Origin of the sequence: Sphingobacterium faecium (assembly GCF_003054045.1) — a bacterium.
GTDB classification, from domain to species: domain Bacteria; phylum Bacteroidota; class Bacteroidia; order Sphingobacteriales; family Sphingobacteriaceae; genus Sphingobacterium; species Sphingobacterium faecium.
Genome location: NZ_QBKH01000009.1, coordinates 1 through 57,671 on the forward strand (window position 1 = coordinate 1; position 57,671 = coordinate 57,671).

At 37.3% G+C, this 57,671-nt stretch carries 42 protein-coding genes; 23 read left to right on the forward strand and 19 right to left on the reverse strand.

The window, feature by feature from the left end; genetic code table 11:
• Positions 1–858: 858 nt before the first annotated feature.
• Genes C8N37_RS20425 through C8N37_RS20440 form a run of 4 tightly spaced genes read left to right on the forward strand, consistent with a single transcriptional unit; the run spans position 859 to position 6,017 of the window.
• Complete coding sequence (locus C8N37_RS20425) at positions 859–2,361, forward strand: ankyrin repeat domain-containing protein (RefSeq protein ID WP_108160671.1); 1,503 nt, start codon at positions 859–861, stop codon at positions 2,359–2,361.
• A gap of 4 nt (positions 2,362–2,365) precedes the next feature.
• A complete protein-coding gene (locus C8N37_RS20430; RefSeq protein ID WP_108160672.1) occupies positions 2,366–2,851 on the forward strand; it encodes a DUF2271 domain-containing protein in 486 nt (161 codons plus the stop codon).
• A 4-nt stretch (positions 2,852–2,855) separates the two neighbouring features.
• Entirely contained in the window at positions 2,856–5,039 is a 2,184-nt protein-coding gene (locus C8N37_RS20435) for a PepSY domain-containing protein (protein WP_108160673.1), read from the forward strand.
• A gap of 18 nt (positions 5,040–5,057) precedes the next feature.
• Positions 5,058–6,017: an FAD:protein FMN transferase gene (locus C8N37_RS20440; protein ID WP_211322315.1), complete on the forward strand. Its 960-nt coding sequence runs from the start codon at positions 5,058–5,060 to the stop codon at positions 6,015–6,017.
• A 7-nt stretch (positions 6,018–6,024) separates the two neighbouring features.
• Here the strand turns inward: C8N37_RS20440 and ccoS are convergent, their stop codons facing one another.
• The 7 genes from ccoS to ettA all read right to left on the reverse strand — a co-directional run bounded on the left by ccoS (position 6,025) and on the right by ettA (position 14,571).
• Positions 6,025–6,210, reverse strand: coding sequence for a cbb3-type cytochrome oxidase assembly protein CcoS (gene ccoS, locus C8N37_RS20445; RefSeq protein ID WP_108160674.1), 186 nt, complete (start codon positions 6,208–6,210; stop codon positions 6,025–6,027).
• Positions 6,211–6,238: 28 nt separating this feature from the next.
• The gene (locus tag C8N37_RS20450) at positions 6,239–8,626 is read right to left on the reverse strand and encodes a heavy metal translocating P-type ATPase (protein ID WP_244914491.1); all 2,388 of its coding nucleotides are present in this window, start codon (positions 8,624–8,626) and stop codon (positions 6,239–6,241) included.
• Positions 8,627–8,636: 10 nt separating this feature from the next.
• Positions 8,637–10,010 (reverse strand): oxygen-independent coproporphyrinogen III oxidase, encoded by a 1,374-nt coding sequence (hemN, locus tag C8N37_RS20455; RefSeq protein WP_108160745.1) that lies wholly within the window; start codon positions 10,008–10,010, stop codon positions 8,637–8,639.
• 7 nt (positions 10,011–10,017) lie between these two features.
• The gene (locus tag C8N37_RS20460; RefSeq protein ID WP_108160675.1) at positions 10,018–10,431 is read right to left on the reverse strand and encodes a Rossmann-fold NAD(P)-binding domain-containing protein; all 414 of its coding nucleotides are present in this window, start codon (positions 10,429–10,431) and stop codon (positions 10,018–10,020) included.
• A gap of 195 nt (positions 10,432–10,626) precedes the next feature.
• A complete protein-coding gene (locus C8N37_RS20465; protein WP_108160746.1) occupies positions 10,627–11,688 on the reverse strand; it encodes a response regulator in 1,062 nt (353 codons plus the stop codon).
• A gap of 6 nt (positions 11,689–11,694) precedes the next feature.
• A complete protein-coding gene (locus tag C8N37_RS20470) occupies positions 11,695–12,885 on the reverse strand; it encodes a PAS domain-containing sensor histidine kinase (protein ID WP_108160676.1) in 1,191 nt (396 codons plus the stop codon).
• A gap of 3 nt (positions 12,886–12,888) precedes the next feature.
• Entirely contained in the window at positions 12,889–14,571 is a 1,683-nt protein-coding gene (gene ettA, locus C8N37_RS20475) for an energy-dependent translational throttle protein EttA (protein ID WP_094772993.1), read from the reverse strand.
• A gap of 182 nt (positions 14,572–14,753) precedes the next feature.
• On the opposite strand from ettA, the gene C8N37_RS20480 reads away from it, so the two are divergent.
• Both C8N37_RS20480 and C8N37_RS20485 read left to right on the forward strand, forming a co-directional pair.
• Positions 14,754–17,288, forward strand: coding sequence for an ATP-dependent Clp protease ATP-binding subunit (locus C8N37_RS20480; RefSeq protein WP_108160677.1), 2,535 nt, complete (start codon positions 14,754–14,756; stop codon positions 17,286–17,288).
• 124 nt (positions 17,289–17,412) lie between these two features.
• On the forward strand, positions 17,413–17,838 hold the full coding sequence (locus C8N37_RS20485) for a hypothetical protein (RefSeq protein WP_108160678.1): 426 nt from the start codon (positions 17,413–17,415) through the stop codon (positions 17,836–17,838).
• Positions 17,839–17,894: 56 nt separating this feature from the next.
• Here C8N37_RS20485 and recN read toward each other — a convergent pair whose 3' ends face one another.
• Positions 17,895–19,562, reverse strand: coding sequence for a DNA repair protein RecN (recN, locus tag C8N37_RS20490; RefSeq protein ID WP_108160679.1), 1,668 nt, complete (start codon positions 19,560–19,562; stop codon positions 17,895–17,897).
• A gap of 650 nt (positions 19,563–20,212) precedes the next feature.
• Here recN and C8N37_RS20495 point away from each other — a divergent pair.
• From C8N37_RS20495 to C8N37_RS20510, 4 genes are all read left to right on the forward strand, one after another.
• Positions 20,213–21,841: a DUF4139 domain-containing protein gene (locus C8N37_RS20495; protein WP_108160680.1), complete on the forward strand. Its 1,629-nt coding sequence runs from the start codon at positions 20,213–20,215 to the stop codon at positions 21,839–21,841.
• Between the two features lie 109 nt (positions 21,842–21,950).
• Positions 21,951–22,583 carry a SprT-like domain-containing protein gene (locus tag C8N37_RS20500; RefSeq protein WP_108160681.1) on the forward strand — a complete coding sequence of 211 codons (633 nt, stop codon included), beginning with the start codon at positions 21,951–21,953 and terminating at the stop codon, positions 22,581–22,583.
• Positions 22,573–24,222 carry a M28 family metallopeptidase gene (locus tag C8N37_RS20505; protein WP_108160682.1) on the forward strand — a complete coding sequence of 550 codons (1,650 nt, stop codon included), beginning with the start codon at positions 22,573–22,575 and terminating at the stop codon, positions 24,220–24,222. Before C8N37_RS20500 ends, C8N37_RS20505 begins: the two co-directional genes overlap by 11 nt.
• Positions 24,223–24,267: 45 nt before the next feature.
• The gene (locus C8N37_RS20510) at positions 24,268–24,681 is read left to right on the forward strand and encodes a hypothetical protein (protein WP_108160683.1); all 414 of its coding nucleotides are present in this window, start codon (positions 24,268–24,270) and stop codon (positions 24,679–24,681) included.
• A 246-nt stretch (positions 24,682–24,927) separates the two neighbouring features.
• Here the strand turns inward: C8N37_RS20510 and C8N37_RS20515 are convergent, their stop codons facing one another.
• Positions 24,928–25,185 (reverse strand): hypothetical protein, encoded by a 258-nt coding sequence (locus C8N37_RS20515; RefSeq protein WP_108160684.1) that lies wholly within the window; start codon positions 25,183–25,185, stop codon positions 24,928–24,930.
• Positions 25,186–25,457: 272 nt separating this feature from the next.
• Here C8N37_RS20515 and C8N37_RS20520 point away from each other — a divergent pair, with 272 nt between their 5' ends.
• On the forward strand, positions 25,458–25,985 hold the full coding sequence (locus C8N37_RS20520; protein ID WP_108160685.1) for a hypothetical protein: 528 nt from the start codon (positions 25,458–25,460) through the stop codon (positions 25,983–25,985).
• Here C8N37_RS20520 and tamL read toward each other — a convergent pair.
• Entirely contained in the window at positions 25,982–28,327 is a 2,346-nt protein-coding gene (gene tamL, locus C8N37_RS20525; RefSeq protein WP_108160686.1) for a translocation and assembly module lipoprotein TamL, read from the reverse strand. The two genes, C8N37_RS20520 and tamL, sit on opposite strands and share 4 nt — an antisense overlap.
• Positions 28,328–28,333: 6 nt before the next feature.
• Here tamL and C8N37_RS20530 point away from each other — a divergent pair, with 6 nt between their 5' ends.
• The 5 genes from C8N37_RS20530 to C8N37_RS20550 all read left to right on the forward strand — a co-directional run bounded on the left by C8N37_RS20530 (position 28,334) and on the right by C8N37_RS20550 (position 35,283).
• The gene (locus C8N37_RS20530; protein ID WP_108160687.1) at positions 28,334–29,083 is read left to right on the forward strand and encodes a TrmH family RNA methyltransferase; all 750 of its coding nucleotides are present in this window, start codon (positions 28,334–28,336) and stop codon (positions 29,081–29,083) included.
• Positions 29,084–29,146: 63 nt separating this feature from the next.
• Complete coding sequence (locus C8N37_RS20535) at positions 29,147–30,325, forward strand: MFS transporter (RefSeq protein ID WP_108160688.1); 1,179 nt, start codon at positions 29,147–29,149, stop codon at positions 30,323–30,325.
• Positions 30,326–30,372: 47 nt separating this feature from the next.
• Complete coding sequence (locus C8N37_RS20540) at positions 30,373–31,578, forward strand: AI-2E family transporter (protein WP_108160689.1); 1,206 nt, start codon at positions 30,373–30,375, stop codon at positions 31,576–31,578.
• Positions 31,579–31,867: 289 nt separating this feature from the next.
• Positions 31,868–32,410, forward strand: a complete 543-nt coding sequence (locus C8N37_RS20545) for a GNAT family N-acetyltransferase (protein WP_108160690.1) — start codon at positions 31,868–31,870, stop codon at positions 32,408–32,410.
• 176 nt (positions 32,411–32,586) lie between these two features.
• Complete coding sequence (locus C8N37_RS20550) at positions 32,587–35,283, forward strand: DNA gyrase/topoisomerase IV subunit A (RefSeq protein ID WP_108160691.1); 2,697 nt, start codon at positions 32,587–32,589, stop codon at positions 35,281–35,283.
• 69 nt (positions 35,284–35,352) lie between these two features.
• On the opposite strand, the gene msrA is transcribed toward C8N37_RS20550, so the two are convergent.
• Complete coding sequence (msrA, locus tag C8N37_RS20555; RefSeq protein WP_045754315.1) at positions 35,353–35,868, reverse strand: peptide-methionine (S)-S-oxide reductase MsrA; 516 nt, start codon at positions 35,866–35,868, stop codon at positions 35,353–35,355.
• Between the two features lie 211 nt (positions 35,869–36,079).
• Positions 36,080–37,105, reverse strand: coding sequence for a N(4)-(beta-N-acetylglucosaminyl)-L-asparaginase (locus tag C8N37_RS20560; protein ID WP_108160692.1), 1,026 nt, complete (start codon positions 37,103–37,105; stop codon positions 36,080–36,082).
• 181 nt (positions 37,106–37,286) lie between these two features.
• On the opposite strand from C8N37_RS20560, the gene C8N37_RS20565 reads away from it, so the two are divergent.
• The 4 genes from C8N37_RS20565 to C8N37_RS20580 all read left to right on the forward strand — a co-directional run bounded on the left by C8N37_RS20565 (position 37,287) and on the right by C8N37_RS20580 (position 44,343).
• Entirely contained in the window at positions 37,287–38,513 is a 1,227-nt protein-coding gene (locus tag C8N37_RS20565) for a C40 family peptidase (protein ID WP_108160693.1), read from the forward strand.
• 15 nt (positions 38,514–38,528) lie between these two features.
• Positions 38,529–39,584 carry a dipeptide epimerase gene (locus C8N37_RS20570; protein ID WP_108160694.1) on the forward strand — a complete coding sequence of 352 codons (1,056 nt, stop codon included), beginning with the start codon at positions 38,529–38,531 and terminating at the stop codon, positions 39,582–39,584.
• A 127-nt stretch (positions 39,585–39,711) separates the two neighbouring features.
• Positions 39,712–42,867 (forward strand): SusC/RagA family TonB-linked outer membrane protein, encoded by a 3,156-nt coding sequence (locus C8N37_RS20575; RefSeq protein WP_108160695.1) that lies wholly within the window; start codon positions 39,712–39,714, stop codon positions 42,865–42,867.
• Positions 42,868–42,885: 18 nt separating this feature from the next.
• The gene (locus tag C8N37_RS20580; RefSeq protein WP_108160696.1) at positions 42,886–44,343 is read left to right on the forward strand and encodes a RagB/SusD family nutrient uptake outer membrane protein; all 1,458 of its coding nucleotides are present in this window, start codon (positions 42,886–42,888) and stop codon (positions 44,341–44,343) included.
• A gap of 74 nt (positions 44,344–44,417) precedes the next feature.
• On the opposite strand, the gene C8N37_RS20585 is transcribed toward C8N37_RS20580, so the two are convergent.
• The 7 genes from C8N37_RS20585 to alaS form a co-directional block, all read right to left on the reverse strand.
• Entirely contained in the window at positions 44,418–44,903 is a 486-nt protein-coding gene (locus tag C8N37_RS20585) for a GNAT family N-acetyltransferase (protein WP_108160697.1), read from the reverse strand.
• A 167-nt stretch (positions 44,904–45,070) separates the two neighbouring features.
• The gene (locus C8N37_RS20590; RefSeq protein ID WP_244914492.1) at positions 45,071–46,570 is read right to left on the reverse strand and encodes a M14 family zinc carboxypeptidase; all 1,500 of its coding nucleotides are present in this window, start codon (positions 46,568–46,570) and stop codon (positions 45,071–45,073) included.
• A gap of 128 nt (positions 46,571–46,698) precedes the next feature.
• Positions 46,699–47,751 carry a S66 peptidase family protein gene (locus C8N37_RS20595; RefSeq protein ID WP_108160699.1) on the reverse strand — a complete coding sequence of 351 codons (1,053 nt, stop codon included), beginning with the start codon at positions 47,749–47,751 and terminating at the stop codon, positions 46,699–46,701.
• A 19-nt stretch (positions 47,752–47,770) separates the two neighbouring features.
• On the reverse strand, positions 47,771–49,108 hold the full coding sequence (locus C8N37_RS20600; protein WP_108160700.1) for a dihydroorotase: 1,338 nt from the start codon (positions 49,106–49,108) through the stop codon (positions 47,771–47,773).
• 317 nt (positions 49,109–49,425) lie between these two features.
• Positions 49,426–50,118, reverse strand: coding sequence for a response regulator transcription factor (locus C8N37_RS20605; RefSeq protein ID WP_045754305.1), 693 nt, complete (start codon positions 50,116–50,118; stop codon positions 49,426–49,428).
• Between the two features lie 101 nt (positions 50,119–50,219).
• On the reverse strand, positions 50,220–51,320 hold the full coding sequence (locus tag C8N37_RS20610) for a TlpA family protein disulfide reductase (RefSeq protein ID WP_244914493.1): 1,101 nt from the start codon (positions 51,318–51,320) through the stop codon (positions 50,220–50,222).
• 9 nt (positions 51,321–51,329) lie between these two features.
• Complete coding sequence (alaS, locus tag C8N37_RS20615) at positions 51,330–53,945, reverse strand: alanine--tRNA ligase (RefSeq protein ID WP_108160702.1); 2,616 nt, start codon at positions 53,943–53,945, stop codon at positions 51,330–51,332.
• A 384-nt stretch (positions 53,946–54,329) separates the two neighbouring features.
• Here alaS and C8N37_RS20620 point away from each other — a divergent pair, with 384 nt between their 5' ends.
• The 3 genes from C8N37_RS20620 (at position 54,330) to C8N37_RS20630 (ending at position 57,584) form a co-directional block, all read left to right on the forward strand.
• Complete coding sequence (locus tag C8N37_RS20620; RefSeq protein WP_108160703.1) at positions 54,330–55,172, forward strand: universal stress protein; 843 nt, start codon at positions 54,330–54,332, stop codon at positions 55,170–55,172.
• Positions 55,173–55,178: 6 nt separating this feature from the next.
• A complete protein-coding gene (locus tag C8N37_RS20625; protein WP_108160704.1) occupies positions 55,179–56,042 on the forward strand; it encodes a universal stress protein in 864 nt (287 codons plus the stop codon).
• A gap of 204 nt (positions 56,043–56,246) precedes the next feature.
• The gene (locus tag C8N37_RS20630; protein ID WP_108160705.1) at positions 56,247–57,584 is read left to right on the forward strand and encodes an OmpA family protein; all 1,338 of its coding nucleotides are present in this window, start codon (positions 56,247–56,249) and stop codon (positions 57,582–57,584) included.
• Positions 57,585–57,671 lie beyond the last annotated feature (87 nt).

Genomic DNA, 57,671 nt, shown 5'->3' on the forward strand with positions numbered 1-57,671 from the left:
AAACCCTTCTTTTTTCAGTGCTTCCACTTTCGGATCAGCCGTTCCTCCCTTGCGGAGTGGTGCAAAGATAGGAACTTTTATCCTTCACTTCCTAACCTTTTACGGAAATAGTTTACCGCGACACGATAAAGAGCTAGAAATGTGGATGATAAATTCATCAAAGTGGATCCATATCAGCTGTCCAGGTCGGTTTGATTGGCGGATTACCTTTTGGCATATTATTGATAGCATTCATACCGGCAGGCTGTTAGTTTGGCGGTGGTCATCTCTGTTCCGGTCCCATCTCCTATTACTCGGTTACTTCGTTACTTCGCCAATGGTTCACTTCTTCACTATGTTACTTCTTTACTCCGTTACTGTCTTACTTCATTACTATGTTACTTCTTTACTGTGTCAATTCGTCACTTTATCTTATAAACCTTTCCAGGAGAACATATCCGAACCAAATAAACATCAAATTAACCATTAAGTGGGGAATATGCCAGATATTACTTAGGGTTAATAGGGGGTTAGTAGGGATATACCCCTATTAACCCCCTGTTATACCCCTATTATACCGGTATTAAATACGAAGTTAGTCAGGATTTGGTATGCTTTTATAGTGGAACACTACATAGGTACATTGACTCTTAATATATAGCGTATCAAATTAAGCGTTACATTTTCTACGTGCCTAGTATCTATTGCAGCAATGAGGAAGTTTATCCTCAACACTGTAACAACTGCCTATCATTATCTATGACTCTGTTCAATAAATTTTACTTTTTATTCTAAAACTTACATTATATTTTATAGATTTGTCACTATTTAGATTTAGTATAAATAAATCAAACACATCAAGATATTTAACTCGATAATATGAAAAAGATCTTTCTAGCAGCCTTATTATTATCTGCACTTTATGGGAAAGCCCAAAATAATAACTCTCTGATGAATGCTGATTTCTGGAAAGGTTCGCCAAATTTAGCTGCTGTTAAAACTGAAATAGCGAAAGGAAATAGTCCTTCAAAACCAAACGCAGCTTCATTCGATCCCGTCACTACCGCTATTCTAAATAAAGCCCCAAATGATGTCATTCAATATTTAATTGAACAAGAAGGGAATAGCGTGACTAAAAAGACGCATCACAGTCGCAGTTACTTACATTGGGCCGCTTCTACAGGAAATCTTGAACTCGTACAATACTTAATATCGAAAGGATCTGATGTCAACTATCAAGATAGCCATGGTTTTCCAATTGCAGCTTATGCCGCTTCAACAGGAAATAAAAACACAGCTGTATATGATCTTTTATTTAAAGCTGGTGTAGATCCAAAACAAAAATATGAAGATGGCGCTACTTTATTATTATTGTCGGTGGCGGCAGACCATGATTTAACTATTACTGACTACTTTGTATCTAAAGGGTTATCGCTATCAGATAAAGACAACTTTGGCCGAACGGCTGTTGACTATGCCTCAAAATTAGGCGATGTAGATATCATCGAAAAACTTATTAAAAGAGGAGTAAAACCAACAAATCATGCTCTTTTCTTCGCAACACAAGGATCTAGACAGGTTACTAACGGTATCGAAACTTACAAATACTTAGTGGAAACACTAAAATTAGATCCTAAAGCGACAAATAAAGATGGTGCTACAATCTTACAGGCCTTAGTACGCAGACCAAACATGGAAGTCATCAATTACTTCCTGTCTAAAAACGTAGATGTTAACAAGGCTGACAATGAAGGAAATACAGCTCTTATGGTTGCTTCTGCAGGTAAAGATGCTAAATTGATCGAATTATTATTATCCAAAACAACCGATATAAATGCAGTTAATGACAAAGGAGAGTCTGCATTGACAAAAGCAATCGCAAATGGCTCATCAGAAATTGCGGCACTGTTATTAAAAAATGGAGCAGATATCAAAATCATCAGTAAGGAGGGAAATAACTTAGCGTATTATTGGTTAAATTCATATACCGAAAATACTCCACAAGGACAAGGTGGTCAACGCGCTCCTCAAGATCATAGTTTTGAAGAAAAATTGATCCTATTAAAGGATAATGGTTTAGCTGTAACAGAACTTCAAAAAAATAAAAGTTCTCTTTTACATTTAGCAGTTGCAAAAGAAAACTTAAACCTAATCAAAAGAATTGCGGCATTAGGGACTGATATTAATGCCCAAGATAATGACGGAATGAGTCCACTGCATAAAGCTGCTCTAATTGCAAAGGATGACACAGTTCTTAAAGAATTGATTTCATTAGGTGCTAAAAAAGAACTGATCACATCTTTTGATGAAACAGCATATGATCTAGCAAAAGAAAATGAATTTCTTACAAAAAACAATGTATCCATCGATTTCTTAAAATAATAGCATGAAAATTTCTATAAAATTTATACTCCTTTTATTCCTTGTTACTCTTTTTAGTTCCCATTCATTTGCACAATCAAGTAAGTTCAAATGCATGATTCAAATGAATAGCTACGAAGGTGAAGGTGCATATATCATCATCTCATTAATCAATCCTAAGGGAGCTTACGAAAAGACACTTTCTGTTTTAGGACCAGATAAGCAATGGTATAATACGCTAAAAGAATGGCATAAATTTCAAACCAAATCGAATGTTAAATTGAGTGCAATCACTGGTGCTTCTGTTGGTGGTGGTGACCGCGCAATGAGAACCATCGAAATTGACGACACAAAATTAAACAAAGGATATAAGCTGCGCTTTGAATCAGCCGTTGAAGAACAAAAATACCATATAACTGATGTCGAAATTCCATTGACAACAGAGGCTTTAGCTGAACGCGCTAGTGGAAAGGGTTATATTAAATTTGTAAAATTAAGCAAAGTTCAATAATTAAATGACTTTATCCATCTGGAGGTATGCACATTTAGCTCTTGCGATAGTATCATCCCTATTTTTACTTATTCTTTCCTTTACCGGAATTATATTGGCGATTGATGCAGTTAACGAAAAAACACAGGCATACCAAGTAGCAGATCTCAATACCATACACCTTTCTCAATCCATTCCGGAGTTGCGAAAGGTGTATCCCGAAATTATTGAAATAGCAGTTGACCACAATCAGTTTGTTCGTATTGATGCTTTAGATGAAGAAGGTAATACGATTAAAGGCTATATCAACCCAACAACTGGCGAGGTTTTAGGAGAGATCAAACCTAAAAGTCAATTCATTCAATGGACCACAGCTTTACACCGATCCTTATTTCTTCATGAAACGGGACGAATTATAGTAGGTGTAGTATCTTTTATACTCTTATTGATTACCATTAGTGGTATCGTTCTTATTCTTAAACGCCAACAAGGCCTGCGTCATTTCTTTTCTAAAATAAATCGAGATTTCTTTGCTCAATATTTCCATGTTGTGAGTGGAAGGCTTTTCCTAATTCCTATTTTAATGATTGCATTAACGGGAACCTATTTATTTATGGCCAGAATGGAGTTTATGAAGAAATCGAATGAAAACATTGACCATAGCATTGACGTCCATACTGAAAAAGCTGATGTTAAAGATTTTGAAATCTTTAAGCAGCACACATTAGCTGATATTGAAAAAATCGAATTCCCATTTATGGATGATGATCCAGAAGAATTCTATACGATAAAATTTAAGGATCGCGTTGCCACTGTTAATCAATTTAATGGAGCAATAATAAAAGAAACAAAATATCCCTACACTGCAGCACTAGAAAAGTTAAGTCTCGATATTCATACGGGAAGAACAAATGTGATATGGGCAGTGATTTTGGGACTTGCTTCTTTAAATATCATTTTCTTTATCTATACTGGATTTGTTATTACATTTAGAAGAACTAAAACCAAAATTAAGAATAAATACAAAGCGACTGATGCTGAAATCGTCATTTTAGTGGGTTCAGAAAATGGTAGCACCTTATTTTTTGCAAACCAAATTCACAAGCAACTTTTAGCAGATGGTAAACATTCCTTTATAACTGGGATGAACCAATATCAAAAGTTTCCAAAAGCAGCTCATCTTTTGGTGTTCACCTCTACTTATGGAATAGGAACAGCGCCAACTGGTGCTTCGAAGTTTGAAGAGCTACTTTTGAAAATTCCTCAAGAACAACAGCTGCAATACAGTGTCATTGGTTTTGGTTCACAAGCTTATCCCGATTATTGCGCTTACGCAGAACGTATGGACCAAGTTCTTGCAGCACAAGAGTGGGCCACTCGTTTCCTCGACCTGCATAAGGTAAACGATCGATCTATACATGAGTTTACGAACTGGGTTCATCATTGGAGTGAAAAATCATGCCTCGCATTAGCAACTGCGCCATCGCTGTACCAAACAAAAGTTGTGGGGCTAAAAAAACTTAAAGTTGTCAAAAAAACAACAGAAGACCATGCTACATTTACGGTTATATTGAAACCTACTGAAAAGGTCAAGTTTCAATCTGGTGATCTTTTGGCCATCTACCCCGCAAATGACCACAGGGAACGCTTTTATTCGATCTGTCAATATGATGGTATGATTCAGCTGGAAGTAAAACTACATCCTAATGGATTAGGATCAAATTTCCTATATGATCTAAAGGACAATGAATTGATCCATGCGCGCATCATGAGTAATCCCGAATTTCATTTTCCTAAGGCTCCTGCTGTCATTATGATTGCCAATGGAACTGGTATAGCACCATTTTTAGGAATGATCCAAAACAATAAGAAAACACCACTTCATTTATATGCTGGTTTTCGATATAACAATACCGTCACAAAACGTTATCAAGAATTTGCTCAAGAGGAAATTGAAAAAGAGCATTTGAAAACATTCCATTTCGCTTATTCAAGAGAGTTACAGGCTCAATATGTCATGGATCTCATCCATGAAGATGCTCAACTTTTTTTAGAACATTTAGAAAACGGTGGTGTCATTATGATCTGTGGATCACTTCATATGCAACGAGATGTTGAGCAGGTTCTGGATGGAATTACACAATCTCAAAAAGGCAAAATACTTCAGTATTACAAGGATAACAATCAGATTCTAACCGATTGTTATTAATCCTAACAGCAAAAAATCATGAAGTTTTTTTTTACCACTATATTTTTACTGATTATCCATTTAGGTCATGCCCAAGTTTTGTTAAAAAAACAAGTTACTTTAATGGGTTGCATATTTGAGATAACGATTGTAGACCAAGATACAGCAACTGTACGAAAACATATTGATTTGGTTATAGCAGAAGTCACGCGTATTGAAAATCTGATTTCAGAATGGAGACCGGAAACTCAAATTTCACAAGTCAATCGTTATGCTGGTATCAAGCCTGTACAGGTCGATCGTGAGGTTTTTGATTTAACAAAAAGAGCAATCGCATATTCAAAAAATTCAAACGGTGCTTTTGACATCAGTATTGTTGCTTTAGATAAAATATGGCGATTTGATGGAACAATGATCGAATTGCCATCGGAAGAAGCTATCCGTAAATCGGTAGAAAAAGTAGGCTATGAACATATTATATTGGACAGTACCAATTGCAGTATTTATTTATCCATACCGGGTATGAAAATCGGATTTGGGTCTATTGGAAAAGGATATGCTGCCGATATGGGCCGAGCTTTGATGCAGTCAAAGTCGGTTCAAGCTGGTATTGTCAATGCATCTGGTGATTTATCCACCTGGGGACATCAGCCCGACGGTACTCCCTGGTTAATCGGGATTAAAAATCCGTTTAAAGCTTATAAAACAATTAAAATACTCCAAATGGAAGAAAGTGCAGTCGCTACTTCCGGAAGCTATGAAAAATATGCTGAAATTGGAAACAAACGATATGCTCATATTATCAACCCCAAGACAGGTTATCCGTCAACTGGATTAACCAGTGTGAGTATCTATGGCCCTTCTGCAGAGTTTGCCAATGCTTTGAGCACCTCTATCATGGTAATGGGGCAAAAAGAAGGGTTAAAACTCGTAAAAAGATTTCCTCTTTATCACTATGTATTGATAACAGACAAGGGAAAAATACTAAAAAGCCATTAACAGCATATTAGTGGAACGATTTACCGTCCTCCTGTTTGGATTCAATCTCTTCAATATCATCGTCAAACAAAATACGAACTGATGGCGTGTAGGTATCGTCATTTTGTCCTGTTTTATTTGCCCAAAAGAATGCACCTAAAAATAATAAGGCAACAAATACACTACATCCAATTAACATAAAGATGATACTCATAATACTATTTCAAATTACTAAAAAACACTTATAATCCCCGTCTTTTTGCGAACCAACGCGTCAACAAACTTGTAAAAGATATAATGGTCACCGTACTTATTGGCATCAGTATCGCTGCAAATAAAGGTGACATTTCTCCCTGAACAGCAAAACTCAATCCGATCACATTATAAAAAAGAGAAATACAAAAACTCAAATGAATGACTCGTACCGCATCTTTACTAAAGGCAAAAAACTGAGGTAATTTTTGAAAAGCTGCACCATCCAAAATCGCATCACAACCAGGTGAAAAATTGTTAATATCATCACTGACAGCGATTCCTAAATCTGCAGCTTTTAAGGCTCCGGCATCATTCAAACCATCTCCAATCATACAGACATTTCGACCATCCCCTTTAAACATGTTAATGATATTCAATTTATCTTGCGGTGACTGATTAAACAGTAAACGTGTTGATGATGGAAAAATCTCTTTTAACACTTCTTTTTTTCGATCATTATCTCCAGAGATCAGGTGTAGGTCATAATTTCTTAAATTATGAATAATACCAGCAAGTCCCGTGCGCCACGATTGTTCCATAGCAAAGCTACCTTTCACCTTGTCATTGATGGAAACAAATACATAGGAAGCATCTTCTGTGTTTTTGGGTGCATGAACAAATCGGGCACTGCCAATTTTGATGGTATATTTTCCAATCTGCGTGATTGATCCTTCCCCTATCTTTTCTTCATATCGATCAACAGGAACTGGTTCTATGTGATCTAACCATTTTACGATCTCCCGACTCAAGGGGTGACTTGAATTTCGGCATGCAGAATAGACCAATACTTTCTCTTCCTGAGTCAAAAAGCCTTCAAAAGCAATACCGCTAACTGTTGGAGAGGAAATCGTACCTGTTTTATCAAAAACTAAGACATCAATGGCTGCCATCTGCTCGATAGCATCCGTATTTTTGACATAGAATTTATTTCGATCAAAGACACTTAAAGCTGCTGAAAGTGTAAATGGAGAACTCAGTGCTAAAGCACACGGACAGGCGATAATCAACACGGCAGTAAATGCTCCCCATGCTTTGTTAACATCTTGGCCTACCATCCAGAAAACCGTTGCTGATACCGCAATCAATAATAAAGCAATTGTGAAATACTTACTGATATAACTAATAAATGTTTGAAATTGACGATCATACTGCTTATAATTATCGTTATTCCAAAGTTTGGTTAAATAAGATTGCGATACAGATTTGACCACTTCCAACTCAATTGCTTCAGCCATTTGACGGCCTCCCGCATAGATCACTTCACCTAATATTTTGCTGATGGGTTTGGATTCACCTGTCACGAAACTGAAATCAACACATGCTTCACCATGTAACAAAACAGCATCTGCAGGAATAATTTCATTATTACGTACTAATATACGATCTCCCACGTGAAGGTCAGCAAGTTGTATAGACTTCTCCTTTCCCTCTTTTATGGTGGTAACGGCTACTGGGAAATAGCTTCTATAATCACGCTCAAAGGAGATATGATAATACGTTCTTTCCTGCACCCATTTTCCAATCAAAATAAAGAATACCAAACTGCAAAGGGTATCTCCAAAACCTGCTCCTGTCTGTGAAATCACTTCATAAGCCGTGCGGAGAAATAATATAAAAATCCCAAGCGCCAATGGCACATCCAGATTTAATCTTTTTTGACGAATACTTAAAAATGCGGATTTAAAATAATAAGAAGCACTGTAGCATAATACGGGTAAAGTAAATAAGAGATTGGCATATCCAAAAAATACCGAATATGATTTTTCAAAACCTGCAAGTCCAAAATATTCCGGAAAACTCAACATCATGGAATTGCCAAAACAAAATCCTGCGACTGCAATTTTTGCAATCAATGGATTTGAATTTACCTTCTTGCCTTCTTTAACTACATCTTGAAGGGTAATCTTAGGTTCGTAACCTATGCTCACCAAAAGCTCAACAAGATCATATAATGATAAATCGTTGTGCTTAAACGTGATGCTAGCTTGTTTTTTCATAAAATCAACCTTCGAGGAGACTACATGTGGATTGATTTTATACAAATTTTCTAATAACCAGATGCAGGAACTACAATGTATAACGGGTATATAAAAAGTAATGATGGTGATCTGCTCATCCTTAAAATCGATCAATTTATCCGCTATAGCAGCTTCATTCAAATAGGATAAATCTGCCGTTTTTCCCTGTTTGGATTTCCCTGGGTGCTGATTGTAACGATAATAACTTTGCATATTATTTTCGTTGAGAATCTGGTACACCGTTTGGCAACCTAAACAACAGAAATCATGTTCAGCATAACGATAGCCAGCCAATTCGATTGCATCACCACAGTGAAAGCAATGCTGTGCTACTTGAATCTCTTTCGTTTCCACCATCTTTTAATCGTTAAATAGCTTGACTGAATAATTGCATTTCGCTTTTTGATTTTTGTAATCTCAGATCAAATGCCATACATACATTTCGAAGAAAAGATTTACCCAAAGAAGTGATGATAACCTGGTCCACCTCTATACGAACCACTCCTTCATCGATCATTTCTTGCAGTTTTTCCAAAATCGTCTCGTTACCCAAAAAGCCATTGGTCAATTTGGTCTCACCTTTACACATCAGATCTAAAATATGCCTTCTAATGATGACATCTTCTGCATCAAGTAAGTGACCTTTAACCACGGGCAATTGACCTTGATCTAACATCTGTTGATATTCTTCGACACGCTTGACATTCTGTGCAAAACCATTCCATGAATCGCTGATCGAAGAAACTCCCAAACCAATGAGTAAAGGGCGATAACGATCTGCATACCCCATAAAATTACGATGAAGTCTTTTTTCTTGGAATGCGATGAACAATTCATCGTCTGGTTTTGCAAAGTGATCCATCCCGACATCCAGATAGCCTGCTTCTTGTATTAATTTCTTACCTCGGGTATACAAGGCCAACTTCTCCTCCCCTTGAGGCAAATCAAGTTCTGTATAGTGACGTTGCCCAGGCTTGATCCAGGGAACATGTGCATAACTGTAGAAAGAAATACGATCCGGATTTAGGATTAAAGATTCATTTATCGTTTCGGTTATGGTTTTTAAGTTTTGTTTGGGCAGACCGTATATCAAATCAAAATTAATAGAGGTGTATCCGATCGAGCGTGCTTCTTGCATGACACGTCTCACATCCGCAACATCTTGTCTTCTATTGATCGTAAATTGTACAAGTGGATCGAAATCTTGAATACCTAAACTTAATCTTCGAAATCCCAATTGATATAACACATCAAGGTGTTCATAGGTCGTATTTCCCGGATGTGCTTCAAATGAAAAAGAAGCATCATCGGCTATTTGTGCATGAGCTAAAATACCTTTGATCAATTTCGTCAAATGCTCTGGAGCAAAAAAAGTAGGGGTCCCACCACCGAGGTGAATTTCAGAAATCAAAGGCGCACCTTCCTTCAATATTGCTGTATACATCCCCCACTCTTTCAGTAAACTATCGATATAGGGTAATTCAACTTTATGATTTTTTGTAATTCGGGTATTGCATCCACAATAAGTACACAGACTTTCGCAAAAAGGCAAATGAATATATAAACTTATTCCTGAATCCTTTGATTTTTGATAAGTATGATATACGCTTTGCTTCCACCCTTGAACAGAAAATTGTTCATTATCCCAAAAAGGAACTGTTGGATAACTGGTGTAACGGGGTGCGGCAACATTATATTTTCGCACAAGCTCTTGTAATGCTATTCCACTATTCGTTTTCATGGTCATCTTATAATTTCACTTTACACTCTTTTAAACAACAACAAGCAGCTCCGACACATTTACCCGCACCCCAAAGATTCAGGTTGCGAATTGTTTGCTCGGCTATCCCTTTTGGAGTTTGATCCTCATAAGGGGTATTGGCAACTTGAATATCTAACTTTCCAGCTTCGATTAGATCAATATGTTCCGTACCTAATGTACGTGTCAAAATGCGACTAACACCCATATTTTTTAATGTTCGCAACATCGAAGCTCCTAATATATCATGTGCAGAGATAATCACCACATCTTTTCCTGTAGCATAAACTTTTGTTTCTTCATTAAGCCCATTAGCAATTAAGGTCAAATGGTGCATTTTACCATTAGCGATTGCTAACAACTCTTTTTCAAAGGCCTGAATACTATAAACAACTACTTTCATGCTATCTTTTTTGATATTCTAAATTGCGAACTAATACAAAAGTAAATAGTCTACAAATACCTGCACATGAACTTCATCAGCTTAAAATGTGATTTACATCACAATATAATTCGTTATTAAAATCAGTTTTAAAACAAATAGGGGCTGAATCCGTAATGGATTCAGCCCCTATTTGTTAATTGAGCAACAGTATTCTTATTGTTTGACTTTTCTTAGATTTTTAACAGAGAAGATACGTATCGCACTCTTCTCCTTTGCAATCAAATTTTCATCTCGAAAATCCGCCAGAACCCTTGAAATCGTTTCATTTGCCGTACCTGCAATCGTTGCAATACCTTCTCTGGAGATTTGAATCACACATTCATCTTTGACTGTGGTATCAACAGTTTTTTCAGCAATACTAACGAGTGCATTGGCTATTCGTTTACGAACAGTATCATAAGCAAAGGCGAGCAACTGCTCCTCTTTTTCTCTAATATTGCCTGTTAACAGTTTAATAAATTTACCCGCTATCAATGGTTTTCGATACAGTAATTCAAAGAAATCTTCCTTTGTGATTAGCGCAATTTCAGTTTTTTCTGTTGCTTCCACATTGTCCGAATATTTTTCATTGAGTAACATGGCTTCATAGCCTAAGTAAGCACCTGCAGACTGCATATCTGTAGAGAGTTCGCGGCCATCTGTATAACACAGGAAACTCCTCACTTGTCCACTTAAAACAAAATAGACAAATACCGGAGAATCTCCTTCTTCATATACAGATTGCTTTTTCTTAAACACTTTGACACGAGATTTTTCAATAAGTTCTCTTAATAAAAAATCTTGTTCTTCAGGGCTGAGATACAATGAATTTTTAATCGCTATAGCTTCCCCTATCTGTCCTCTTTTTTTGAAGCGAACATCAATGGCATTCAACAGTTCAACATCATCAAAGGGTTTTGTTAAATAATCATCTGCCCCCAATTCCATCGCTTTGCGCATATCTGAACGCTCGGCTTTTGCTGTTAAGAAAATAAATGGAATATGCGCTGTCTCTTCATGTTTGCTTAAAATATACAGAACACCATAACCATCGAGTTCAGGCATCATGATATCGCACAGAATCAGATCGGGTAAATGAGCTATTGCTAGATCGACACCAGTACGACCATTTTCTGCCGAAAGAACATGATAGCGACCTGTTAGCTCAAGAATCTCTGCTGTTCCTTCTCTTATATCTGTATTATCCTCTATGATAAGTATTGTCTTCTTTTCCACCTCCAATTATTTATTTTGAGTAAATACCATCTTTAAAAAAGTTCCTTCATTCAACGCTGATTTATATTCCATCAATCCATCCATCAGATGAACATAACGTTTTACGATATTCAATCCAAGACCAGTACCTGGAATATTTCCTGTATTATGCGCCCTAAAAAAGGGTTCGAACAGGTTTTTTTGCTCTTCCTCTGGAATACCAATGCCATTATCGCGAACGGTTATGATACAGGTATCTGCTTCAATGATGGTATTAAATTCGATAAATGTATCCTCTCCAGAATATTTTATTGCATTTGAAATCAAATTTACAACTGCATTTTTCAACAAATTAGCATCCATCATAAACACACCGACCTCTCCTGTATGTTGGTATACAATATGTTGATTTTTCTTACAGATCAATTGCATCTCTTCTGTAATTTCTTCAGCAAGTTCAACCACATTGATCATTTGTTTATTGACCGTAACAACACCCGCTTCCAGCTTTTCCAATGATAAAAAATCATTTAAGATACTGGTGAGCAATTGCACCGAATTTTTGATTTTGTTCGTATGTTTCATGACACTTGCAAAATCCGGTTTTTCAAGATATTTATCGATCAGTGACGCGGATAATTGTACCGAGCTCAGTGGTGTTCTAAATTCATGTGAAGCCATCGAAACGAATCTTGATTTCAACTGTCCTAATTCCTTCTCTTTTTCTAAAGATTTCGAAACTTCGGCTTTTGTTTTCTCCAACTCGGATACCAGCATGATCAAGTCTTTCGTTCTTTCACTCACTTTTTGCTCCAGCTCAACCGCATGTTTTTTCAATCGGTTTTCCGCTGCTTTCTCTCTTGTAATATCATGTATAAAGCCTGTAAAGATATTTCTATTTTTATACCAGACTTCACTTACAGCCAAACGAAAAGGAAAGGTGGTTCCATCTTTCTTTCTTCCCAGAACCTCCCTTCCTATTCCAATGATCTTTTTATGCCCTGTTCTTTTATAATTATCGATATAGCTATCGTGATGACTCTGATCTGGTTCGGGCATTAACATCGAAACATTGTTGCCAATGACTTCTTCATCCGTATAGCCAAATAACTTACAAGCCGCCGGATTAATAGATTCAATCAATCCCCGATTATCGATCGTAATGATACCATCGATTGCATGATCAATAATTGCTTCTAAAAGCTTCGCGCTTTCCATGAATTACTTCACTAATTTTTTATATTTAAGACGGTGTGGCGTGACATCACCAATTCTTTTCTTTCTGTTTTCCTCATATTCTGAATAGTTACCCTCAAAGAAATAAACCTGAGAATCACCTTCAAATGCCAGGATATGGGTACAAATACGATCTAGGAACCATCTATCGTGGGAAATAACTACTGCACAACCACCAAAATTCTCTAAACCTTCTTCCAAAGCACGTAGCGTATTCACATCGATATCATTGGTAGGCTCATCCAGAAGAAGTACGTTTGAACTCTTCTTTAAGGTAATCGCTAAGTGCACGCGGTTACGTTCCCCACCAGACAATACACCGACTTTCTTTTGTTGGTCAGCACCGTTAAAGTTGAATTTGGAGACGTAAGCTCTAGAGTTGGAAGAACGATTGCCCAGCATGATGTTTTCATTACCATCGGTAATATTTTCCCATACCGATTTCTCTGGATCCAAATCATCATGATTTTGATCGACATAACCAAGCACTACAGTTTCACCCACTTTGAAAGTACCCGTATCCGGTTGCTCTTGACCTGTAATCAAGCGGAACAAAGTAGTTTTACCAGCACCATTGGGACCAATGATACCAACAATACCAGCAGGAGGAAGAGAGAAACTTAAATTTTCAAATAAAATACGATCTCCGTAAGATTTCGAAATATTATCCGCTTCAATCACGACATTTCCTAAGCGCGGTCCTGGCGGGATAAATAGTTCTAATTTCTCTTCACGGTCTTTCGTTTCCTCTGACGCTAATTTCTCGTAATTATGAAGACGTGCTTTAGATTTGGCATGTCTAGCTTTTGGAGCCATACGTACCCATTCCAATTCACGTTCTAATGTTTTCTGACGTTTAGATTCGGTCTTTTCCTCTTGTGCTAGGCGTTTAGATTTTTGATCTAACCAAGAAGAGTAATTTCCTTTCCAAGGCAAACCTTCACCGCGGTCCAGTTCTAAAATCCATCCCGCTACATTATCTAAGAAGTAACGATCGTGGGTCACAGCAATGACCGTTCCTTTATATTGTTTTAAATGTTGTTCTAACCAGTCAATAGACTCGGCATCCAAGTGATTGGTAGGCTCATCCAGCAATAAAACATCAGGTTCTTGTAATAAAAGGCGACACATTGCTACACGTCGACGCTCACCTCCTGACAAATTGGCAATCTTAGCATCTGGCTCTGGACAACGTAAAGCATCCATTGCACGCTCCAATTTTGAATCAATTTCCCAAGCATTTGTAGCATCAATAATATCTTGAAGCTCACCTTGTCTGCTTAATAGCTTATCCATCTCATCGGCATTCTCATACACTTCAGGTAAGCCAAATTTTTCGTTTATTTCTTCGTACTCTTTTAAAATAGCGGTTATTTCTGCAACACCTTCTTGAACGATTTCAAGCACCGTTTTTTCTGGATCCAAAATAGGTTCTTGGGCTAAATAGCCTACAGAATAACCTGGAGAGAATACTACTTCACCTTGAAAAGATTTATCTAAACCGGCAATGATTTTTAATAATGAAGATTTACCAGAACCGTTAAGACCGATTACACCAATCTTTGCACCGTAGAAAAAAGAAAGGTAAATGTTTTTTAAAACTTGTTTTTGAGGAGGGTAAATTTTGTTGACACCCGCCATTGAAAAGATTATTTTTTCGTCTGACATACTAATCAATTATACTTTATTTGGACAATAAATACACACAAATGTAAACTTTTATACTGACATTTTGATCGATTTAATAGCATGGCTTAATTGTTGATAAATATTACTAAAATATTAAGGATTGATAAAGTAAATTTATTACATTTATATCATTCTTGGTCATTAAAAGAAAGGTAAATTACATGGAAGCAAAATTTTCACCGCGCGTAAAAGATGTCATATCGTACAGTAGAGAAGAGGCTTTGAGGTTGCGTCACGATTATATTGGCACAGAACATTTGTTGTTAGGTTTGATTCGTGAAGGTGATGGCATGGCAATCAAGATCCTGAGAAATATCGGGATTGACACTGCAGCTTTACGACAGTCTGTAGAGGAAGCCGTGAAAAGCTCAGCTGTATCTCGCACCCCTATTGGCAATATGCCACTTACTAAACAAGCAGAAAAAGTACTTAAAATCACATATTTAGAAGCTAAAATTTTTAAAAGTGAAATTATAGGAACGGAACATTTGCTATTAGCGATATTAAGAGATGAGGATAATATCGCATCTCAAATATTACAGCAATATCAAGTGAGTTATGATATTTTCAAAGCGGAAGTAGAACAGAATAAAACTACGATTCGTGATGAAGCTCCAGGTTCGTCAACTGGTGATGACGATTATCCTGAAGAAGAGCAATTCATCCAGCCTAAAAAGGTTTCTGACATCAAATCTAAAACTCCGGTTTTGGATAACTTTGGCCGTGACTTAACAAAGGCTGCTGAAGAAGGTCGTCTGGATCCGATAGTAGGTCGTGAAAAGGAAATAGAACGTGTTTCTCAAATCTTATCACGCCGTAAGAAAAACAATCCGTTGTTGATCGGTGAGCCAGGTGTTGGTAAATCTGCTATTGCAGAAGGACTGGCGCTACGTATCGTACAACGTAAGGTATCACGTGTGTTGTTCAACAAACGTGTTGTTACGCTTGACTTGGCTTCTTTAGTGGCGGGTACCAAGTACCGCGGTCAGTTTGAAGAGCGCATGAAAGCTGTGATGAACGAGTTGGAAAAATCTCCAGATGTAATTTTATTCATCGATGAGATTCATACGATTGTAGGTGCTGGTGGAGCTTCGGGTTCATTAGATGCATCTAACATGTTCAAACCTGCATTAGCAAGAGGTGAGATTCAATGTATCGGAGCTACGACATTGGATGAATATCGTCAGTACATTGAAAAAGATGGCGCATTAGACCGTCGTTTTCAACGGGTCACGATTGAACCTGCTACGCATGATGAGACTATTGAGATTTTGAATCGTATTAAAGAAAAATACGAGGAACATCATAATGTCAACTACACTCCAGAAGCGATTGAAGCTTGTGTAAGCTTAACGACTCGTTATATTACGGACCGTTTCTTACCAGACAAAGCGATTGATGCTTTGGATGAGGCAGGATCGCGTGTGCATTTGACGAACATTCATGTTCCGCAAACGATTATTGATATTGAAGAGAAGATCGAAGAAATCAAATTAGAGAAAAATCGTGTTGTACGTAGTCAAAAATATGAAGAGGCTGCTAAACTAAGGGATACTGAGAAAAAACTTTTGGAGGAACTTGACCGTGAGAAGATCGCATGGGAAGAAGAAACCAAAGCGAAGCGTTATGTCGTTAGTGAAGATAATGTAGCAGAAGTTGTCTCGATGATGACAGGGATTCCTGTTCAACGTGTTAGCCAAACAGATAGCCAAAAACTACTGAATATGGGTGACTTGATGAAAAATAGAATCATCGGACAGGACGACGCGGTACAAAAGTTAGTGAAAGCTATCCAACGTACTCGTGCGGGTTTAAAAGATCCGAAGAAGCCCATTGGTTCATTCATCTTCCTTGGTCCAACAGGTGTTGGTAAAACGGAGTTAGCGAAAGAATTAGCACGTTTTATGTTTGATTCTGAAGATGCATTGATCCAGATCGACATGAGTGAATACATGGAGAAATTTGCGATATCACGTTTAGTGGGAGCGCCTCCAGGATATGTTGGTTATGAAGAAGGTGGTCAACTGACTGAGAAAGTTCGTCGTAAACCTTATGCGGTCATCTTATTGGATGAGATTGAAAAAGCACATCCTGATGTTTTCAACTTATTGTTGCAGGTATTGGATGAAGGACAATTGACAGATAGCTTAGGTCGTAAAGTTGATTTTAGAAATACGATCATCATTATGACTTCAAATATTGGAGCTCGCCAGTTGAAGGAGTTCGGTCAAGGTGTTGGTTTTACCACTGCGGCAAAAACAACTCAAACAGATTCTCATTCGAGATCGGTTATTGAAACAGCTCTGAAACGTGCCTTTGCTCCTGAGTTCTTAAATCGTATTGATGATGTGATTGTTTTCAATTCATTATCCAAAGAGAATATTTTCAAAATCATTGATATTGAATTGAGATCTCTATTCGGTAGAATTACAGATTTAGGTTATACCATTGATTTGACTGTAGCTGCTAAAGAGTTTATTGCAGAGAAAGGATACGACACTAATTTTGGAGCCCGTCCATTAAAACGAGCAATTCAAAAATATTTAGAAGATCCAATTGCTGAAGAAATCTTAAAAGGCGATATCAAAGCTGGCGATCGTTTAAAAGTTGATTTAAACGCTGAAACGAAAGAAATAGAAGTAGTTGCAGACCGATCAGAAACACCGATTGAACCTGCTGATAAGAAAGAGGACTAATAGAATTTTATTAATTTATAAAAATGCACCATAATGGTGCATTTTTTGTTAGAAGTGTTAATAGAATGTTAAACTTTTTTAGTGAACGGCAGTCTTACAAATACGAAACAAAATAATTATAGATATGAAAAGAATTTTATTAGCCCTATTAATAGGTGGTGCAACCTTAACTTCACTTAGTTCTTGCACGAAAGAATACATAACTAATGAAAATTTCCTACCAGGAATAAGTTATACTGCAGCTGTACCAACTGCTGACTGGGATTTAATTGCAGGCACAAATACATACGTTGTAGAATTAGATTTCCCAGAATTGGATAAAAAATACTTTGATCATGGGACTGTTACTATCGCCATGAAGACAAAAAGTAATCCAACTCAGTATGAGATTATTCCTGCAACAATAGATAACTACAACTATTCAGCTAATTATTCTATTGGAAAAATTAAAATCTATGCTAAAGAGGTTGGATCTTCAACAATTATAAAATCTCCAGAAGATATGACGGTGAAGATTACCCTTACTGACGCAGACAACGGTGGTAACTAGAAAAAAAGAAGCCTCTTAAAAAAAGAGGCTTCTTTTTTTTTATCTCTTCCCTTAGGCTATTCTACAATATTAAGCAAAGCTTTTGCATGCGCAAGAGCAGCGGAAGTTGGTTTTATACCGCTTAACATCTGTGCTATTTCCTTGATGCGCTCTTCTTGATTTAACAAAACAATATTAGATTTCGTTTTATCACCCTCATCGATTTTATATACTTTGAAATGTGATTGACCTTTTGAAGCAATCTGAGGTAAGTGGGATATGGCAATAACTTGCATATTGACCGCTAAACGCTCCATGATCTCTCCGACTTTGAGCGCTACCTCACCCGAAATACCAGTATCAATCTCATCAAAAATAATCGTTGGTAAAGCGGAACTTTTTGCGACCAAAGACTTAATAGCAAGCATCACCCTAGAGAGCTCTCCTCCTGAAGCAACTTTATGAATCGCCTGTAACTCTTGTCCTTTATTTGCTGAAAATAAAAACTGGATACTATTCATTCCACTTTCTTTCAACTCATTTTCGCCCAATTCCTCCAACTTCACTTCCAATTTAGCATTAGGCATACCGACTTCTGCTAATACAGAAACCACATGCTTCTCAATTGTGGGCAAGGCTTTTTCCCGGATCTCAGTTAAGGCTTTTCCCTTTTCAATTGTTTGCTGATACGATTCGGATAACTCTTTCTCTAGTGCAAGAATGCGTTCATCTTGCGTATTAACATCTAATAATTTTTGCTCTAAAGCCTCTTTGATAGATAAGAGTTCTTCAACAGTATCGACATGATGCTTCTTCTGTAGGTTGTATATCAAACTTAAGCGTTCGTTGATCTGTAACAATTTCTCTTCATCCAAATTTGTTCCTTGCTCCAAATAGCCAATTTCTGTCGCAATATCTTTTGCCTCGATCCATACACTTCTAAGGCGATTTGCGAGCTCTGGTAAAGCGGTTAAATAAGGCGCTACAGTTTCCAATTGCACTAATGATTCTTTTAATTGTAGTACGACATTCTGCTCTTGCTCTTCCAGAATATGCATCGCTCCTAACAAGCCTCTTTTGATCTCCTCTGCGTTTTCAAGTTGCTGTTGTTCGGTTTCTAAGCTTACTTGTTCGTCTTCCGATAGATTCGCTTGATGAAGTTCATCAAACTGAAATTGATTGAAGTCCGCCTCGATATGCGCTTGCTTGGCAAGGTCTTTTATCTTTTTCAATTCACTCTTCACTTTTTTATAAGTGAGGAATGAGGTGAGGTAGCTGTTTTTTAAATCGGCAGATTTTGCGACATTATCCACCACTAAAAATTGGAAATCTTCGGTATTGATCTGCAATGTGGCATGTTGCGAATGAATATCAATCAGCTTCTCGCCTAAGCTTTTAAGGATAGCAAGCGTCACGGGAGAATCGTTTACAAATGCACGCGATTTACCATCGACACTAATTTCACGTCTTATAATGGTTTCATCTTCATAGTCCAAATCATGCTGGTGAAAAAAGTCTTTGAGATCATATGCTTCAATTTGAAAGAATCCTTCGATGCTACATTTCTTATCTTGAGTAAAAAAATATTTACCTTCAATTCTACTACCTAAAATAAGTGATAAGGCGCCCATGATAATGGATTTACCTGCCCCCGTTTCACCGGTGATCATATTCAATCCTTTATCAAACTGGATGGATAATTCATCAATCAAAGCGTAATTCTTAATATCTAATCTCGCGAGCATACTTTTTTAGCTGTATATTTTTTTCACTAACATTTATCTTGTTAACCTTCTGATGGTCTTTTGGATAACATGGATCATCTGCTGAAAACAATAATTTTTATATGTTGAATTTTGTATTCGATTTATCTTGATTCTATATCAAACTTAGATAATTTTGTTTTAATTACGTTATTTATCATAACAAAATTATTCGATAGCAATTGCTTTTTTTACCCAGCATTGCTTCGACATTATCCACCTATGCACTCACATCAAGAATTGCATTATAATTTAAAATAAATGGATATAATCATCTATAGTAAACTGAAATAATGCTTTTTATCAAATTACCAAGCACTAAGGTAAATACAAAATATCATAATTACTAAATAAAGTAGCTAAAAACCTATCAATGTTAGTAATTTAATTAAAATTAGCTCATACAAACTTCATATCTTTTTCCTACTACCCTCCTATTAGATCATCACTGTGTGTAATTGTCTTTATTATAGTAAACGAAACAGATGCCCATCTTATCTGTTTTCTACAGTAATTAAAAAAAATGAAGCTATATGGGCTACATCGTGATGTCATCACATAGTGACGCTAAATAAATTTTTATGCAATCTTGCACTGTGGTGCATCTTTATATATATCATCAAAAGAACAATATGAATATAACGAAAATCACCTTAGCGATTGGGGGCATCATCATCAGCAGCAGTTTATTCGCACAAAATGCGAAGATCATCAAGTCGGAATTAAAAGAGGTCATGCTCTACACAAACTCCGCGGAGCTGAGCCATCAAGCTAACGTTAGCCTTCCTACGGGTGCGAGTGAACTTGTATTTACACACGTGGCCAATGGTATTGATGAAAATAGCATACAGATCGGTAGTTCTCCTCATGTTACTGTCATGTCCGTTAGATCAGCTGTTAATTACATCAGCACTGATGTTAAAAGTGATGCTTATATAAAAGCTGAAAACTATTTTAAGAAGGAATCCAATATACTGGCAAATTTTAAAAATCAAAAAGCCACCGAAGAAAGTATCTTGAAACTGTTGGAGAGTAATCAAAAAATAGCAGGATTCAATGGCAATACGACGGTGGCTGAACTTGCGAAGATGGCCGATTATTATAAGACTAAATACCTTGAAGTAAAAAGCAATATAACGGCTTTGGATGAACAAATACTCCTGCAACAAGATCTGGTAAACAAAGCTCAAGTGCAATTGGAGGAGGTAAAAGGGCAAACGACAGGTTCTGGAGGACAACTCATCGTACAGGTCATGAACAATCAAGCTGGCAACCAACCATTTGATATTACTTATACTTCATCTGCAGCATCTTGGAGTGCTTCTTACGATCTCCGCTCTGCTCATACCTCTTCGCCTTTAGCAATCATTTACAAAGCCAATGTAACACAGGAAACCGGAATCGATTGGAAACAGGTTCATCTTATATTAGCAAGTGGCAATCCTGCTCAATATGGTATTGTACCTAATTTAACTCCTTGGCAACTGTATTATAATCAACCTGTACAAGCACTGCCTCAAGCTTTGCAAGGTCGAGTTGCAGGTATAGCTGTTGAGGAAGTCGCTATGGATGAAGTTAATGCAGGAATGAAAAAAAATATGCTCGCTCGCAGTAAAAGCAGTATCAACAGTTATACTCAACAAAACGAGAATCAATTGAATACCACATTTGACATTGCTATTCCATATGACATTGCTTCCAATGGCAAACCCCACAGTGTATCGTTAAAAGAGTATACACATCCTGCAACTTACAGTTATATTGCCATACCACGTATCGATCCTAACGTGTACCTGATGGCTGAACTGACAGATTATGAAAAACTCAATCTTTTACCAGGTACGGCAAATGTCATGTTTGAAAATATGTTGGTCGGAAAAACCTACATCAACCCGAATGACGCGACCGATACCCTAAAGATGAGTATGGGAAGAGATAAAATGATCAGCATTAAACGCGATAAGATCAATGATCTATCTCAGACCAAGATCTTAGGTAGTAGTAAAAAGCAAAGCTTAGTTTACGAAATTACGATCAAAAACAATAAAAAGAATAGTGTGACCCTCAGCTTGCAAGATCAGATTCCAATCGCGACAGATAAATCGATGGAAATCACTTTGGATGATCATAGCGGAGCTGATGTAGATAAAGAAACTGGTTTACTCAAATGGAATGTAACTGTTCCTGCTGGCGCTACTCAAAAAATACGATTTGGGTATTCAGTCAAATATCCTAAAGACAAATTAGTGAGCATCTACTAATACTATCTATTAGAAAAAATGAAAAACCGCTGTAGAAATACAACGGTTTTTCATTTTTAATTTCTTTCATCATACGGTCATTAATAATAAAAAAAGTTATGTTTGTGTTATGCAGGACTACAGTGCTACATTGCGTAAATTTATGCCGGAGGCGGCAGCGCCCATTATCTCCAGATGGATTAATGATACTGGCTGCCTCTTTAAAATATCCAAATCCCGCAGTACCAAACTAGGCGACTACCGAGCACCTTTTCGTACTGATGGGCATCGTATATCGGTCAATCATGACCTCAATCCGTATTCTTTTTTGATTACCACCATCCATGAGTTTGCACATCTGCAAACTTGGCAGCAACATAAACATGCTGTAAAACCTCATGGGAAAGAATGGAAAACTAATTTTAAAAATTTAATGGACCCCTTCTTAAAGCTGCAAATTTTTCCAGCTGAAATTGCTCGTGCAATCGCTCAATATTTGCAAAATCCCGCAGCTTCCAGTTGTACAGATCTTCATCTCTTTCGCACACTTAAACAATTTGACAAGCACTCCGATCAAGTTTTTACGGTAGAGATGTTGCCTGAAAAAAGTCATTTTAAACTACAAAATGGGCGTATCTTCCAAAAGCAAGAAAAGGTAAGAAAGCGCTATAAATGTCTGGAATTAACCAGCAATAAACTTTATCTTTTCCACCCTATTGCAGAAATTTATCCTATTGAAATCGCACATATACATGAAAAATAAGTTTAAACACCTTGCCCTCGGTATAGCATTGTTAGCGATGCTACATCCTGTATCAGCTCAAAAAAAGCACCATACCGTTGATCAAAAGGCCATCAACAGCATAACGGAGAAAAGCTATAAAAATCATATTCTTCAACTTTCGTCGGATGATTTTATGGGTAGAAAACCTTTTACAAAGGGGGATACTCTGGCGACCAATTATATTGCGGAGCAGTTTAAAAAGCTTGGACTAAAACCTGGCAATGGCAACAGCTATTTTCAGGAGGTTCCGATGGTGGAGATTACCTCAACTCCCAATGTAAGCCTCTCTTTAAAATCTTCACAAGATGAACTTACCTTACAAAACCTTAGTGATTATGTGGTCACAAGCCGTCGTCTCCAAGAACAGGTCGAATTGAAAAATACGGAATTGGTTTTTGTGGGATTTGGTATTGTTGCTCCAGAATATCAGTGGAATGATTATCAAGATCTTGATATAAAGGGAAAAACTGTCGTTGTCATGGTCAACGATCCTGGACATTATGATCAGTCTCTTTTTAAAGGTGATACGATGACCTATTATGGAAGATGGACTTATAAGTATGAAGAAGCGGCACGCCAAGGTGCAGCAGGCGTCATGATTATCCATCAGACAAAGGCCGCTAGTTACGGTTGGAATGTCATCCGTACAGGTTGGGGAAATGCTCCACAGATGGACTTAGACCATGTGAGCGATCCTAATAAATATGCACAAGTGGAAGGCTGGTTATCTACAGAAAGTACATCAAAGCTTTTTAAACTAGCAGGCTATGATGACTCGCTATTGGAAAAAGCTAAGAAAAGAGGCTTTAAAGCTGTTCCATTAGGAGTAAAAACAAATTTTAAGGTCAGCAATAAAATAAAAAGATCAAAGTCAAATAATGTCATAGCCAGACTTGAAGGTAAAAGCCGTCAAGCAGAAAACATCATCTATACAGCACATTGGGATCACCTTGGTATTGGTGAACCGGTTCATGGAGATTCTATTTATAACGGAGCTATTGACAATGCTGCTGGTGTAGCTGCCTTATTTGAAATTGCTAAAGCTTTTAAAGCTGCCAAGAAAGCACCTGAACGTTCTATTGTATTCTTAGCCGTCACATCCGAAGAAGATGGATTGCTGGGATCTGACTATTATGTTAGAAATCCCATTTTCCCGTTAAAGACAACAGTTGCTAATATCAATATGGATGCTTTTAGCGCTGCTGGAGCAACAAAAGATATATCCATTGTTGGAAAAGGACAGTCGGAGATGGATGACTATGCCCAACGGTCTGCATTGAAATTTGGACGTTATACCAAAGCTGAAGGAAATCCAAGTTCTGGTGGTTTTTATCGTTCTGATCATTTTAATTTTGCTAAGGTAGGTGTCCCTGCCCTTTATGCTGGCAGTGGTAGTGATTATATCGAGCAGGACACTTCGATCATTGCTCAACGAAAGAAAGCTTTGGAAGGTCGGTATCATGCCGTAAATGACGAGGTGATTCCGGAGTGGAATTTTGAGGGGATGCTGGCCGATATCCGATTATTTTTTGATATTGGTTACACCTTAAGCCAAGAGGATATTTTCCCGAAATGGAAAGAAAAATCTGAATTTAAAGAAATAAGCGAAAAGCGTTAGTTATTTTATACTTTTGTATTCAAAGAATTAATTAAAGAAGAAATTATGTTACACTTACACTCTACATTAGCAATAATCTTATTGTTAGCTCTGATTGTTTCAATCATCATTACCTTTGTCAACTTCTCAGGTAACAAACCGTACAATAGAAAAATTGCACTTTTAGGTTTTATTGCCTCTCACATGCAATTATTAATTGGATTGATTTTGTTCTTCGTACTCAAATACCCATCCATGATTTCAGGTTCTATTATGAAAGACCCTACGATGCGTTTTAAAATTATCGAGCACCCGCTTACAATGATTATTGCGATTGTACTGATTTCAATTGGTTATATTAAAGCTAAAAAATTGACTAATGCTAAGCAAGCTAACAAAACGGTTTTGATTTTTTACATTCTTGGTTTAATTCTGATCTTGGCACGTATTCCTTGGGGAACTTGGTCATTATTGGCATAATTAATCCTACTACCATAAAAAAAGCGATGTTTTTCCTCGGAAAAACATCGCTTTTTTTATGGATGCTATGTCGTTTAATATGAAAAACATAGCATCAAAACTTTTATTCTTATGAGCTGTTTTATATAAAATTTAAAAACATTTACCTGTGATCTGGATGTGACTATACCAAGGCTATTCGAAAAAAACAGCGTAAAAAAACCTCAATTCGTTCAGAATTGAGGTTCATTATATTTTAATAAAGCATTATTTATTTTTTCCGAATCCTAAGATTCCAAAAACAGTTTTAAATGCGATAAGAGATGCTACTATAAGACTAATATTTGCAATTGCAGAAAACAAAGATACGTGTTGATCAAAGCTTGTGCAAACATCAGGAACAAATCTAATGAATACTCCTATAAGACCCAAAACGATAGCTATTGTTAAAGTCTTGTAATAATGAGTTTGATTTGCGTTATTATCAGTCTTTTTTGGTTCTCTATGTTGTATTGTCTCTGCCATTTCGATTTTATTTTTTTGTACCACAAAGGTACAAATTATTCATTGTTTCGGAAATAAAATAACAAAAACATTTATTGAATTATTAACGCTATCTATTTTATAAAGAGGTAGAAAATGTCTAAAATTGCATCGAAAACAAAATGAATGAAACATGATGCTCCAGAATCTCTACAAATCAAGAAAATATGGGTTCATGATCGATTCATCAACTGTAAAACGAGTTCAATCATACAATTGAAAACGGATACTCATTATTAAGACAAATTTTTCTGATGAAAAAGTTATTATTCCTTCTTTTACTCATTCCGCTTTTTGGGAATGCACAGTTTCAAAAAATAGAAAATTTTGTGGTAAAAGAAAATTTATCCCGTAATGGTAAGTTGGCTATTATTGCCGTAGATTCGTTAGAGAGAACAAACGAACGGATCAATGGTACTTATAAATTTAGCATCAATGGATTTACGCAAGATCTAAAATTCCATGACGGAATTGCTGTTCCAAATGATAAAATAGAATCTTCCACCTTTGTATTTTTCAAACACAAAAATCAAGATACGTCCAAGGGAAGATTATTTTATATCTACAAATCGGACAAAGGACTGTCCACGTTTGCTATCAGTGGGTTGATGTTCCTGATCATTCCAGCAGTTATTTTACTGATTGCCTATGCTTTTAAGAAATTATTATTGACCGCCATTATATTAGCTGTTGGATTCTTTTTCTTTAACCATTCACAGGGCTTAAATATCTCCTCTATTATAGAGTCTATTTTTGCAAGCCTCAAAAATCTAATTTTTTAGAATGGTAATCCGATACCAAAGTTGTATTGAATAAAATTATAGCGATCAGGCTTATGTGTCTGATAATACTGGTCCTTAAATTCTTTGGAATCGAAAAAATGTTTTAAGACCCATTGATCACTTCCTGAGAATTGAGGATCTTTTACTTTTAGGCCAGCATCAAGTCTAATAATAAAATAATCGGAGTCAAATCTTAATCCAAAACCTGTTCCGATAGCAATTTGCTTTAAAAATTTATCTGCCTTAAACTCTCCTCCAGGATTTAGTTCATTTTCTTTTAAGCGCCAGACATTTCCAAAATCTATAAATGTGGCTCCATTCATCTTTGCTCCCAAGAAACTGTTTAAGATTCGAAAACGATATTCTGCATTTCCTTCAATTTTTATTTCGCCTAATTGATCCAGGTTACGCAGGTTCAATCGCAAATCTTCTTGGACGCTTTCTCGATTATAATTACCAGGACCTAATGTCCTTGCCTGCCATGCCCGCATACCATTCATACCACCACCGTAAAAGCTTTTTTCAAAGATCATTAAGGTTGAATTATTACCATAAGGAATCGCAATACCTGGGTTGAGTCGAAAAACAAATTGTCGGTTTCCTCCCAGATTACGATAAATCCGATAGTCCAATTCTGTTTTGGCATACTGTAGGTAAGGAACCCCTAGCACCTTTTTTTCACCATCAGCATTTTGATCAAACTTGATAACCTTACTGACCAGATCTAATATATTGCCACTTAAATCGATCGAGCCTTTGAAATAATTAAAATTTTCTTTCTTGGTCAATTTCTTGGCATTATACGTAAAGGAATACTGAGAGCCTAATCCGAAATATTCGCGGTTGTTACTCCTTACATATAATAAATAGCCCTGATCTATTAAATTTTGTGCAAAGTTTTCATTTAATCTTCCTTGCCTATATTCCAATACAATGGGTGTAAAACTGTGAAATTTATTTGCCGATTGATGCCATGAATAATTTAATGTATTGATAAAATACCGATTAGAATATGTTGCATCTTGATTGAAAATCTGCAAACTTGACGAAAAGGTTGTTTTTGCTAATCCGTATTGTGCGGTATGATTAGTGTGAAATGGCGTCATCAATCTTGGGACAATTAAATTTACGCCAATTTGTACATCATTGTTAAAGATTTTATCCGAGATATTGCCTTGGAGTCTTGGATCAAAGAGTATACCGTATCGCAATTTTACCTCCAGCAACTCTGCGCCACCAAAAATATTACGATGGGAGAATGTATTTCCGATATTAAAACCACTCATACCAGAACTCAATGTAAATTCCCCTTCGATCTGATTGCCCATCAACGGTCGTGGAACCATTTCATAATATGCATCTAATGTATTGGAATCGGTCTTTTGATAATGAATCTTAATGCTCCTAAAACCATTCATCTCATACAAACGGTCATAAGCCATGTTTTCTTTGGAAAGATTGTAGTAGTCTCCGGACTTTATATACATATACCGCTTCAACGGCTTCAACCTAAAATTGCGCGTTTCATCTGTAAAATGAATTTGGGAGATACTATCAGTTATTTTTCTGGCTTCTTTTTTTACTGTTCCGAAATTGCGTATGGTAACAAAAACCTGATCAATTTTATAAGCCTGGTGATTGGTGGAGTCACTGGGATTTTCAACTTGTATCTCCAGTTTGAGTCGATTATTTTTTGATGTCGAATCTACTGCAACCCGCATATATTGGCGTATATAATCATAGTATCCATGATTACGCATCGCGAGATACAGTTTTTCCCGTTCTGTGATTAAATTGACCGCATCATACTGTGATCCTTCTTTAACCACACTGAGGGGCATCACTTCTTGTTTATACAGATGAGCTACTGCAGTATCGGCAAAATTGTAGCTGATCTTGTCCATATAGTACGGACTGCCTTCGGTAATGTTAAAATTTATAGTTGCTCTTTTATTTTTAACCAGGATTTCAGGCTGTACTTTCGCGTCAAAAAAACCTTTTGTAAATAAAAACCTTTTGATCTGTGTGGCTGATAAATCTACTAAACTAGAGTCTAATAAATGAGGTGCTTCCCCAACGTTTCTCAAATCCCGTTTTTTGTATTTACCGTTCTTGGTATTGAAAAGGTTATATATAAATAAATTAACCCTTGAATTGGCTTTAATATCATTGGATACATACAGAGATGCTGACTCCTTCAGCTCGGGTTTTACCCCTTGAATATTCACATGATCAATCAACGCTTGATCTTCATTTAAGAATCGTGCTGAGCGGCAAGATGTGAAAATTAGCAACAAAAGCGTTATACTTGTAAAAGCTAAAAAGCGTTGATTATTTATCATTAAAAAATGTTGTCAAAAGCACAAATTACTCTAATATCATCTCTTCAAAATAAAAAGTTTCGCAAACAACATGGTCTTTTTATTGTAGAAGGAATTAAATCTGTTAACGAATTTCTATCATCCTCTTATCAAGTTGACAGCATCTTTTATACAGAAGATGTACTCGCAAAAGTGGGTAAAATATCGGGAAAAATAAAATCTTATGTGCTGACTGAAAACGAATTTCAAAAAATCAGTGGATTAAAATCCCCCCAAGGCATATTGGCTCTGGTTCATATCCCAGAACAAAAGGAATTACAAGTACAGGATTATAAGAATCAGCATACCTTAGTATTGGATGATATCCAAGATCCAGGAAACTTAGGCACGATCATCCGTACAGCAGAATGGTTCGGCTTCCAACAGATTATCTGTTCTATCGGGACTGTCGATGCGTATAATCCTAAAGTGGTACAAGCTACTATGGGTTCACTTTCTCGTATCCAAATTCATTATATCGATTTAAAGGCTTTTATCAAAGAGGTCAAAATACCTGTTTATGGTGCTTTGCTGGATGGAGATAGTATTTACGAAACGGATTGGACGCATGAGGGTCTTATTATATTGGGAAATGAGGGAAATGGAATTTCTGAAGAAATTATCGAACTCGTGGATCAGCCCGTCACCATTCCAAGGATAGGTGAAGCAGAATCTTTGAATGTCGCTGTAGCAACCACCATATTTTGTTCAGAAATCGCCCGAACAAAAAAATTATAAGACATCGCCTTCTTTTCTAAAAGAGGGCGATTCATTTTTCCACAATTCAACAGCGCATTTACAATGACTGAAAATAAATCCATATACACATTACAATTTGCACTTCTTTGCCTGAGCTCGCTATTATTTTCAGCTAGTTTCAACATGATAATTCCGGAACTTCCCAACTACTTGAGTCAAATGGGTGGTGCAGAACATAAAGGTTTAATCATCGCCTTATTTACCTTGACGGCTGGTATATCGCGTCCTTTCAGTGGTAAATTGACCGATCGATGGGGACGAGTTCCGGTCATGGCAATCGGATCGATCGTTTGTTTCTTATGCGGCTTTTTATATCCCATTCTGACTACAGTTTCCGGATTTTTACTTTTGAGATTAATACATGGTTTCTCTACAGGATTTAAACCAACCGCAACTTCTGCTTATGTAGCCGATATCATCCCCCGAGAAAGATGGGGTGAGGCGCTTGGTATGCATGGACTTTGTTTTGCAATCGGTGGTGCTGTAGGACCAGCGATTGGTAGTGCTATTTTTCAATATTACGGCATCAATGTGATGTTTTATAGTTCATCGCTTTTTGCCCTTCTTTCTATTGTTATTGTCATGAACATGAAAGAGACGCTTGTTAAAAAAGAAAAACTCAATTTATCCATGTTCAAAATATCACGCACGGACATTATTGATATCGGTGTTTTACCGGCAGGTATTGTTACATTTTTATCTTATTCGGCATTTGGTGCCATATTAACGTTAATACCGGATTGGAGTGATCATCTGCATTTGAGCAACAAAGGAATATTCTTCGCTGCGTACACCATTGCCTCTATTTTAATACGGTTTGTATCGGGAAAGGCGTCTGATAAATATGGTCGTACACGAGTGATCATGGTCGGACTGTTTATTGTTGGTATTTCACTCTTTTTGATCGGTCAGGGTGATTCTTTTAATAAATTGATGTTGGGTGCAAGTATATATGGTATTGGTACCGGTATCCTATCCCCCGCTATCAATGCATGGACGATAGATCTTGGAAAACCCAGCCAAAGGGGACGTGCAGTAGCGACGATGTATATTTCGATGGAGGCCGGTATCGGTTTAGGGGCATTATTTGCGGGTCTATACTACCAAGATATCATAACCCGAATCCCTCAAGTCATGTATTTCAATGCTTTATTTTTAGGGGTAGCACTTCTATATATGTTTTTTTGGCAAGGATTTCGCTATAGACAGAAAACAGATTAAATTGACTTCTCAATTTATGTTAAAAATCTAGTCATAGTATTTTCACCATGGAAAGTAAATCAGGAAAAAAACCGTACTCAATTGAGCTTGCTTCAAGCTTATTTGCCTTAGCATTAATCGTTGGACTTCTATACGTCACTCAAAGTGTTGTTGTTCCTTTGCTTTTTGCCATTATTCTTTCAATCACGCTGTATCCGATAGCTGCTTTTTTTGAAAACAAATTAAGATTTGGCAAAGCTGCTGCATCTATTATGGCGGTCATTATTGCCATCGTAGTCATCAGTACACTGATCTGGTTTATAGTACATCAAAGTATAATTATCGGAAAAGATGCTGTCGCTATTCAGGAGAAAGTACTTGCTGCTGTTGAATCGATACAAAACTGGATTCAATCACGGTTTGGCTTGGAAAGAAGTGAGGTTGTGCAAAAAATGAAAGAGCAGGGAAATAATGCTTTAGAAAATGTAGGCGGATATATGTCAACAGCTTTTGGCTCGATTGGTAGCACATTAGCGGGAATCATCTTGGTTCCTATTTTTATCTTCTTCCTTTTATACTACCGCGATTTTTTCAAAGAGTTTTTCTTTAAAGCATTTAAAAATACGGATAATAAAAAGATTCATGCTGTCTTAAAAAAGATTTACGACGTTGTGCAAAGCTATTGTTTAGGACTTGTGATGGTGATGGGAATTGTTGCGGTATTGAATACGGTCGGTCTGATGTTAATGGGAATTGAATATGCTTGGTTTTTTGGTTCCATGGCTTCTTTGCTGATGCTATTACCTTATATCGGTATCGCAATCGGATCTATCTTACCTGCCCTATTTGCCTTGGCTACAAAAGACAGTGCTTTGTATGCCGTAGGTGTTATTGCCTGGTTTCAAGTGGTACAATTTTTAGAAGGAAATATCATCACCCCAAATATCGTGGGGGGTAAGGTGAGTATCAATCCATTAATGGCTATTATTGTCATTTTATTGGGTGGAATGATTTTTGGTTTGGCGGGACTGATCCTTGCTTTACCTATGACTGCTACCCTGAAAGTTATCTTTGACGCTATACCTTCTATGGAACCGATTGGATATTTAATCGGTGAACCTGAAAAGGAGCATCTCAAAAGAAATGCGACTCAGGAACTGCTACAAAAATGGGGAATAGTTAGAAAACCTAAAGTATTTTTTAATCAAACAATGGCTGACCCTGCTCCTGTAGATCCTGCTTCTTCAAATAATCCAGATAGTAAATCTGAATAATTTTTATTGAACAATAAATCAATTCGTTCAGGTATCTAAATGATGATGCTTGGACGAATTTGTTTTAGATAACGCTATACTTCAATTGGATATTCAGTATATCCAATGAGTTTTGAATAGTCTATCCCAGATTGAGGAATAAAACCATACATATCATGATGGTGGTTTGTATGAAATAGCCTATTAGTGATCCATCAATTGCTTTACCCCTTATATCCATCGTCAACACTCTAGTTTAAATAGATGCAGATAATTAATTTCTACTAACTTTGGTTTAAATATGAGCTATATGAAATATGTACCAACACTTGAAACGGAGAGACTGATCATTCGTCCAATAACTTTAGATGATGTTGAGGAGTTTTATGCGATGGACTCGCAACCGGAAGTTCATCTTTATTTAAATAGATCTCCGTTAAAATCTAGTGAAGAGGCAAAAGATTACATTAAAGGTCTACTGCAGCAGTATGAGACACATGGGATAGGTCGAGTTGCAGTCATCGAAAAAGCAACGAATCAATTGATAGGCTGGACAGGGTTTAAATTTATAGAGGAACCCATGAATGATAGGATCAATTTTCTAGATTTCGGCTATCGCTACCGTAAAGAGTCGTGGGGGAAAGGTTATGCTACAGAAGCGGCATTGGCGTGTATAGCATTTTATTATAAAAATTTGACCCATATACCTCTACATGCCAGTACGCACGTCGATAATCAAGGTTCGCGAAAGGTATTGGAAAAGGTTGGTTTTAAGATTACTGATACCTTTAAGTTTACCATTTGGGACATCGATTGTTATTGGTATGAAAGGGAAGCATTATCAGCTAAATAAAGGTCTATATATCCCATTTTTAAATTCATAACTCCGGTTTTGAATATTGAAATTTCTAGCATAAATCTATTTATATATCCATTGGATAAAACGAAATGCTTTTCGTATTTTTACGCTTGCAAAAATTCTATTCTTTTTGCAACTGATAATAATAAAAACACCATATTATTGATTACATGAGTGAAGAAACAAACTATCCTGCAGACGATAATCAAGAAGAAGTAAATAACGGACAGACAAATAATAGTAAAACAATTCCACTTTCGGGATTGTATGAAAACTGGTTTTTGGACTATGCATCTTATGTTATTTTAGATCGCGCAGTACCTCATATCAATGATGGTTTTAAACCTGTACAGCGTCGGATCCTACACTCACTAAAAGAGATGGATGATGGTCGATACAATAAAGCGGCCAATGTAATCGGTAATACGATGAAATATCACCCTCATGGTGATGCTTCAATTGGTGATGCCATGGTACAGATCGGTCAAAAAAATCTATTAATTGACTGCCAAGGAAACTGGGGTGACCCGATCACTGGCGATGCTTCTGCTGCACCTCGTTATATTGAAGGACGTTTATCCAAATTTGCTTTAGATGTTGTCTTCAATCCAGAGACGACAGACTGGCAACTGAGTTATGATGGGCGTAACAAAGAACCCGTTACTTTACCAGTTAAATTCCCGTTGTTACTTGCTCAGGGAGCGGAAGGTATTGCTGTAGGTCTAGCTACGAAAATAATGCCGCATAACTTCTTGGAACTGATCGATGGATCGATTCAAGTATTGAATGGCGAAAGACCTCATATCCTACCTGATTTTCCTACAGGGGGAATGGCGGACTGCTCGGCATACAATGAAGGTCAGCGTGGTGGAAAAATCCGTGTACGTGCAAAAATAGAGGAACGCGACAAAAAGACATTGGCGATCACTGAAATTCCTTTTGGAACCACGACCGGAGGATTGATCGATAGTGTAGTCGCTGCCAACGATAAAGGGAAAATCAAGATTAAGAAAATCGAAGATAATACCGCTGAATTTGTTGAAATTATTGTGCATCTGGCTCCAGGAATATCTCCTGATGTCACGATTGATGCGCTATTTGCTTTTACGGCTTGTGAGGTATCTATTTCGCCCAATACCTGTGTGATCAAAGAAGATAAACCACACTTTTTGAGTGTAAATGATATCTTAATTGAAAACACGAAAAATACCAAGAACTTACTAAAACAAGAACTGGAAATCAAATTACATGATCTCCTAGAAAAAATATTCTTCAGCAGCTTACTCAAGATCTTCATTCAGGAAGGTATGTACAAGCATCCTGAATATGAAAATGCCGGAGATTTTGATACTGTGGTACTCGTTTTAAACCGTCTTTTTGAACCATTTTTTGATCAATTCTACCGACCGATAGTTGCGGAAGATTATAAACGTCTGATCGATAAACCGATGAGTAGTATCACACGTTTTGATGTTAAGAAAGCGGATGATCAAATGGCTTCTTTGGAAGATGAAATCAAAAATGTGAAACGTCATCTTAAGCACCTGACCGATTATGCAATCGCCTGGTACGAAAGATTGCGGGACAAATATGGCAAAGGTCGTGGACGTAAAACAGAATTAAGAGCTTTTGATCGCGTTGAAGCGACACAAGTAGCCCTGGCCAATGCAAAACTTTATGTCAACCGGGAAGAAGGATTCATTGGTTCTAGCATGAAGAAAGATGAGTTTGTTTGTGATTGTTCGGATATCGATGATATCATTGTATTCCGTGCTGACGGTAAATATGTCGTAACGAAAATTCAAGATAAGGTATTTGTCGGAAAAGATATCATCCATGTTGCTGTCTTTAAAAAGGGAGATGAAAGAACGATCTATAATGCCATCTATAAAGAAGGAGATACGGGTACGAGCTTCATCAAACGTTTTGCCGTAGTAGGTGTCACTCGTGATAAGGAATATGATATCAGTAAGGGTTCAAAAGGTTCAAAAGTAACCTACTTTACGGCTAACCCGAATGGAGAGGCGGAGATCGTCAATATTCAGCTCAAACCACATACGAAATTAAGAAAACTTAATTTTGACATGAACTTTGCTGAAATCGCGATTAAAGGTCGTGCTTCTCAAGGAAATATTGTATCTAAATATCCGGTTAAAAAGATTACGTTCAAAAGTGCTGGTGTTTCGACTTTAGCTGGTCGTAAGATCTGGTTTGATAAAATAACGAAACGCTTAAATGCGGACGAAAGAGGACTGTATCTAGGCGAATTTGATGGTGATGATAAAATCTTGATCGTCATGTCGGATGGTACTTACGAACTGTCAAACTTTGATCTGAGCAATTATTTCGATGATAAGATGGTTCGCATCGAAAAGTATTTCCCTGAACATGTGTACACAGCGATTCATCAAGATGGCAAATCGGGCACTTATTATGTAAAGCGATTCAAATTTGATGATATTCCTGTAGGTAAAAGCATGCTCTTCATCAATGATGAACCGGGATCTAAACTTATTTTGTTGACGAATAATACCGATCCAATTGTTCACTTGGATATTCTAAAGGGCAAGTCCCAGACCGAAGAAGCTTTGGACCAACCGCTGAATGAAATCATCGATGTGAAAGGTATGAAAGCACAAGGAAATCGTCTCTCTTTTCACACGGTTAAAAGTGTGACTTTGACGACGGAAGAAATTGATTTAACGGTAAACACAAAAGAAGGGAGTGATCCAAATCCTGAAGGTACCGAATCAGGTGAAGAAACACATAAAACAGAGGCCGATGCTCAATCGGATGATATTAAACTGGAGATCACAAATCCTGATGATATCCAAACGGATAATGGTGGGCAGATTGAATTGTTTTAAATGAACAGCACATCATCAAGCTGAGTGAGCTTATTAAGTCATAAAAAAATCCGCTAAAAGCGGATTTTTTTATGACTTAAATTCTTTTACGAATTTTTGCAGTTTTGGTGCAATGACTACTGAACAGAAAGGATTTTCAGGATGCGTATTGAAGTAATTGTGATGATAGTCTTCTGCTACCCAAAAAGTAACTGCTGGCTCGACTGTCGTAACGATCGGATCTTCAAAAATATCTTCACTATCCAACTCATCAATAAAGTTCTTAGCTAAAATCTCTTGTTCTTCATCATGAAAAAACACAACCGATCGATATTGCGTACCCACATCATTTCCCTGACGGTTTAACGTGGTTGGATTATGTGTTTTAAAGAATATCTTCAACAGTTCTTCATAGTTGACCAGATCTTCATCGTATTCGATCTGTACAACTTCAACATGCTCTGTCGTACCTGTACAAACTTGTTCATAAGTTGGATTATCATTCAATCCTCCCATATAGCCAGGTAAAACGGATTTTACACCTTCTGTATTTTGAAAAATAACTTCTGTACACCAAAAACAGCCGCCTCCAAATGTTGCTTTCATATCTTATTATATTTTATTCTCAAACTTAGATAAATTTGTTTAATATCAGGAATCCTATACGACACAAATCTATCCTTTAAATTTATTTTATGCTCCTCTTGAGTGCTTTCCGATGGTCATGATCTCAGCTGCCCACAAGAATTATTGTATAGCCTAAAATTAAAGATTAATGACAGAAAAAGAGTCATCTCAGTTTACTGATTTTGAAAATTTATGCTTTGTAATAATAAGAGCCCGGAATCAGCAAGTCTTGTTTTTCCTTGTGGCAAACAGCATATGAAAATCCTTTTTGTAGTGCATAGGATCCATACTCCCCTTTCTTATTGAGTGCTAAAAATCCTACTTGAATATCCTTGGCAATATTGGGTTTCTTTTTGACTATACGTTTGACCGCTTCTTTGCATGCTTCTTCAGGCGAATATCCCTGACGCATTAATTCCACAACCAAAAAACTGCCCACTGTACGGATCACCTCTTCACCCACACCCGTAGAGGTAGCTCCCCCGACCTCATTGTCCACATACAGTCCTGCTCCTATAATCGGGCTATCTCCTACTCGACCGTGCATCTTAAATGCCATACCACTTGTCGTACATGCTCCGGATAGATTGCCGGCAGCATCTAGCGCCAACATACCGATGGTATCGTGATTATATTGATTACCAGGCAGACGCTCTACGGCGAATGACTTGTTTTCAATATTCATGACCGGTTTATATTTTTTTTCTTTTAACCACTCTTTCCATGCTTTCTCTCCTTCGGGTGTAAGCAGGTTTTCTTTTTCAAAACCATTTTCCAGTGCAAATTGCAATGCGCCATCACCAGCGAGCATGACATGGGGAGTTTTATCCATCACTAAACGTGCTACTGATATGGGATGTGCAATATGCTCTAAAGCAGCTACTGATCCACAATTACCTTCGGAATCCATGATGCAGGCATCTAAGGTAACGATACCGTCACGATCCGGATAACCGCCTTTACCTACGGTCATATTTTTTAAATCAGCTTCGGGCACACGAACACCTTGTTCGACCGCATCTATAGCTTTCCCACCACTCTTTAGCACTTCCCATGCTGCTTGGTTTGCTGCAATACCAAAATCCCATGTGGAAATAACAATTGGTTTTACACCCGATCGTTTATTTGAAATGGAAAAACTTGATAATGTTTCTACAGAACCTACAGCAGCTGCTCCAATAATACCTTGTCTAATAAATTGGCGTCTTGAACTCATATTTTAATCGATTTAGCATTACAAGTATACACAAATACACGTTTCTTTTTAAGAGTTTTTTCACTAAAAAGACCGTATCAATTCACATTTATGCAAAAGAATTGGAAATTAATTCACAAATCGTCATCATTTCTTATAAAAAATAGGCAATTTAGTCTATCTTTAAACCAAACTAATCAGCATGACAAACAAACTTAAATATGCTATTCTTACCTGTGCAGGCTTTTTAACCATTAATCATGCCTTCTCACAACAGATAGATTCAACCATTTATCATCAGGTCAAAGAACTGCAAGAAACCGTACGTAAAGCGTATGCTCCTGATAAGCGTACTCATATATTTGCCTTTACTCAAACTGATGTTGCCAAAAATAATTATCAAATAGAAACGACGGAACAGGCTGCTAAAACAGCTTTCGAGCAACAAATTAAAGATATTCCTGCTACTGTCGCTATAACGGTATTACCAGAACAAAATTTGGGAAATAAATTGATCGGTATTGTCCATCTATCTGTAGGCAATATGAGAACCAAACCTGATAATGCCGCTGAAATGGCAAGCCAGGTTCTGATGGGTACTCAGGTTGATCTCCTGCAAAAAGATCGTGGTGAATATCGGATACGCACCCCTGAAGGATATATTGCCTGGTTACCCGCTTCTGCCGTAACTCCGATGACAAAAGAGGAAGCACTGCAATGGAACAATCAACCTAAAATAATCTATACAGCGGAATTTGGAAAGTCATTCTCCGAACCGAATATCCAAAGTCAACGGGTATCGGATCTGGTTTATGGGGACATTCTCGTGCTGACTGGAGAAAAAAACAACTATTTCGAAGTTACTTATCCCGATAAAAGGAAAGCTTATATTAAGAAAGAAGAAGCGCTATCATTAAAAAAATGGATAGACACGCGTAATCCAACAGCTGAAAACTTAATTTCGAGTGCAAAATCGATGTTGGGACTTCCTTATCTTTGGGGCGGGACATCAGTCAAAGGCGTAGATTGCAGCGGTTTCACAAAAACGGCCTATTTTATGAATGGCTTTGTGATTCCACGTGATGCTTCTCAACAGGTATTAGCAGGTGAATCTGTTGATATCTTAGATGCTGAAGGGCACTTTGATCCTGAAAAGGCGCTTAAAAATCTCAAACCTGCTGATCTACTATTTTTTGCGGCTGGTAAAAACAGTAATCCAAATGCACGTGTTACGCATGTCGCACTTTATATCGGCAATGGAACATTTATTCATGCTGCAGGTTCTGTACGGATCAACAGCATGTTGAAGGATGCAGCAAATTATGATGATTTCCAGACACGTACAGTTGTTGCAGCAAAAAGATATTTAGGATCTCAAGACCCACAAATACAAAAAGTACAAAATAACAGCTATTATAGTATCAAATAAAAGATAACAACGATCATGGGTATACATGCAGATTGGATCACTAAAGATTTTGGAGCGTTCAAACTCCGATTTAAACCCTATACTTTAGAAATGCGCTACGTATTTACGGTTGCATCTTTCAGTAGGACGACAACTCCGGTTGTATTGACCCAACTGGAGTATGATGGCATCATTGGATACGGTGAGGCGAGTATGCCTCCTTATCTAGGCGAATCTCAAGAAAGTGTCATCAATTTTCTCAACAATATCGATTTATCAGGATTCAACTCGCCCTTTCAAACGGAAGAACTATTGGCATACGTTGATCAAATCAGTGCTAAAAATACGGCGGCAAAAGCAGCTGTGGATATAGCGCTGCACGATTTGATCGGAAAAATACTGGGACAACCTTTCTACAAGATATGGGGATTAAATCCAGCGTTAATACCTGCTACTTCTTATACGATCGGTATCGATACGGAAGAGGTAGTCCGTAAAAAAGTTATGGAAGCAGATCAGTTTAAAATTCTTAAAGTAAAGCTGGGGCTTGAAACGGATAAAATGATCATCGATACCATCCGTCAATGTACGGATCGTCCGCTATGTGCTGATGTAAATCAGGGTTGGAAGAACAAAGAACAAGCGCTTGAAATGTCGCATTGGTTAGCTGAAAGAGGGGTTGTATTTTTGGAACAACCGATGCCAAAAGAGCAAATCGATGATAATGCTTGGCTTACGGAACATAGTCCTATACCAACTATTGCAGATGAAGCATGCCAGAGGTTGATCGATGTTACTGCATTGCAGGGGGTGTACTCGGGAATCAATATCAAGTTGATGAAATGTACAGGCATGCGAGAAGCTAAACGTATGGCAGAATTGGCACAGGCATTAAAAATGAAGGTGATGATCGGCTGTATGACGGAGACATCCTGTGCGATTTCTGCAGCAGCTCAATTGGCACCTTTGGTGGATTGGGCGGATCTGGACGGAGCACTTCTCATTGGCAATGATATTTATGATGGGATGAAAGTCATTGATGGGCAATGTATTTTACCGGATCGTCCGGGAATAGGTGTAATCCCTCAGTAAAAATATAACTTGGTATAAGATCTTGTATTTCACGAATATCTTGATCTTATACTTATCTTGTCCCTTAAAGGTTGCAATAGATGACCTAAACCAAAATCTATTAAAAGCATAACTAACCAACACTCTTATGAACAAAATTTTACTCACCTCGTTATGTACGGTGGCTTGTGGATCTCTGCAAGTCGTACATGCACAACAAATCCAAGTTGCGGGAAAGATTTCGGATGCGAATGGCGCTGCCGTTCCTGATGTCACGGTCTCCATTAAAGGTAGCGGCACCGCAACATCGACAAACTCCAATGGATTGTTTACACTTAATGCCAATCCGGATGCCACATTCGTCATTAGCGCAGTAGGCTATCAAAAACAGGAAATCAAATTAAATGGCCGCAAAACATTGACCATTTCTTTGCAAAAAGAGGAAAATGCTTTGGATGAAGTCATGGTGGTTGCTTACGGAACTGCCAAAAAGAGTACCTACACCGGTTCTGCTGCTGTTGTAAAAAATGATGCGATTGATAAACAACCGGTCACTTCTTTTCAAACTGCGTTAACAGGTCGTGTTCCGGGATTACAAGTCAGTACAAGTTCGGGGCAAGCGGGTTCTACTCCTGCTATCCGTATCCGAGGTATCGGCTCCATGAATGCTTCGAATGAACCTTTATATGTCATCGATGGTGTACCTGTGGTATCGGGATCTACGGGACAGATGAACGATTATCTAGTCAACTCAAATAATGTCATGAGTACCTTAAATCCTTCTGATATCGAGACTATAACAGTACTGAAAGATGCAGCAGCTTCTTCCTTATATGGTTCTCGAGCAGCAAATGGGGTGATTATCATCACGACTAAAAAGGGGAAAAATGGAGCTCCTAAAATTAATTTAAAATCGTCTTTAGGTATCAGTCCAAGTTGGGCAACTGATAATAACGAAACAGCCTCAGTACAAGATCAGATTGATATGCTGTACAGTGTGCTCTACGATTCTCGTATTGCCGGTGGACTGAACGAAACAGCTGCAAACAAATGGGTATTAGACCGTTTCAAAACTAGATTTGGGATACATGGCTATGGGTTTTCGACGGAAGGAACCTCGATGTACGAGAAAGTCAACATTACCGGTCTTACCGATGGTATCGAAAATCGGGAGGGTAAATATTACGATTGGAATGACGCCTTATTCAGAACGGGTATTTTCAACACCAATGATCTATCGGTAAGCGGTGGAACAGATAATACGAACTATTATACTTCTCTTTCTTATACACAGGATAAAAGTCGCGTCATACTCAATGACTATAACCGTATCAGTGGACGCGTGAACCTGAATCAAAAAATTGGTAAATACTTAGAGTTTGGGTCGAATATCAATATAGCTAAGACAAAATTGGTCGGCATGAATGATACCCGAAATACAGGAAGTAATTATTTACTGCAAACGAGAAATCTATTATGGCCACTGTACTGGCCTACAGACTATAAGACTGGCAATGAATGGACCGCTCGTTATGGTAGTTTGGCTTATAACCCGCTTTATTACAATAAAGAATGGGAGAATAGTTCTAAAACCAGCAAAATATCTGCTGTTGAGTCACTGACTTTAAAGTTGCTTCCTGAATTGACAGTTAAAACGATCTTTTCATATGATGAGACGGAGTCTAAAGATCATATCTACTACAGTGCAAAGCATTATAATGGTTCATCTACAAATGGTGTCGTCACTGAAGTCACTTCTAACATCCAAAAACTAGTCTCGTCGACTACGGCTAACTATAATAAAACTTTTGGGCTTCATCATGTTTCTTTATTAGCAGGCTTTGAGGCTGAAAAAAATGAGAGCAGCTTCGTTCGTGCCACAGGAAAAGACTTACCTTCTTCGGCTTTACATACCGTATCTACCGCGGGGCAGTTGGATGCAGGAGCATATTCTTGGGGCAACAATATGATGTCCGTATTATCTCGTGCTGAATATAACTTTGATGAGCGCTACTTTGCTTCGGCATCTTTTCGTCGAGATGGCTCTTCTAAATTAGGTCCCTTGCCACGCTGGGGCAACTTTTGGTCTTTAGCAGGCTCATGGAATATAGCTAAAGAAAGTTTTATTGCTCAAGTAGAAGATATCAATGCTTTAAGAATTAGAGGTTCCTATGGAATCAATGCTACACTACCTCCTTCAGATTTTGGTTGGAGATCATTGACGAGTTATTCCAACAAATACATGACACAACCTGGAGGTGCTTTGAGTAATATTGCTGACCCTAACCTAACCTGGGAAAGAAATTACACGACCAATCTAGCCTTAGAATTTGGATTATTTGACAATAAAATATTTGGTTCGGTTGAATATTTCAACCGAGATTCTAAGGACCTTATTCAGCAGGTGCCGATCTCAACCATAACTGGTTTTTCCTACACACTGAAAAATATCGGAGAGATCAACAATAAAGGTTTAGAATTTGAATTAGGTTCTGATATCATCAAAAAGCAGGATTTCAGATGGACTGCTAGTTTAAACGCTACTTTTATTGACTCTAAAGTCATCAAATTAAGTGGTGGTAAACCGATCATCTGGTACGATCCAACCGGTAAAGATGATCGTGCTCGTTTCATCTATCAAGAAAATCAATCGACATTGGCTTTTTATGGTTTAGAATGGGCAGGTGTCAATAAAGAAAATGGTAAAAATGTCTGGTATACAAATGATGGTACCGAGGGTGATTTCTTATTTGAAGGAAGAGGTGCCAGTTACAACTATACTAAAGCACAGCAAACCATCATTGGCAATGCCAATCCAAAAGTCTACGGTGGTATTAATACAGATGTGGAATATAAAGGCTTATCACTGGGTTTAAACTTTGCCTACAAAATCGGTGGAAAACTATATGATGCGACCTCAAAAGATGTTGCTGATGATGGTTACTATTGGGAAAGAATTCATGCTCAATATTTTGTTGATGAATCTTGGTCTCCGAACAATACAGACGGTAACTTTCCTATAGTTTCTGGTCGAGATCTAGAAGATGTCAATCAGATCAGTAGCCGCCACCTCTATGATGCTTCATATTTGCGATTGAAAAACATTTCCTTGTCCTATAAAATCCCCAATGATTATTTGAGCAAAATAGGGATCAACAATGCACGTATTTTCTTTAATGGAAGTAATTTATTGACTTTCTCAAAATACAAATATATGGATCCGGAGGTTAATCAGTATGGTACCCGTGGTTGGGAAATCCCAACTCCTAAGACCTATACATTTGGATTAGAATTTAATTTTTAACCTATTAAATTGAGAAAAATGAGAAAATTATTTATTGCTTCGTGCATCTTTATATCCTTTTCAGTTACATCTTGTAAAGACTTTTTAGACGTAAAACCTACAAATTCTGGAGATGCTGAAACTTCCATCCAAACAGCTGCTGATGCCAAAGTTATTGTCAATGGCGTCATGAGCATCCTTTCAAATCGAGATTATTATGGTCGAAATTTCCCGTTGTACGCCGATGTAAAAGGTGGTGATTTCACTATTTTTGCGGCTGGTCGAGGATTTGATTATTTGTATACCTTTAACCATAGTGCTTCTTCCAATAGTTACTCAAGCGTCTGGACACAGGGTTTTAATGCGATTGGCCAAATCAACAATCTGTTGAAAAATATTGAAAGTCTAAAAGCGACGGGTTCATTGGAAAATTTTAATTCGTACGAAGGTCAGGCTTTGACTGCTCGAGCATTGGTCAACTTTGACTTAGTGCGTCTTTATGGCGAACCTTATAATGAAAATAAAGCAGCTTGGGGTATTCCCATTATCACAAAGTCTTTAAAGGCTGATGCTCAGGAATTGAGAAGCACCGTGGAAGATACTTACAAACAAATCCTCTTGGATCTTAAAGCTGCGGAGACTTTACTTCCGAAAACAAAATTGAATGGCTATTTAAACTATTATGCCAATAAAGCTTTACAAGCAAGGGTGTATTTGTATATGGAAGATTATCCAAATGCTTTGGCTGCCGCACAAGAGGTGATCAACTCAAAAGTATACACGCTTTATAGCAATACGGCTTGGGTCGATTCCTGGAAATCAGAATTTGGTACTGAGTCAATTTTTGAACTAGGAATTTATCCGAATGAAACTGATCTGGGTAATTCGTCTTTAGGCGCCTATTTTAGAAGATCTGCTCATGGTAGTTCGGCTATTTTAGGAAACTTTATGGCGAGCGATTATTTCTTAGCTCGTCTCAAACAAGATGATACAGATGTACGATGGGGTGTCATGGCACGTGATGAAACTGCTGCAACTCGATTGGGTGCAATCTACAAGTATAGTGGTGGCGTTAACTTAGAGGGGGACAAAAAGTCATCAAACAGCACTGCGGTAAACTTTAAGGTGATCCGTCTTTCTGAAGTGTATTTAATGGCTGCAGAAGCGGCGCTAAAATCGGATAAAGCTCTTGCTGCAAGCTATCTCAATGAAATCCGTAAACGCTCTCCAAAATTAAGCCTAACGAATGAATCGACTATATCTTTAGATGTCATCGCTGAGGAAAGAAGCAAAGAACTGGCTGGAGAAGGTCATCGTTTCTTTGATATGATCCGCTGGAATAAAAAGATTGAATTTAATGACGAATTGGGTTCCATCAATACGATTCATCGTACTAAAACAATTGACAGATCGCTTAATAAAACGATTCTTCCAATTTTTACAGATGAGATCAACGCCAATCCAGGTATTGGTGCACAACAAAACCCAGGATACTAATCTCGCTGATTATAAAAGTAAAAAGCCTTCTGATCAATGGTCAGAAGGCTTTTACTTTATTAGGGGTATAGGAATCAATCGATCTTTTGAAAGGCTACCCGAGGTGTTCCATCGCTGACATAGATAATCCCGCAACGTGTATATCCCAATCTTGTCAACACCTTCTGCATCGGGATATTTGTTTCATGGGTATCGACACGAATATTGTGACATTGTTCGAAACACCATTGAAAACATCGTGATGCGACACCCTTCACCTGACCATTAGAAGCTAAGCGATGTACCACACCGTATGGAGCATCATTTAACCATTGACCACCTTCAATAACCGTATAATTTGGATCAGGATCCAAAGAGAAACAGAATGTCGCAACTATGGTGTCGTCTTCAAGACAGACGTAATTTTCTCCTATGTCAATCGTTGATTGAATATATGCACGAGAGGGATAGCCATTTGTCCATTGAATGGTATTGCCACTTGCTCGCATTAAACCTCGTGCAATGTCAATAATAGCCATCACCTCATCTAAATCCTCCAATTTTGTTTTTCTAATATCCATATTTTAAAATAACCTTTTATTTTGTTAGTAACGAAGTGACCAGTGATCAAGTAACGAAAGGTCTAACTTTCTAACTGAATAACCTTCTAACTCCTTAGTAGTAACGAAGTAACCAGTGATCAAGTAACGAATGGTCTAACCTTCTAACTCACTAACCTTCTAACCAACTAACGGACGATCTGTTTCATATTCAACGGTAATTCCTGATTCAAATCTATCAAATAACCGTTAATGACGGCATATTGAATTTCATTATTTTTCTTTAGGAAAAAGTTTGCTTCTTGACCTAAACTTAAGCTATTAAAAGTCTGCAATTTACCCGTAGTTAGAATATGTATAGGCAAATTGTGCAACGTATTTATTTGAGCTTTATCCACTCTTACTGCCGCATACCCTTGTTTCAATAATGCCCTTATCGTTGACGGATTCAGATCGCTGAGATGCTCGAATGGGGATTCATAAACATGAGCTTCTACCCATTCAAAATCGGATAGATCTACATCATCGTATCCATAAAAATCATGAAGATCTCCTATATCTTCCACATATCCTTTAACGTAATAATCGTCATTGACGGTGATTTCATCTCGGCGGATGGCAATATCTACTTTCAAAGGCAAACCCTTTGAAACAGTCGATACGCGACGCAATATAACGTCGTGCAACTGGGAGGCATTGAAAGGTATCTGTTGGTATGCTGAGATTGAAAATTGCTGATAACTATCTTGTGCTATTTGCATTAAAGCATTTAGAATCACAATGAAATTCAATTTCCTGATCTGCTGTTTTTCCGGATCGCCTGCAAATGCTCCTGATTCAATTAAAATCGTACTTGCTCCCCATTTTTGAAAACTATCACCAAATGCTCTTGGAGAATGTTCATCGTCATATTTAGCTACTGCTCCCGGTATATAATCTTGGAGCAATTGATGCATTCCGGCAATTATTTTCATTGCATTGCCACGGACTTCATTGATATCCCGCTCCCAGTTATAAGCTGGAGCCAATAACGAAATAGTAACCGGTGTTTTAGTTCCTGGAACATTATAATAGATATTCTGATCGTGTAAATTGAATCCGAATTGTGGTCTTATAAGTTCTGCCTGCTGTCTTAAAAGTTTTCCTTCTGGAGTTGCTGTATCTCGGGCATCCCGATTAAGATCAATCTGTTGCGCATTTCTTCTGGTGTAAACTTCTGCCCCGTCGGGATTGAGCATCGGGATAAAGTGAATGGTTAAATGGGATTTCAACAGTGATCTTAAGGAATCAAATTGATCATTTTTACCTTCTAAAAAATTGAAAAGATCAAATAATGCCATCGTTGCGGTGGGTTCATCGCCATGCATTTGAGACCATAGCATGACTTTTTTGTTTCCAGCTCCGTAGGTAAGCTCATAGATCGCTCGTTTTTGGACTGATTGTCCGATCTGCTTGACTTGTAGATCCTGTGATGCTTGATGTTTTTTGATTAAATCGACTACTTGAGCATGTTTAAATCTCCGGCTTGTTAAGGTAGACTCTCTATATAATGAATGGGCTTCATCAAAGTCATTTTTATTTAAATTCATGGTTTGGGCAAAAATTGTATTTACAGAAATGATGAAGATTAAAAAGAAGATAATTTTCATCATGGAGCTAATTTCCGTCAGTCTAATCCGTTTATTCATCAATCACTTTGTTTATGATAGACACTTATATTTCCTTCAGTAATGTTAAAGATCTGAAGTGGTCATGATCTGTTGATTATTTTGGTTTACAAACTACTGTATGCATATGCTGATTCTATTTATCTTGATTAATCTTTTAATACTTGCTGTAATAAGGTAATCGTTCCTTTGTCGGCATCCATTTTGACATGTGCGCCTACAGGTAGGATAAATTGATTGGCAATATGTCCGATCATGGCTCCTGAGTAAGCGGGTACCCCCAGTGGTTTGATGTAATCGTTTAGGACTTGTTCTAATGTTAAGGAGCCGTATCCACCTGCGGGCCCGCAGTCGGTACATTTACCAAATACGAAACCTTTGATCTGATCCAAAATCCCGGCTAATTTCAATTGACAGAACATGCGGTCTACTCGTTCTATATTTTCATCGACTTCTTCTAAAAATAGAATTGCATTTTTAAAATCGGGTAAATAGGCCGATCCGCATAGGCCACTGAGCAGTGTCAGGTTTCCTCCTAATAGTATACCTTCTGCTTGTCCTGACCTTAAGGTAGTGATCCGTTCTTTATATTGGATAAAATTATCTCCTTTATCTGTTGGGTTTGCAAACTGTGTTGACTGATTAAGGAAAAATTGATTTTCAAAATTTTTAGCAACGCTATTGCTCCATGTGCTGATACCGACTGCGCCATGAAAGGATATTAAACCAGTCTTTTTATAGAAGGCCATGATCAGTGCGGTAATATCGCTATAACCTAATAATACTTTTGGGTTATTGGCGATGAGCTGATAATCAATCTGCGGCAATAAACGGGAAGCTCCCGCCCCTCCGCGTATACAGATAATGCCTTTGACTTCTTGGTCTGCAAACATGCTGTGGATATCGGCTAGGCGCTCTTCATCTTTTCCTGCCAAGTTACCGTATCGGCTGCGGATATGTTTTCCTTCTTTTACTTGGAAACCAAAAGCTTGAAAGATCTCTCTTGTCATCACAATGGATTCTTCGGTATCAATCACTCCCGCAGGAGCGATTAATCCGATGGTATCTCCTGGGTACAATAGTCGAGCTAATAATTGCTTTTGGGCGGCTATTGTTTCGATAATCTCTTCTTGTGCAAATGACCATGCTGGTATACTGGATACGGCTATGCCTAAAGATTTTAAAAAGGTTCTTTTGTCCATAGATGGAGGATTAGCAAAATTATCGGTTAAACAATAGACGCTTTCCTGAACCGTACTCGATCAAGCTTCCTTTGGAATACGCTAATTTTCCAGAAACGATGGTATGTTCGATGGAAGATTTAAAGGTATGATCTTCAAATGGAGACCATCCACATTTGGAAAGGATATTTGATTTTGTTACGGTATATGGTTTGTTCAAGTCTACGAGTACCAGATCTGCCCAATATCCTTCTCGAATAAAACCACGTTCTTCGATCTGAAAACAAATTGCTGTATTGTGTGCTGATTTTTGAACGATCTGCTCTAAAGTCATTTTACCATCATGATACATATCCAGTAATGCTTGTAACGCATGTTGCACTAATGGGCCTCCCGATGGTGCCGCACTATAGGCTTGTGATTTTTCTGCAATCGTATGAGGAGCATGATCGGTAGCAATGACATCAATGTGTCCGTCCAATACTGCTTTTACAATTTCGTCTCTATCGTTTGCTGTTTTTACGGCAGGATTCCATTTAATAAAATTACCTTTTGCGGCGTAATCTGCATCGGAGAACCACATATGGTGAATACATGCTTCTGTGGTAATTAATTTTTCAGCCAAGGGGATGTCATTTCTAAATAAGGCAATTTCTTTGGCCGTTGATATGTGTAGGATATGCAAACGCGTATTGTTCTTTTTAGCTAATTCAACTGCTTTGGAAGAGGAGATGTAGCAGGCTTCAGCAGAACGGATAAGTGGATGCATATCTATCGTCAATCCTGCATCGCCATATTGCCCTTTGTATATTGCTAAATTTTCTTGTATAGTCGTTTCGTCTTCACAATGTGTAGCGACCAACGTTGGTGAATTGGCAAATATATCTTCCAATGCGCGCTCATTGTCAACCAACATATTTCCGGTCGATGATCCCATGAATACTTTCACACCACAGACATCACGAGGATTGGTTTTCAATACCTCTTCCAGATTATCATTGGCTGCCCCCATAAAGAAGGAATAATTGGCTAAAGCATTTTGAGATGCAATATCATACTTATCTTGTAATAAGGACTGTGTCAACGTATTAGGCATTGTATTGGGCATTTCCATAAAGGATGTGGTTCCTCCTGCTACCGCAGCACGACTTTCGTGCCATATATCGGCTTTATGAGTCAGTCCTGGTTCACGGAAATGAACTTGGTCATCAATTAATCCGGGTAAAAGGTGTAAGCCCTCTGCATTAATCTCCTGATCGGCTGGGTGATTAATTTCTGCAGCAATCATTTCGATACGACCATGGCTGATATATACATCTGAAGTTGTTATTTTTCCTTCATTAACGATTTGTGCAGATTTTATAAGTATTGTTGACATAGTTGCTTGTAATATTTAATATGATAACAAACTTAGAGAAATTTGTTTTATGTTCAATTCTAATTGCATAATATATCCTAAATTTATTCGCTGGAATTTGTTTTAGGGGGTACTGTTAAAGGTTTTGCAAAATTATTTTTGCTCTGGCATAACAACTTTCCTGTAGCATAAATAAACAGTAAAGGGCTTTGAAGTATTTATAATCCAAAATTCCTGATTATGTTGAAATCATCAAAAAACTTGACCCTTATCTAGTAAAACAGAAAAAGCAGTAATGAATCATTACTGCTTTTCTGTTTTTAAAAGTTAAAGTAAGCTTAGGCTACATCAAATTTATACCCCACTCCTTTTACGGTTGTGACATAATCTTCACCAATTTTTTCTCTCAGTTTCCTGATATGAACATCAATAGTCCTATTGGTTACGACCACGGAGTCTTCCCAAATACTTTTCAGTATCTGCTCTCTTGTAAATACTTTATTGGGTTTGGATGCAAGTAAGTACATCAGCTCAAATTCTTTTTTTGCAAGAACAATTTTCTGTTCACCACGATACACTAAGAAAGAATCACGATCGATAACCAAATCCATGATTTCTAATTTATCTTGTGATCTTGCTGCTTCTTCAGAAACATTTCTTCTTAAAATGGCATTAATACGGCTCATCAAAGCACGAGGCTTGATAGGCTTTGCAATATAATCGTCGGCTCCAACATGGAAACCTGCAATTTCGGAATATTCTTCACTTCTAGCCGTTAAAAATACCATAAATGTATTCTTAAACTCAGGCATAGCACGCATTAGTCGACAGGCTTCAATTCCATCCATCTTTGGCATCATAACATCCAAGATAATAAGATCTGGATTGATATCTTTAGCTACATTGATAGCTTCATGACCATTCGAGGCAGTCGATACTTGATATCCTTCTCGCTTTAAATTGTAAGCAATTAAATCTAGAATATCCTGCTCATCATCAACTACTAATATTTTTTGCTTTGCAATGCTCATCTTCTTTTTTTTGCTAAATTATGAACAAAATGACAACAAAACATTAACGAAGTGTTATTAAATTGTTAAGTAACATTCCGAAAGTTAATATATAATTTGCGCTATTTTAAAGTTTTCTTTAAAAAATCTTCCAATTCTTTGCCGCGCAAATTTTTAGCAACGATCAAACCTTCAGGATTTAATACGTAAGATGCTGGAATTCCTGTAATGCGGTACAAGCCGACGACCTTCGAACCCCAAGCTTTTAAATCGGAAGCATGGGTCCATTGTAACTGATCATCTGCTATGGCTCGCATCCAAGGTCCTGGGTTATCGTCTAACGATACGCCAAAAACATCAAATCCTTTTGCTTTATATTGATGATATAATTTAACAATATTGGGATTTTCCTGACGACAAGGCATACACCACGACGCCCAAAAATCTAACAAGACATACTTACCTTTAAAATCCGATAGTTTGATTGATTTATTGTTCGGTGTAAACGATTCAAAGTCTGGAGCTGGCTGACCTATAGCCAATGTTCTCAATTTATTGGTTTCTTCTTTGAACTGTGTAACGTAACCATTGTCTAAGAACTTATCTTTGATCTTATCGGCATAGGCTATAATTTCAGATTCTGCGATCTCCGGATCTAAGGTACTGATAGCATAAAAACCTGCAATATCATCATGCTTTTCAGCAAAATCTACTGCCGCTTTAGTATAATACTGCAGTTGTTCGGTAAACTTCTGTTTATATTCGCTTCGCAGGTTTTCAATTTCATCAACATCTGCGGTGATCGATTTCTTAGCAAAATCTGCCTGCAATGAATCACGAACAGCATCACGTCGGTTTCTCATTTTGGAGAAAGTCTTGATCGTGGATGATAGATCTGACCCTTCGATCAGATAGTCATTGACATCTTTTTGAAGGTCTGCTTTGAATACAATCTCCTCACCGGGAGAAGCAATCAAATCATACCGATTTTTACCCACACGAAGCGATAATAGACGTGCTTGACTAGTAGGTCGTTTAAATTGAAAAGCATTATTATCTCCAAAAAACATAGAATCTAATTTTCTTTCGCCTTCATATAAGGATACTACTTTAATATTTCCGGGATTTTCGATTTGACCAGAAATTGTAAACTCATCTTTATTTTTACATCCAATAAGAAATAAAAATAAACAACCCACCACTAGCAACGCCTGTTTCATCATATTATCATTTTACTTTATAAATTCAATTGCTCTTTGAATCGCAGTTGCTAATCCAGCACTGTTTTTCCCTCCTGCTGTCGCAAAGAATGGTTGCCCACCTCCACCACCTTGGATATCTTTGGCTAAATCGCGGATGATATGACCCGCATTCAAGCCTTTTGATTTTGCTAGCTCATCTGAGATCACAACGGTCAAACTTGGTTTACCGTCAAAGTCTGCCCCTATAACTAAAAACAGATTATGAACAGCACCTTTCAATGCATAAGCCAATGTTTTAACGGCTTCTGCATTCGGCAGATCAACCACTGTAGCTAAGAAATTAACATCACCCACTTGTTGCAATTTGCTTTCTAGGTCTGACTTTAAAGCCAATGATTTTTCAATAATCGTTTTTTCTATTTCCTTCTTCAAGGCGCCATTTTCCTCAACCAATTTGCCCAAAGCGGCAACAAAATCTTTTGGATTATTCAACAAGCCTTTGATCTGATCCACCAATTCAAAATGCTCGCGGATAACAGCTGCAGACTTTGTTCCTGTAATGGCTTCAATACGACGTACACCCGCAGCAACTGCTGACTCTGATGTGATCTTAAAGAAACCAATCTGCCCAGTTGATTTAACATGGGTACCACCACAAAGCTCTTTTGAGAATGTATCATCGAAAGTAATGACACGAACGTAATCACCATATTTCTCGCCAAATAAAGCCGTGACGCCAGAATCCAATGCTTGCTGATAAGGTATGTTACGTTCTTCCTTCAATACGATGTTTTCACGGATTTTAGCGTTAACTATATCTTCTACTTGTTTGATTTCTTCGTCTGTAACTTTTGAAAAATGGGAAACATCAAAGCGCAAAATATCCGCATTGACTAATGAGCCTTTTTGATTCACATGATCACCCAATACCTGCTTTAAAGCAGCATGCAATAGATGGGTCGCAGAGTGATTATTTTCGGTATCTACTCGTTTTGCCTGATCTACTTGAGCAACAAAAAGACCTTCAAAACTCTGGGGTAATGTATCGATAAAATGTACGAATAAACCATTTTCTTTTTTGGTATCGGTGATATATATTTTCTCTCCAGAAACTTCAGATACTAGAGCTCCCGTATCGCCTACCTGACCACCACCTTCGGCATAAAAAGGGGTTACCGATAGTACTAACTGAAATTGGTCTTTGCCTTTTGCTGAAACTTTACGGTATTTGACAATTTCTGTTTTTGCCGTTAAGGTATCGTAACCGACAAATTCAAATCCTTCGTCTTCATTGACTAAAATCCAGTCTCCGGTATCAATTGCTGTTGCCGCACGGGAACGCTCTTTTTGAATCTGTAATGCTTGATTAAAACCAACCATATCCACGGACAGATTTTTCTCTCTTGCTAACAATTCGGTCAAGTCAATTGGAAATCCATAAGTATCGTAGAGCTCAAAAGCAAAGTCTCCTGCAATGGTTGTATTTGCTTCCGCATAATTTTCGAAACGTTGTACTCCGGTCACTAAAGTTCTCAAGAAGGATACTTCTTCTTCCAAAATCACTTTTTGAACAAAGCTTTCTTGTGCTTTCAATTCATTAAATACACCGTCAAATTGTGCTGCCAATAAAGGTACCAATTCGTTGATGAATGGAGTTTTGAAATTTAGGAAAGTATAAGCATAACGCACTGCCCGACGCAAGATACGACGGATCACATAACCTGCTTTATTATTAGAAGGTAATTGACCATCGGCAATCGCAAAACTAATCGCACGGATATGATCTGCAACGACACGCATAGCGATATCTGTTTTCTCATCTGCACCGTAAGCAATACCTGCTTTCTGAGAAATAAATTGAATAGTTGGTTGAAAAACATCCGTATCGTAATTGGATGTCTTTCCTTGAATAGAACGTACTAAACGTTCAAATCCCATCCCTGTATCGACGTGTTTGGCCGGTAGCGGTTGTAATGAACCATCTTTTAGACGATTAAATTGCATAAACACTAAGTTCCACACTTCGATGACTTGTGGGTGATCGGCATTTACAAGTGACTGCCCCGATACTTCTTGGCGTTCTTGGTCTGTACGCATGTCGTAATGGATTTCAGAACAAGGACCACAAGGACCTGTCTCACCCATTTCCCAAAAATTATCTTTTTTATTACCTAATAGAATACGATCTTCTGCAATCAAAGCTTTCCAAAAATCGTAGGCTTCTGTATCTTTTGCTAATCCCTCTGAATCATCACCTTCAAATATGGTAACGTAAAGACGGTCTTGATCCAATTGATAAACCTCCGTAAATAATTCCCATGCCCATTGGATTGCTTCTTTTTTGAAATAATCGCCAAAACTCCAATTTCCTAACATTTCAAATAAGGTATGGTGATAGGTATCGATACCTACCTCTTCCAAATCATTATGCTTACCGGATACACGTAAACAACGTTGTGTATCGGCAACACGCGGAAATTTAATGGCGGCCTCGCCTAAAAATAAATCTTTAAACTGATTCATTCCCGCGTTTGTAAACATCAATGTGGGATCATTTTTCACCACAACTGGTGCTGATGGTACGATCTGGTGTCCTTTACTTTTGAAAAAATCCAAAAAAGCCTGACGAATTTCTCTACTTGTCATTGAAAATCTAATTGTCTAATTATGATGTTGCAAACTTACTTAAATTTGCCTCGTAATGCAATTAGACAGATGTATTTTAGTCTATAATAATGTATTAAGAATGTCAAGAATTGAAATAAATTTTGACTATTTTTAGAAATAATTCAATTTAGAATCAGATTTAAGAAAAAAAAATGAAATAAGGTACTTGATCAAGTAGTATGTCCAAAATCACCAAATTTCATTAAATTAATCACGTATTTAAATCAGGATAACAAATACCTTTACAACAGGTAATAAAAACAAAACTAACTTATACCAATTATGTTAAACAACTACGGTGATGTTGTCATGTTTTTTATAACCAAAGATAACACACAACGTAAAACTTAACGATCAAACAACATGAGCAATAAAATTTTAGTTCCAATTGATTTTTCAGACAATGCCAGCACTGCGATTCAATTTGCAATTGATTTGGCAAAAAAAAGGGGATTCGAAATTCATTTATATCATAACTATACGGTTTCATCCAGTAGTTTTGATGATGAAAACAAGGATAATGCTGACGAAAATTTCAAAGCAGATGTGTTAATGTCTGATTTGATCGATAAGTTGAAAGCAGAAAATCCAACGGTTCCTTTTACTTCAAAATGCGAGCGTGGTATCATCACAGAGTCCTTATTAAAGGAGACAAAAAATGCGGGTTATTTAGCTATTATCATGGGGACAAAGGGAAAAACCGACGACACCAGTGTCATCGTTGGTAGCACAACCTATGCAGTGAGCCAAAAAAGCAATATTCCTGTGATTGCTATTCCAGTTCATTATCAAACAAAAGATATTGATAAGATTGGGCTACTTTCTAATTTTAAATATGCTGAGCTGGACACTTTAAATGAATTTATTAAAATATTCGGATCAAATGTGAAAGTTCAGATCATACATGTGCACTATCACCCAGATTCTGAAGCTGATATCGAGGATAAGTTAGAAATCTGGAAATATCAAATCAAGAAACATACTGAAATCACGGATGTAGACATAGAAGTAGATTCTATACAAACCGATGTGGAGGAATTGGATACGATTCCTGAAGTAATCAATGAGATTATCAAAGATGAACAAATTGATGTGGTGTTGATAACGAAGACACGTAAATCATTTTTTGAACGGTTATTTAAAAAATCTGTTGCAAAACAAATCATTCATCATCCAATTATTCCTACATTTTTTTCTAAAGCTTAAATCATTATGGGTAAAATATTAGTACCAATCGATTTTTCTGAAAACTCCATAATTGCAGCAAGATATGCAAGGGAGATTGCGCTTGAAAATCAAGATGAGCTGGTTTTCTTACACGTATATACGAAGCACGTAAACCAGTACGCAAATTTCGTTGTTCATGGTGAACACATTGTCGACCCTACAGTAAAGGATGCTGAACGAAAGTTGAGCGAAGTGGTCAATGAAGTGAACGAAAAATCTCCAACGTTGACAGTAAGCCAACTTTTTAATGAAGGTGTTCTTTCGGAAGTCATTGCCAAAGAAACGACTAATAACAATTATAAAGTAGTCGTCATGGGAACAAAAGGTGCTTCCGGCCTCGAGTCTGTCCTCATTGGTAGCAACACCTATGATGTAATTAAAGATGCACAAATTCCTATTTTAGCGATACCGGCTTACGCAACAGCGTATAAGAAGGATACCATTGCACTGTTGACAAATTTTAAACCTGGAGAACTGGAAGTTTTGAAGCAGGCTATACCGGTATTTGGAAATAAATTTCATCTGCTCCTGATACATATTAACAAGGCAGAATCGGATCTAAAGGTATTGGACAAAAAGTTTGACCAATGGATCGAAAATATCATTACGGAGACTGGAATTGATGATGTTTCCTATACGATAAAAAGCAGAAGCTATTTTGCCAATTCAGCAGAAAGAATAGCAAATGGCATACAGACCATGATTCGTGACGAGAATATTGACATCATCTTAATCACCAAAAGTCGTAAGACATTTTTTCAAAACTTATTTTCTGAAAATATAATAAAAGAAATGGCAATGGAAATAATCATCCCAAACTTCTTTGGCAAGACTAATTTTAAGGGTTAGATTCCTAAAAAAGCTACATCTTAACGCAGAAATGTAAATTATAGTATACATGGTGCCACTTTTTTTACAGCAGAGCAAATCAATAAGTGGTCAATTAACTACAAAAATGGGGAAATCTACAACTGGTTTGAGCTATGAGGGCCATATTGGCAACATTATTGCCTAAAGCACAATAAGAAGATTAAAAATTAAAATTAGAAAAATATGAAGATTAACCTTAAGAAAACTGGTTTATTAGTAGCAGCGGGACTGTTAACATCTGCTTCATTTGCACAAAATGCAAAAGTTGGTTCTATCGAAGGAACTACTCCACTGGGATCATCTACCGAATATAGAACTTGGTCTATTGGTATTGGTGCAGGGGTTTTAAATCAAACTAATATTTTCGGTTTCAACCGTAAAGATTATAATGATTTAGATCACAATTTAGGTTATTCTGCATACATTAAGAAACAAATTTCCCCTTCTTTTGGATTTAAAGCATCCTACTTAGGTGGTAAAGTTGGTGGAGCATATAAAGATGGATCACAATCTTTCGAAACTAAAACACCATGGTCAGCAGCTTTATCTGGAGAGTGGACAATGGCTAATACGAACTGGAGATTTTTCAACAGTTTCATCAAGCCTTATGCTTCATTAGGTTTAGGGGTATTGAACTCTGAGGCTACAGTAACGATGGGGTCAACAAGCACAACAGCTGAATCACAATCGAAGTTATTCGTTCCTGCTGATTTCGGATTTAAATTTGCAATTGCAAAAGGTATTAACTTAGACTTAGGTTATCAATTGAACTGGGCTAACCAGAAATTTGATGGATCTAATCCTGCTGCGTCTCCACAACCAACATACAAAAACGACTTATTCTCGTATGCACATGCTGGTTTAGAAATTGCTTTAGGCGATGGTTCAAAACCTGCTCTGAATAATTCAAACCCGGTAGCTACTTTAGTAAATGATTACACAGCAAAATACGATGAATTAAAAGCTCAACGTGATGCATTGGATGCTGCTAATAAAGCGTTACAATCAAAAGTTGAATCATTAAACTCAGATTTGCAGGATGATGATGGTGACGGTGTTGCTAACAAATTTGACAAATGTCCAAATACACCTTCAGGGGTTCAAGTAGATGGTGCTGGTTGTCCAATCCTTGTTAAAAATGAAACTAAAATTGTAGAGAAAGTGATCACTGAAACGGATAGAAGAACAGTTGATGAAGCTATCAAAAACTTAGAATTCGAAACTGGTAAATCAGTGATTCGTGCTAATTCTTACAACTCATTAAATAAAGTTGCTGCATTATTAGTAGAAAAAGATTTCAGTTTGAAATTAGCAGGTCACACCGATAACACAGGTTCATTAGAATTAAACTTGAGATTATCTAAAGATCGTGCTGAGGCAGTGAAAGCTTACTTAGTATCTAAAGGTGCTAATCCTTCTCGTATTGAAGCTACTGGTTACGGACCAAACCAACCTATTGCATCTAATAAAACTGCAGAAGGTCGTCAACAAAACCGTCGCGTTGAGTTTACCATATATTAGTAGATATTGATATCTGATAAAGAAGGGCTACTCCAAAAGAGTAGCCCTTTTTACATCATTAATTTTTGAGAATAAATCAATTTATTT

Coding starts and splice junctions, on each gene's coding strand:
- C8N37_RS20425 (WP_108160671.1), top strand. CDS start 859: ATGAAAAAGATCTTTCTAGCAGCCTTATTATTATCTGCACTTTATGGG.
- C8N37_RS20430 (WP_108160672.1), top strand. CDS start 2,366: ATGAAAATTTCTATAAAATTTATACTCCTTTTATTCCTTGTTACTCTT.
- C8N37_RS20435 (WP_108160673.1), top strand. CDS start 2,856: ATGACTTTATCCATCTGGAGGTATGCACATTTAGCTCTTGCGATAGTA.
- C8N37_RS20440 (WP_211322315.1), top strand. CDS start 5,058: ATGAAGTTTTTTTTTACCACTATATTTTTACTGATTATCCATTTAGGT.
- ccoS (WP_108160674.1), bottom strand. CDS start 6,210: ATGAGTATCATCTTTATGTTAATTGGATGTAGTGTATTTGTTGCCTTA.
- C8N37_RS20450 (WP_244914491.1), bottom strand. CDS start 8,626: ATGGTGGAAACGAAAGAGATTCAAGTAGCACAGCATTGCTTTCACTGT.
- hemN (WP_108160745.1), bottom strand. CDS start 10,010: ATGAAAACGAATAGTGGAATAGCATTACAAGAGCTTGTGCGAAAATAT.
- C8N37_RS20460 (WP_108160675.1), bottom strand. CDS start 10,431: ATGAAAGTAGTTGTTTATAGTATTCAGGCCTTTGAAAAAGAGTTGTTA.
- C8N37_RS20470 (WP_108160676.1), bottom strand. CDS start 12,885: ATGGAAAGCGCGAAGCTTTTAGAAGCAATTATTGATCATGCAATCGAT.
- ettA (WP_094772993.1), bottom strand. CDS start 14,571: ATGTCAGACGAAAAAATAATCTTTTCAATGGCGGGTGTCAACAAAATT.
- C8N37_RS20480 (WP_108160677.1), top strand. CDS start 14,754: ATGGAAGCAAAATTTTCACCGCGCGTAAAAGATGTCATATCGTACAGT.
- C8N37_RS20485 (WP_108160678.1), top strand. CDS start 17,413: ATGAAAAGAATTTTATTAGCCCTATTAATAGGTGGTGCAACCTTAACT.
- recN (WP_108160679.1), bottom strand. CDS start 19,562: ATGCTCGCGAGATTAGATATTAAGAATTACGCTTTGATTGATGAATTA.
- C8N37_RS20495 (WP_108160680.1), top strand. CDS start 20,213: ATGAATATAACGAAAATCACCTTAGCGATTGGGGGCATCATCATCAGC.
- C8N37_RS20500 (WP_108160681.1), top strand. CDS start 21,951: ATGCAGGACTACAGTGCTACATTGCGTAAATTTATGCCGGAGGCGGCA.
- C8N37_RS20505 (WP_108160682.1), top strand. CDS start 22,573: ATGAAAAATAAGTTTAAACACCTTGCCCTCGGTATAGCATTGTTAGCG.
- C8N37_RS20510 (WP_108160683.1), top strand. CDS start 24,268: ATGTTACACTTACACTCTACATTAGCAATAATCTTATTGTTAGCTCTG.
- C8N37_RS20515 (WP_108160684.1), bottom strand. CDS start 25,185: ATGGCAGAGACAATACAACATAGAGAACCAAAAAAGACTGATAATAAC.
- C8N37_RS20520 (WP_108160685.1), top strand. CDS start 25,458: ATGAAAAAGTTATTATTCCTTCTTTTACTCATTCCGCTTTTTGGGAAT.
- tamL (WP_108160686.1), bottom strand. CDS start 28,327: ATGATAAATAATCAACGCTTTTTAGCTTTTACAAGTATAACGCTTTTG.
- C8N37_RS20530 (WP_108160687.1), top strand. CDS start 28,334: ATGTTGTCAAAAGCACAAATTACTCTAATATCATCTCTTCAAAATAAA.
- C8N37_RS20535 (WP_108160688.1), top strand. CDS start 29,147: ATGACTGAAAATAAATCCATATACACATTACAATTTGCACTTCTTTGC.
- C8N37_RS20540 (WP_108160689.1), top strand. CDS start 30,373: ATGGAAAGTAAATCAGGAAAAAAACCGTACTCAATTGAGCTTGCTTCA.
- C8N37_RS20545 (WP_108160690.1), top strand. CDS start 31,868: ATGAAATATGTACCAACACTTGAAACGGAGAGACTGATCATTCGTCCA.
- C8N37_RS20550 (WP_108160691.1), top strand. CDS start 32,587: ATGAGTGAAGAAACAAACTATCCTGCAGACGATAATCAAGAAGAAGTA.
- msrA (WP_045754315.1), bottom strand. CDS start 35,868: ATGAAAGCAACATTTGGAGGCGGCTGTTTTTGGTGTACAGAAGTTATT.
- C8N37_RS20560 (WP_108160692.1), bottom strand. CDS start 37,105: ATGAGTTCAAGACGCCAATTTATTAGACAAGGTATTATTGGAGCAGCT.
- C8N37_RS20565 (WP_108160693.1), top strand. CDS start 37,287: ATGACAAACAAACTTAAATATGCTATTCTTACCTGTGCAGGCTTTTTA.
- C8N37_RS20570 (WP_108160694.1), top strand. CDS start 38,529: ATGGGTATACATGCAGATTGGATCACTAAAGATTTTGGAGCGTTCAAA.
- C8N37_RS20575 (WP_108160695.1), top strand. CDS start 39,712: ATGAACAAAATTTTACTCACCTCGTTATGTACGGTGGCTTGTGGATCT.
- C8N37_RS20580 (WP_108160696.1), top strand. CDS start 42,886: ATGAGAAAATTATTTATTGCTTCGTGCATCTTTATATCCTTTTCAGTT.
- C8N37_RS20585 (WP_108160697.1), bottom strand. CDS start 44,903: ATGGATATTAGAAAAACAAAATTGGAGGATTTAGATGAGGTGATGGCT.
- C8N37_RS20590 (WP_244914492.1), bottom strand. CDS start 46,570: ATGAATAAACGGATTAGACTGACGGAAATTAGCTCCATGATGAAAATT.
- C8N37_RS20595 (WP_108160699.1), bottom strand. CDS start 47,751: ATGGACAAAAGAACCTTTTTAAAATCTTTAGGCATAGCCGTATCCAGT.
- C8N37_RS20600 (WP_108160700.1), bottom strand. CDS start 49,108: ATGTCAACAATACTTATAAAATCTGCACAAATCGTTAATGAAGGAAAA.
- C8N37_RS20605 (WP_045754305.1), bottom strand. CDS start 50,118: ATGAGCATTGCAAAGCAAAAAATATTAGTAGTTGATGATGAGCAGGAT.
- C8N37_RS20610 (WP_244914493.1), bottom strand. CDS start 51,320: ATGATGAAACAGGCGTTGCTAGTGGTGGGTTGTTTATTTTTATTTCTT.
- alaS (WP_108160702.1), bottom strand. CDS start 53,945: ATGACAAGTAGAGAAATTCGTCAGGCTTTTTTGGATTTTTTCAAAAGT.
- C8N37_RS20620 (WP_108160703.1), top strand. CDS start 54,330: ATGAGCAATAAAATTTTAGTTCCAATTGATTTTTCAGACAATGCCAGC.
- C8N37_RS20625 (WP_108160704.1), top strand. CDS start 55,179: ATGGGTAAAATATTAGTACCAATCGATTTTTCTGAAAACTCCATAATT.
- C8N37_RS20630 (WP_108160705.1), top strand. CDS start 56,247: ATGAAGATTAACCTTAAGAAAACTGGTTTATTAGTAGCAGCGGGACTG.